Below are 57,671 nucleotides of genomic sequence, written 5' to 3'. Positions count from 1 at the left end.
CTAAAGCTTCAATTTGACCTGAAAGCTTCTTCATTTGCTTTTGTAATTGTTCGATTTCATCTCTATGGTGGAGGAGTTGATATGATACAACGGAATCCGCCTTATCATTCAATTTCCTTTCCAATTCATTCATTTTCACTAAAATCTCAAGAGCTCTTTTATCATTTTCACTCGTTTTCAACGTTCCTTTTCGTGATCGATTTCCATTTACCGAAATATCATGTAAAGATACCCCGTTATGGAGCTGTTCTTGAATTTGTTTTAATTGGGATATATCTTCTTCTGTAAAAAGATAATGACCGAGCTCATTTCGTGTCATTTCGAGTTTAAACTGTTTTACCCAACGCTGAATGGTGCTTGGAGAGACCCCTAAAAGCTTTGCAACTGCATTTGTATTCATCATGAGAATTCCTCCTTTATTGAAAGTATTCTTTTTAATTTTCATAATTCCTTTGTCGTTGACAAAACAAGTATTGATTCGGCAAAGAAAGTGGTTTTCTTATGATTTTTTACTTATTTTGAAAATGTTTATCTATATGTGTGATGTTTTCTCGATTGATTGATTCGATTATTAATGGTTAGATAGGTAATATATTGAAAATTATCATTATTTTTATTAATTTTTTTTTACCCGTATCTTTTGTAGCCCTCTAATTCGTTTATAACGTAGAGAAAGTGATAAAGGAGTGAGATGATGCTTGATCAGCTTGATAAGAATGAAGGACAAAAAGGAAACACATCGGATCGGATAATCGAGCTTTATCCAAAGCTTAAACAGTATTGTTCATTTCTCACAAAAAACGAGTGGGATGGGGAAGATATTGCTCAGGAGACTATTCTTAAGATTCTCCTTCAAGTTCAATATCACTCGACATTAAATTCGAGCTTATTAAATAAAATTGCTTATCATCATTGGATTGACACGATTAGAAAAAAGCAAAAAGAAATCATTGAAGCAGCGCCCGAAAAAATAGAAGGGCAAAACGGTTCCCTGCCAATTGATTCAATGGATACAGTTGAATTGTTAGTAAAACAATTAACTCCAAAACAAGCGGTCATCTTTTTATTAAAGGAAGCTTTTCAGTATCAGGCTAATGAGATCGCAAATATATTTGAAACTTCTGAAAATGCGGTGAAGTCAAGCTACCATCGAGCTAAAAATCGTTTGAAAAAAAATATGGATGAGCGAGTTGTTGAATTTTGGGAGGATCATGAACAAAAGTTGCTTTCTTCTCTGTTTTATCAATCATTAAAAGAACAGGACCCAAAAATTTTAATTCGAAGTATTCCATCTATTTCTTCTTTAGCATTTGGACTTAATCATAGAAATGAAGTTCAAAGTAAATCATCATCCATTTCTCCTTTATGTACTTTCTCTATGGCAGCATAATTATTAGGCCGAGTTAAAGAATATTTTTGATAAAAGCGATTTTTGAATCATTCGTGTGAAACGCTGTTTCGCTAAATGATTCAAAAATCAACAGAGTTATTTAACATAGCTAGTTATTAAAGGAGGATTTTGAAAATGAGTAGTGTACCTTATGTTATCGAACAATCGAATCACGGAGAACGTTCCTATGATATTTATTCACGTTTGTTAAAGGATCGAATCATCATGCTTAGTGATGAAATCAACGATCATGTTGCGAATAGTGTCGTGGCGCAATTACTATTTTTAGCAGCTGATAACCCTGATAAAGATATTTCTATTTATATAAACAGCCCAGGTGGTTCTACGACTGCTGGATTTGCTATTTTGGATACGATGCAATATATTAAACCTGATGTTAGTACCATATGTATAGGATCAGCCTTTTCCTTTGGGGCATTACTATTGGTTGCAGGTACAAAAGGGAAACGGTATGCCTTGCCAAATAGTGAAATCATGATTCACCAGCCTCTTGGAGGAGCACGTGGTCAAGCAACAGAAATTGAAATATCCGCTCGCCGTATATTAAAGCTTAAAGAAAAAACGAATCAAATGATTGCAGACTTAACAGGCCAGACTGTTGATAAGATTGAAAAAGCGACAGATCGAGACTACTTTATGAATGCTAAAGAAGCTTTAGAGTTTGGAATCATAGATGAAATCATTTCACCACAGATAAAAAATAAAGATCATTAGAAAAGCGCAAGCGTCGATGTTGACTTATCGTAAACGAGGTGAGGGAAGCACTTCTAGTAGATAGGGTTGCCCGATTAAAAGCGCCACGTCCTGTGGCAACATCGGCACTAGTACATCCTGTACGTCGGATTTAGACAGTAATCTAACTTCAGATATAAATTCTGATTATATTAGAAAAAAAGGTCTTTTCACAGTTCAAGTTGTGAAAGGACCTTATTTTGTATATCGGTTCGCATAGCTTGAGGCAACAAAGGCATCTGGCTTAATTTTCGGCTCAATTCCCATAGATTCGATCCTAGCTACCATCTCCTTGACAAATTCTCTTGTTTTATTTCTCTTTCCTGCACCAATATCAATATGCCCTTCCATCGTAAATGTCGCACCATGATAAATATAAGGCAGCACGATATCAATCATCTCGCTCTTTTTTTCATCATTAAACATGTAAACGACTTCTTCCGTTAAGGAGGTTTCAAGGGAGATTTTTTCGTGTAAATACTCCATTTTTCTCGGAACGATGACTTTTCGAATGCAAGCCCATACACCTTTCCCTTCATTTTGAATCACAATTCCAGTAATAAAAACAGTGTGATTCATATGACCCTGTGAGTCAGTACCGACCATTAACCGATAATTTCCACTTGGCTGAAGCTTCATAAATTTAATGATGCGCTGAAATACCTGTTCAAAAGTCATATTTTTTTCTTGTAAATTTTGAAAAGGATATTGATAAATTTGAAAATGTTTCATTTTTTATCACCTATTTCATATCATTTACCTTTTTCAGCAAAAATTAAACGCTTTTACAATGTATTCTTTTATATCTTATGTTGTAGGATATTAAACTTGTTCTAAATTTTCGTTAATTTTTGCGTATCGCTTTCATTTAGTGGATAAAAAATGGTATGATAACGATGATTTTATTAAAGGAGTGTTAATAATGGCGAAAAAAGGATACATATTAATGAAAAATGGAGAGAAAATTGAGTTTGATCTATTCCCAGAAGCAGCACCTGGAACAGTTGAGAACTTTGAAAAATTAGCAAATTCAGGATTTTATAACGGCTTAACCTTTCATCGTGTTATCCCAGGGTTTGTAAGCCAAGGCGGTTGTCCAGTAGGAAACGGTTCTGGCGGGCCAGGATATACGATTAATTGTGAAACAGAAGGGAATCCTCATAAGCATGAAGAAGGCTCTCTTTCAATGGCTCATGCAGGTAGAAACACAGGTGGAAGCCAGTTCTTTATCGTACATGATCCACAGCCTCATTTAAATGGTGTACACACTGTGTTTGGTAAAGTCACTTCTGGAATTGCAGCTGTAAAAGCGATGAGAAATGGCGATGTTATGGAAAAAGTAGAAGTATTAGATGCAGAATAAGTAAAAGTAAGGAGAGCTAAGGCTCTCCCTTACTTACCTAATCGTATTGTCATTTTTTTGTAAAAATGAAATGAGTATTTACTTATATTCATATTTGTGAATCCTGTAACATTCCCCTTAAATATCAGTTTTTTCTGAAATCCAGAGTTTATTTATTCAATAACAAAAAATTTTTCTCCACATATTCCTACAAGCTTAATCCAAATTCAAAAAAAAAAAAACGATCAACTTGTGAAAAGAGAAAATACTATTCTAGCACTTGTCGAAAAATGTAAAGATAGTCATACTTGTTTCAATGAATGAAATATGTTAAATTCAACGCAAAGGGGGGAGAGTATATAGCGGATCGTTTTTATAAACCAAAATGTATACGCTTACAAATTGATTTCTATTAAACAATCGGCAAATCAAAAAAGATGGTTGATAAATATTGAGATTTGGAGGCTGTAACATGCAGAATTATAAGCACAAATCTAAACAGAAAATCATAATCTTAACGCTATTTTTTTCTTTGTTTGTTTCAAATATGATGGTTAGTTCTGTATATGCAAGAGATAGTAAGTTTACTAGACAAGGGGCAGGGCCGATGTATTGGATTACATATGAGCACCAATTTGCAAAAGATGTGTTCATGCCAGAACATCGGTTAAAGGATAATATTGATTGGATGGCTAAAAATTTTAAAGCCTATGGATACGATATGATTAGTACTGACGGATGGATTGAGGGAGCAACGCTTTTAAATAAAAACGGTTACATTGTATCACATAATGATCGATGGATGAGTGATCCAATTTATATGGATGGACGGGATAAACCGTATCTTAAAACAGGAAAACTTTTTAACGGTGATTTTGAGTACGCGACCACAGAAGGATGGGATATAAAAGGAAATGCCGATTATGGTGTGGATAAATCTGGTGCTCGTAATAACTTTAAGTTTTATTTTTATAAAAATTCTGCTTTCAATGCATCTGCTAGCCAGACTGTGACAGGAATTGAGAAAGATAAAACCTATCGACTTTCTTCTTGGGCAACTTTAGCTGATTTTAGCGGATCAAATCAGTTTATTGATGATGCAATTGGAAGCTTTGCTGAAATACGTATCAGTCAGAATGGAGAAATGGTTAAGAGTGTACCAATCAAGCTAAGTTCAACTTATCAAAACTACACAATTGATGTAAAGTCTATTGGGACTGATATGACGGTTGAAATTGTGATTGATTCCAAAAATGGCAATGCTTCGTTGCAACTGGATGATATCACTTTTGAAGCTGTCGATCCAAATCAGCCTCCAATTTCAGATACTGATTGGAAAGGATATCCGAATGAACGTTACCCAGATGGGCATACATGGAAACACTGGGCAGATTATGTCAAGAGTAAAGGGATGAAATTTGGAATTTATTACAATCCTCTTTGGATTAGCCCTGAAGTAGTGAAAAATCCCGATAAATACAAGGTTGTAGGGACAGATACACCAGTAGCTGATCTTGTGATTACCGAGCCCCAGGATTTAGGTAACGGCAAAATACTGCAAGGTGATCGCTTTGATGGCGGTCAAGGGGGAGAACGAGCTCTTTACTGGTTAAATGTTGATCATCCTGATGCAGAAAAATTCTTGAAAGGATATGTAGATTTTTTTGCTGAACAAGGTGCTTCCTATTTACGTGTAGACTTTTTATCATGGTATGAAAGCGGTTACGATAAAGGGTTAGGCCAAATAGGTACAGGTCATACAAGAGAACAATATCGCAAAGCGCTACAATGGATGAATGAAGCTACTAAAAAGAATGATATTTTCCTAAGTCTCGTAATGCCCGACCTAAAAAACCATGGGGAATATGAACAACAATACGGTGATATGATTCGAATCGATGAAGATGCTTTTAGTGGAGGATGGGATCATATTAGCGGACGAAGACAAGAATGGACAAATAATTGGTCTCAATGGGCCAATCCATTCCAAGGATTTACTGGTTTTGCGGATATTTCCGGACGTGGTTCCATGATCAATGACGGTGATTTCTTAAAGTTAAATACGTTTAAAGGCCAATTTGCTGAAGATGAAAAGAAAACAGCCATTTCACTTTTCACCATGGCAGGTTCTCCTATTACCATTGCAGATCAATACGACACAATAGGGGATAATTATAAATATTATCAAAACACTGAATTAATAGAATTAAACAAACGCGGTTTTGTAGGGAAACCTATTTTTTATTCAAATTTACACTATAAGAATAATGGCAGCCGTGACAGTGAAAGATGGGCTGGTCAATTGCCAGATGGATCTTGGGTTGTTTCTCTCTTTAATCGCAGTGATGTGAGTAAAGGACTTTCAATCGACTTCAAAAAAGATCTTGGACTCAAGGAAGAAGCTTTTGCTCGTGATTTATGGAATCATACAGATTTAGGTTACCGTACGATGTATTCTGAAATGCTCGAACCACATGACAGTACTGTCCTAAAATTAGTTCCAAAATCTAACAAAAAATTATATCAAACGGAAGTAGCCTCTTATCAAGGCGGAGCCATCTTCGATAACGAAAAAATGGGTTATGATGGATTTGGTTACATTAAAGGGCTTGATAAAAAAGGATCAAAGGTAACGATTGCTGTTGAAATGCCCGAAGCTGGGCAGTTCCCAATAGCTATAAAATATGCGAATGATCATGCAGAAGCAAGCACTTTATCACTTTCCGTTGAGGATGAAGAAATGAACGTGATTAGTGCACCTAAAACAGTGTCTTTCCCATCTAGTGAAGGTAAATGGGGAACCGTCGAAAAATCGGTCCAACTAAATAAAGGGGAAAATTTAGTTACCCTGGAATTTACAGAAGAAGATAAAGGTTCTGTTGCCGTCGACTCCATACAATTCGGGACTAGTTCGGGACAACTAGTAAACGGAGATTTTGAAATGGGCAATGAAACAGGCTGGACTGTCAATACTTTTGGCACAACGATCTGGCATGGTGTTGATAAAAATGATTCATACGAAGGATATAAACAATACCTTTATTCTCCGAATGAAGGCGGAAAAGCTTCATCAAAGCAAACAATCGTTGGTTTAAAGAATGGCAAATATACCATATCATCTATGGTCAAATTAATGCCGCATTTAGATCCGAGCTTTTCAGGCGGTGTTGCGAAAATGATTATTTCCCAACCTGGAAAAGAGGATGTTGAAGTAACGATTACACCAAAACTAAAAGATCCAGATGGTCCTGTAAAGCAGAAGTGGACTGCAGATGATTTTGAATATAAAAAATTTAATACGGACACGATTGAAGTCACAGAAGGTCAATTGACGATTGAATTTTATTTGGAAGCTCCTAAAGCAGATACATCCATGCAAATTGACAATGTTGAGCTTGCTTCAGCCAGCTCAGATATTCCTGAGGATGTAGAGATCAAGCTAAATAACAATGAGTTTGAGGATGGTTTTACAAGCTGGAGCCGTACCAATATGGTTAACCAATCAATCAAATCGGAAGATGGAAATAAATTTGTACGAATAGCAGGGGAAGAAGCTTATTCCTCCGATTTGTGGCAATTTAGTCAGGCGCCAATTGATGGAAATTACACCTTATCAATAAAAACTCGAAAATCCGGTAACTTTGACAAAGCAGTGGTTTATGTTACTTATTCAGGAGGTACCAAGGAAGTGCCGATCACTGCGAGCGGAGATTGGAAAGAAGTAAAAGTCCCGAATATCCAATTAATGAATGGTGAAGTCGTAAAGGTTGGTGTTATGGCAGATGGCCAAGCTGGAAGTGTACTTGACCTTGATCGAGTAGAAATGTCGAAAAAAGATCCATCTGAGTATCAAAATGTTTCGTATATTAATAGTTTAGATGATCAAACGCCATATGCTGTAACCAATGATGGGAAAAGTATTGTGTTAAATTCAAAGAGCGATGAAAAGGTAAAAATTGAATTCGTTCAAGATGATACAGCAAAAGTATGGATGGAACCGACGGGGATATTTAAGAAAAAGGCATCGTTTGTTGTTGATCAAGAAGATGTATCAATCGTCCCTAAGGTAAGTGATCAAGATAGCTATATCTTGATTCAAACAGACAAAGTGAGTTTGCGTGCTTATAAGTCTCCATTTAAACTAGCCTACTATGATGCTGCAAACACGAATATGTTAACAGAGCAACATGAAGGGAAAGGTTTAGGCTATGATGGAGATACAGGGGTATATTCGGCTATGAACCTTGATCCAAATGAACATTTCTTTGGTTTAGGGATCGATCGTGATTCCCAGTCCTTCGATCGAAAAGGTCATAAGGTTGTCATGAACAATGCAATGAAGGGAGGATATGGCGGTAACACCTCTGATATTTCTGGTACATTCTTTACTAGTACGAAGGGATACGGTCTTTATTTTGATAACACCTATGAAAATGTCACGTTTGACATGGGGGCTTCAGATAACAAAACATATACATTTAATGCACCAAATGGGGAAATGATTTACTACTTTATGGCCGGTAAAAAAGAAAGTCCTTTAACGGATATTATGAAAAGCTATGCAGATCTAACCGGGACTCCTCCAATGCCGCCACTATGGGCTCTGGGCTATATCCAATCCAAGTATGGATATAAAAGCTGGCAAGAGGTGAATCAGATCGTAGATACATTCCGTGAAAAACAAATTCCTTTAGATGGAATGATTCTCGATGCATATTGGGCTAAAGATAATCACTACTTTGACATGACTTGGTCTGATGCTTTTGCCAATCCAAAAGAAAATATGGAGCAGTTAGCGAAGAAAGGTGTCAAGACAGTACCAATTGTCGATCCATACATTCAAGTAACAGCAAATAATTATAATGAAGGGGATCGAAATGGCTACTTTGTAAAGGACACTTCTGGCAATACAATTATATATGACGCTTGGTACGGAAAAGCAGGATTAGTTGATTTCACAAATCCTAAGGCAGTTGATTGGTTCAACACCCAGGTTAAATCCTTACATGACGCAGGTGTGAAAGGGTATTGGATTGATCTAAATGAACCGGAAAAAGACACAGATTCACTAAGACATCAATTCTTTAAAGGAAATGCATCAGAAATAAGAAATGTATATGCATTAAATGAGGCAAAGTCTTTTTACGGTGGACATAGAAGCTATAGTGACAACAGACTGTGGACCTTGTCACGCTCAGGTTTTTCTGGTATTCAAGAATATGGAACAACGGTTTGGAGTGGAGATGTGGATGCAAGCTGGGAGTCCTTCAGGCACAATCTACAATTAGGTTTAAGCTCTGCGATGTCTGGTATCCCTTATTTTGCAACAGATATTGGCGGTTTTTATGGCAAACCATCCGCTGAGCTATATACACGTTGGATGCAAGCTGGATCTTTTATGCCGATCTACCGTGCCCATAACTGCGAATGTGGCGATCCAACGAATACACGAGAGCCATGGGTATTTGGAACAGAGGCAGAGTCCAATGTTAAACAAAGCATTGTACAGCGTTACAAGTTGCTGCCTTATATTTATTCAGCAACAAAGCAAACATCCGAAGGAAATATCTCATTAATGAGACCTTTAGTTATGGATTTTGCTAATGATACAAACGTGTTTGGGATTGAAGATCAATGGATGTTTGGTCCAAATATGCTTGTGGCTCCGATTACATTAGAAGGCATAACAAAGAGAAATATCTATTTACCAGAAGGAAAATGGTATGATTGGAGCACTCAAAAAACAGTTTCAGGAGGACAAAGTATTGAATACGGTGCAGACTTGTCAAAGATTCCGGTCTTTGTAAGGGAAGGTGCGATTATTCCTGAGCGTGAGGTCCAAAATTATACCTCTGAAGGACCAGCAAATAAAATGATAATAAAAGCATATCCAAAACAAAATGGAGAAGCAACAAGCTTTACATTATATGAAGACGACGGTCAAACCTACAAATATGAAAATGGACAATCAGCAGAAACAAAGCTTACAGTTGCAGCAAATGCAGGTATCGTAACTCTTGAAATGGCAGCAATGAATGGCAGCTTTGATGGGCGTGTGGAAAAAAGAACTTGGATTGGAGAAATAAAAGTCGGTGCAGTTGATAACAAAGGCATTAAATCAGTGAAGCGGAATGGTATAAAATTGAAACAAGTTCAATCGAAAGAAGCAGTTGATGCTGGGGCTGATGTTTGGTATTACGATGCTCAAACAGGAATGGTAATCGTAAAAACAAAAGAAGTATCTACCTCAGAAGCTCAAATTATTACGATTGATAAAGGGACGAAATAAAAAATTAGATGATTAAATTAGTGCAAAAAAAGGATGAGTAAAAAAGGGTATTAGATGGATTTGATTCCCGTCTAATACCCTTTGTACTGTGTAAAAATATACGTTTTATACTTAATGTACCTCAAGAAAAAAACGAGGATTTAAAACGATAAGGCGATCCAAAGATAAAAATAGCAGTTTTCACCACTTTAAAGATGCAACTGCATGATTGCTATAACTTTGTTTAGCGTCGTATTGGTTCTTAAATAGGATTAAAGATTGGAACACTTACTTTGGCATAGAAGAAAATAGGACTTGGTGGGATTCGAACCCACAAGAAGAACAACAATTAACGGGTTAACTGATGACTGCTCTACACGTTGAGCTACAAGTCCTAATGTGTATTATTTGCAAGATTCGTTTTTTTATACATATAAAGTGAAACTTCCATCAATGGGGGTTTTCCGACGTACAGGAAGTACTAGTGCAGATAATGCGACAGGACGTCGCGCTTTTGTCTGCTTCATCCCCCACTGATGGTTAGTTGAACCAATCACGCTCATACATGCCACATCCTGTGGCATTCGCCTGACTAGGACGTTCTGTCTGTCGTCGGCAGTTATCCTCCACGTAGGATTTCTAGTTTACACTCATAACCTTGTGGTGGAGGTCTTATTGCCCATTAATGCGTGATAAATTGATGTGTTTCGCTGGCGTTCCCCTACAAGAATATCTCCTTCAATCGGTGGCACTTTTTCTAATTCATATTTCTTATTTCAATTCAATGGTTTTAGTTGTTATCACCTTGTCATTGCGAAATAGTGTGAGATTATACTTGCCTATTTTCCAATTCTCTGGATAAATTTTATTTGTTTTACCTGATATCCCATATGAATCAATCCAATTATCCTCAAAGATGATTTCGTTGCTTTCTAAGCTTGTGATCTGCAATTTTGCAGGAAAATTAGAATTTCCCTCAACCATATTTGCATAAGTAACGACAACATTGAAAGCTTGGTTAGCTTTTATTATTTCAGCCGGATCATTTACTTTAACACTCTCGTCATCGACGTTAAAACCAACTTGTATTTCATCATGAGCGGGATCTCCAAATTCTTGATCAAAACGAAAATAAAAAAAGCAAAATAGGAGAATAGGAATAATGATTAATAAAAAGAATTTAAGACGCTTCATTTATTCAAACCTTTCAAATTTTTCAAGAAATCAATTAAAAAGCAGTGAGACTTCCATGACGAAATCCACTGCAGTTTATATGTGATCAATTATAAAAGTAGAATACCTATAGTAAAAGTTATTATTTATTTACATATTCCTGAACCATGTCAATTGTAACGTATTTTCTCTGTGGAGTCTTGCCAGATTTAGCTAGCTCATTTATTTTTAGAGTAACTTGATTAATTTTCTCAGTTGTAAATGTTTCTCCATTTTTACACTGCGAAATAACTTCTTCAATGTACTCTTCACGTTTTTGATCTAAATAAATAAATTCTCTTATGATTGTATTTTGTTTTTGAGCATGCTTTGTAATAGCGATATGAACACTCATTGATGATACCCCTTTATCTTTTTTATTTAATTATCATAACAAACTTAAGCCCTTTTTGTAAGGATTTCTTGAAGTGATGTTCCTTTAAGTTTAATATAAAGGAAATAATCAACAAGGAGTTTAATAACAAAATATGAAGCTAGTATCTTGGAACGTCAATGGAATTCGTGCTTGTGTAAAAAAGGGATTTTTAGATTATTTTAATGAAATAGATGCGGATGTTTTTTGTATACAAGAAACAAAGCTGCAGGAAGGACAAATAATCTTAGAGTTGGATGGATATCTTCAATATTGGAATTATGCCCAGAAAAAGGGGTATTCAGGGACGGCTGTTTTTACAAAAGTAAAACCGTTATCAGTCTATTATGGAATAGGGACAGAAGATCTAGAGGGTAGAGCGATTACTTTAGAATTTGATACGTTTTATCTCGTTAATGTCTATGTTCCAAATTCGCAAAGAGACTTAGCTAGGCTAGATTATCGACTTGATTGGGAGGATCAAATTCGAGATTATTTACTAGAATTAGATAAGATAAAGCCTGTTATTTTATGTGGAGATTTAAATGTAGCTCATCAGGAAATAGATTTAAAGAACCCTAAATCGAATATGAAAAATTCAGGCTTTACGGTTGAGGAAAGAGGGAAAATGACCGAGCTTCTTGGGTCAGGTTTTATCGATTCATTTCGATTTTTTTATCCAGATCAAGAGGGTGCCTATTCATGGTGGTCCTATATGAATAAAGTCAGGGAAAGAAATATTGGCTGGCGCATTGATTATTTTCTTGTATCTAATCAATTAAAAGATCGTCTGAACGATGCACAAATTCATGCACAAATAATGGGGAGTGACCATTGTCCAGTTTTAATAGAAATTGAGAATTTATCTTCTTAAGAGGGATATACTATAAATTTTTATCATTAAAGAGGCGTCTCAAAAGCAATTTTACTTATGAGATAGCCTCTTTGTAAATTAACCTATTGCTTTAACTGATTAAATTCTGTTAACGCTTCTTGAACTAATGTTACGGCCTGACTCATAGTTGCTCCTCCGCCGAATGCGGCTGTTACTCCAACTGCTTCTAAAACCTCTTCCTCTGATGCTCCTTGATCAAGGCAGCCTTTCAAATGGTATATAATACAATACTCATCCTGGGAATATAAACTGATTCCAAATGCAATCAGCTGCTTTTGTTTTTGTGACAAGGTACCTTCCTTAAAGCATGTTTCTGTAAAGGCATTATAGTGCTGCGCTAATTCAGGCATTTTTTGTGTGAATACACCTAACCCCATTTTATAATCATGAAGAGCTGCTTCAATTGAATTTGCAGGTTCATAATAATGTTCCATATATGCTACACCCCATTCAAAATATAATCAACATTAGTATGTTATTATCATTCTCACTCTATGCAAAAGTGATGTTCCGTAAAAATTTCTTTAAAGATACTTAGGAATAATTTGAGTGCTGGGTAGAAAACTAGCTGAGAGGTGATCATTATGGAAAAAGATACGTTTGATAAGCTGAAAAGAGTTAATAAAAAAGGGGTAAATGCAGAATTTTTTGAAATAAGTTCAACAGGTTATGGTTACGAATCACATGAATCGAACTCTTTTGATAAGGAAGCAACACAAAATTCAGAGACATCTAAATGATGAGCTAACAGATTTATTTACGAAAATTCACCTGCAAAACTAAGAATACCGCCATATAACAATGAAGGGATAGCCGTAACTATCCCTTCATTGTTATAACTCTATTCTAAAGTATAAACTGAATCTATTTTTTTCTCGATTCTACGATCAAGATTCCAATGGAACATGCTGATAAAAATCATGATACTCATCAAAATAGAATACAAAACAATCGAGTTATTTAGTCCAAGCCAATGAGCGGCAAACCCAAGACCTAAAACAGGGATACTGACACCTAAATACGTTAATACATAAAAAGATGCGATAATATCACCTCGTGATCGGTTCGGTGAAATTTCATTGGTTAATGCCAAGCTTCCTGCAAAGGTAGGACCATGTCCGAATCCAATTAAAACGGTTGTTAAGAATAAAAAGAAAAGTGATTTTGTTGATAATGTGATGACTAAAGCCATTAACCCAAAGATTGATAGGATATATCCGCTTAAAACTAATTTTTGTATCGTTAATCTTTTAAAAATTAGTTGACTAACGGTTGAAAGACCAAGTACAAGAGCAACGATAGCTCCTGCAACACTCAAATTAGAGCTTCCTACAATCTCATTTATATAGGTTGGAATAATGGAAAGCATTAAACTCATAATTGACCACGCGATGAAGGAGGTCATTCCAGACATATAAAAACGTTTCCGAATGTCCTTTGGCACTGAAGGTCTATGCAGTTGAATGTTTTTTCTAGAAGGATGAACATTCTCACTCATATATAATAGGCCAATAAAGCCAGGGATCGCTAAAAACATATGGATAAGATAAGCGAGCTTCGTAGGGAAAGGTGCATACTCTCCGAGAAAGCCTGAAATTACAGGACCTAGTGCGTTACCAACTGTAACAGCCATCGCTCCAATAAAAGCAGCTTTGATTCGGTTTTGTTTTTTATCTAATTCCGTCAATGCTGCAACGGCTACTCCATTTAGCATTCCCACTGAAAGACCTTGGAATATTCTTGAAAGAAGCAGCATTTCAATATTCGTTGAAAGAGTAAAGAACACGGACCCTATGATTGAAAATAACACACCTGGGATAAGCAGTTTTCTTCTGCCTAGTCGATCAGATAATTGTCCAGATATGATAATGGTTGGAATAACGACTATTGCATAGATGGCAAAAAGAAGAGTAACCATTCCAGTCGATAAATTCCATTGTGTACGGTAAAGTGCGAGCAGAGGGGCTGGGATATTCGTCCCAAGAAGGGTAATAAATAAGCTATAGGCAACTAACCAAAACGATATGGTTCGATTTGAAAAAACATAGCTTAATTGATTTCCAATTAAGTTCATTGCAGGATTTTGACGAATCACATTTACTTGAATTACATCTATTAAGCTATCAAGCTGCTTAATCACTTTTTCAAGGTTATTTTCTTCAGCTGTTAGAGAGATTTTCATTCTAGCTGTATGTATTTCTTTGTATTTGCCAACGGATAAAGAGTCGATATTAAGTCCGGATTGAGTAAATAAATTAGAAACCTGTGATAATACACCTGGCTGATTCTTCACAATAACCGAAATCATATGGGTATGCACGTAACTTATTCCTCCTTCTCTATAAGTCTAATTTTATGATATCATTCAATTGTATATATGAAAAATATCTGTATTGTTTGTAAACCATATCAAAAAAGTATAGATGTATGGGAGGGTTAATCATTGGATGTACGTCAGCTTCGATATTTTTTAGCCATAGCAAAAGAAGGACAAATTACTCGTGCTGCTAAAACGCTAAACATCGAACAGCCGCCATTAAGTCGTCAATTAAAAATAATGGAGGAAGAATTAGGTGTGACGTTATTTGATCGAAATGGCAAGCAGATGACTTTAACGGAAGCAGGCACTATTTTACAATCAAAAGCAGAAAGTATTATTCATCAATTAAATGAAACAATCACTGAAATCAAAGAAATCGATCAAGGGATACAAGGAATGCTATCGATCGGATCTGTATTCACCTGCGTTTCCTTGCTACCTGAGAAAATCGCTTTTTTTCGGGAACGTTATCCACATGTTACTTTTAAGATTTTAGAGGGTGACCATTCAGTTTTAGGAGAATATCTAGAGAATCGAAGCATTGAGTTGGTTATGACACGACTTCCCTTTGAATCGAATTACGATATAAGTAGATATGAAATTCTTCGTTTGCCATCCGATCCTTTTGTGATTGTTGTTCCTAAAAAACGGAATTGGAGACCTATTCAAACTTCGTTTTTATTAAAGGATTTAGAAAATATCCCTTTAATAGCCTTAAAAAGTGATAAAACGATTCAATTGAATGAAAAAATTGTCAATGAGTGTAGACGATTAGGTTTTGAGCCGAATATCATATCCGAATGTTCAAGTGTAGCTATTACCATCGCTTTAGTCGTAGCCGGGATAGGAGTGACCATTCTTCCAAAGTCTGTCTTGTCTTCTTTTCCAATCTCTGACATTGAATTATTTGACATGCCTGATACCACCGTACAATCCGATGTAGGAATTGTGTGGCTAAAAAATCGATATCTTTCTAAAAGTGCTCGGCGATTTATTGAGTTGTTTAAAAAGGAGAGTACAGATTAAAACGTATTGAAATATGTTCATTTGATTATGAAAGCCACCATCCAAAAGTGATTTGGATGGTGGCTATTTTTTATGTAGCAATAATAACAAAACTATAGGTTATTCTTTTAAAAACTATCATTTCAACATTACCGCGCATAATATCTCTTATGTGCGGTTTTGATAGAAACATAGTATAATTGAAAGATAAAATCCTGAATTTAGATTTAACGGAGGTTCAAAATGACAATTACAAATGAAACTCTTTCCAATTGGTATGAGGAAGAGCTTATGCTATTTGAAACTCATTTGGATAATAAAGAATATTCCTCCTTTACGATTGAAAATTACAAAAGAGACATTTTATTCTTTCTACGTTTTCTTACTCGAAAAAAAGAGGAAAGAGTAGACCTTGACTCAGTCAAAAAAATTCATATTACACTTTTTATGAATGAACTGAAGGTGCAGCGGGATAATGCAGCTTCATCTAGAAATCGAAGGTTATCTGCCATACGTTCCTTTTACAAATGCTTAGGGGAATATGAGCTTGTTGATCAAAATCCCACCTTACATATGGAAGCGGCAAAGGAGCCGAAAGGAAAACTGCCAGCGTATTTAGAAAAAGACGAACTAAGAAGCTTTTTTCATCAAATCGAAAAAGTATCGCAAAAGCAGCATATAAATCGAAATAAAGTGATGATGGGGTTAATGGCTTTTGCCGGTCTGCGTGTAACAGAAATCCATCACTTAAATAAATCCTCGCTCCATTTTGAAAAAAGAGGCATTACTGTTCTAGGAAAAGGAAATAAATCGAGGTATATTCCATTGCCAAAAAAATTATTTGAAGAATTGATTGCCTATATCAAACTGGAGCGGATCTTTCCGATAAAGGGGGAGGAGGATGCTGTTTTTATTTCAAGGAGAGGAAAAAGAATTTCTAGACGAAGAATACAAGAAATAACAGAAGGAATTTGTCAAAGTCTTGAGCGAGAGCTACCTTTTGAGAGCTGGAAAGTGAAAGGAATTTCCAGTCATAAATTACGGCATACGTTTGCGACACACTTAGTTCGAGATGGGAAGGACATTCGGACAGTGCAGGAGTTATTGGGGCATAGCAACTTAAATACAACTCAAAAATACACTCATGTATCTGACAAGCAAAAGGAAAGAGCAATGGATATGGATGTACATGATTATTTTGATTAGCAACAATAATAATGTTATGTAAACAAATGTGTATGGGGGATATCATGATAATTAACAAACAAGAATTTTATGTTAATGGGATCAATTATACTGTTAGAGCTGCCATCGATAAGGATGCAAAAGATTTGTCTGAATTAAGATTAAAGATTGATGGTGAAACCGAAAATTTGGACAGAGAAAAAGGTGAGGCGTTCATAGATGTCCCAGGATTTGAGCAGATTATACAAACGGACACTAAGAATCCAAGAAACTTATTTTTAGTTGCTGTAGTTCATGATCGGATCGTTGGTTTTTCAAGATGCGAAGGAAATCATTTAAATAGATTCTCTCATAAAATAGAATTTGGAGTATGCGTATTAAAAGATTTTTGGGGATACGGTATTGGGAAAAATCTTTTAAAAGAATCTATTTCTTGGGCTGACACCAATGGTATTAAAAAAATCACTTTGAATGTTTTAGAAACAAATGAAAAAGCCATTAAACTTTATAAAAATCTTGGCTTTGAAATAGAAGGTATTTTAAAAAAAGACAAAATCCTTTCTGACGGTAAATACTATAACACCATTATGATGGGAAGATTTAATGAATGAAGACTTATAAGCTATTGGGTTCAACAATCCGCGAATAAATAAGATAAATCAAATCTATGAATGTCCAATATTGTATTGTAAAATCAACATAGCCTATGACTAAGAAGATTAAGTATTAAATAATAATATTATGTTAACTATCTTTTGTTTTCGTATAATTAGGTGATGTGCTGGGTTCAGATACCGTGATCATAACTTTACACATTTTTCTGTCAGTGGTATTTCTTGTAGCCAAACTTTGCTGAATAAATGGGTTAGTAGGGAATAATTCTGTCTGTAAAAATATTAATCAGACAAAAAAGCTACCCAAACCTTATAAACACATAAATCATTCATAAGACATTCTTCTGCGTAAACTCTGAATGTATGATTTGAAGCAAGGAAAAATAAAAGAGTATAAGCTATTTTAAAGTCAGGGGTTATATACCCATCAATGGTTCTTCCATGAAATTCATTTGCTAGGGAATCCGCCCATACCTCAGATTCCCTCAGTGTTTCAAATACTATCTCTTCTATTTTCCATCTAATTTCCATGGTAGAACACCCCTTTCATATACAAAAGATCCGGCAAGAATATGGGTATCACTATTTTTCATTATTATGCTAACATAAGTATTAAAAGTTATCATTTATCTAAAAAAATGAAGCAACATTAGTCATTAGAGATATTAATTAATAGTTAATCAGAACAGAAGCACATTCCATTTGAATAGAAATAAATGATCCATCTACATTAATCTGGATCTTAATTATCTTGACTTTTACAATTTTACACCGTACGATTATAACAAACAAAATATTGAATTCAATGACGAGAAAGAGTAGTTATGTAATTCTTATCTACAGAGAGTTGACGCATTGCTGAAAGTCAACGTTAAGACCATAATGAAAATCCTCTCCGAGAAGCAAAGCTGAATATGAATAGGCTTTGACGGTATTCTACCGATAAAAAGAACGCGTATGATAGTACGTAGTGAGATGATTTAAAAACCACTACTAATGGTTTTTTATTTTTATTATAAAAGGAAATATTTTCCATAAAACTCGATCCTACGTATTTAAGGTTCGAGTTTTTTTATTTAATATAAAGAGGTGATAGACGTGAAAGAAACTCCTTTAGAAAGAGAACGAAGAATTAGAGATGGATGGAAAAGAAATGATACCTTTCAAAAATCTATTTTGAACCGAGAAGGGAATGATACCTTTGTTTTTTATGAGGGCCCCCCAACTGCCAATGGTATGCCGCATGCAGGTCATGCATTAGGTCGAACCATTAAAGATTTTGTTGCCAGATATAAAACGATGACAGGATATCAAGTATTAAGAAAAGCTGGATGGGACACTCATGGTTTACCTGTAGAACTAGGAGTTGAAAAACAATTACAAATCCGTGGTAAGGATGAGATTGAAAAATATGGTGTAGAAGAATTCATTGAAAAATGCAAAGAGAGCGTTTTTGCATATGAAAAAGAATGGAGGCAATTTACTGAATCACTTGGTTATTGGGTAGACATGGATAAACCTTACATCACTTTAGAGAACAGTTATATAGAGTCAGTCTGGAACATTCTTTCAACGATTCATAGAAAAGGCTACTTGTATAAAGGTCATCGTGTCGTCCCTTACTGTCCCGATTGCGAAACATCACTCAGCTCCCATGAAGTTGCACAAGGATACAAAGATGTCACGGATCTATCAGCAACGGCAAAATTTCGCATAGTTGGATCTGAAAATGAGCATTTGTTAGGATGGACAACAACGCCTTGGACACTCCCTGCGAATGTCGCAATTGCGGTAAATCCAGACATGAACTATGCCAAAGTTAAGAGAGGCACAGAGGTATATATTGTTGCAGAAAGCCTAGTGGATACTGTCATGAAAGAAAATTATGAAATAGTTAGTGTTCTGAAAGGTGAAGACTTAGTTGGTATTTCATATGAAGCACCTTTTGACTTTATTTCGATTACAAAAGGCCATCAAGTTGTGGCAGCTGATTTTGTAACAAATACAAGTGGAACAGGTCTAGTTCATATAGCGCCAGCATATGGAGAAGACGATTATTATGTAGTTAAAAATAACGAGTTTGATTTTGTTAACATTGTTGACAGCAAAGGCCGCTATCAAGAAAACATAATCCCACTTGCAGGAAGGTTTGTAAAAGATTGCGATGTAGAAATTATTAAAATGCTGTCTAAAAAGAATTTGTTGTTCGACAAACAAAAGTATGAACATAGTTATCCTCATTGCTGGCGTTGTGATAGTCCGCTTATTTACTACGCAATGGAAGGTTGGTTTATTAAAACAACAGCCGTAAAAGAACGAATGCAAGCAAACAATCAATCCGTTGAGTGGTTCCCTCATCATATGAAAGACGGAAGATTTGGAAAGTTTTTAGATAACATGGTGGATTGGAATATTGGAAGGAATAGGTATTGGGGTACACCGTTAAACATTTGGGAATGTAAAGAGTGTGGAAATGAGCTGGCTCCAAATTCAATCGAAGAATTGCAGCGTCATGCTACTACTGTTGTTCCAAATGATATTGAATTACACAAGCCTTACGTAGACAAGGTGCAACTTAAATGTTCATGTGGATCGACTATGACACGGACAAGTGAAGTGATAGACGTTTGGTTTGACAGTGGTTCTATGCCTTTTGCACAATATCATTACCCTTTTGAGAACAAGGAATTATTTAATAAACAATTCCCGGCCGATGTTATTGCGGAGGGTGTGGATCAAACAAGAGGCTGGTTTTACAGCTTACTTGCAGTATCAGCTTTGTTTACTGGGAAAACGCCATTTAAACGAGTTCTTTCTTTAGGGCATATTTTAGATGAGAATGGTCAAAAGATGTCAAAGAGTAAAGGAAATGCTCTTAATCCGGTAGAGCTTATTGAAGAATTTGGGGCAGATGCACTGCGTTGGGCTTTGCTTGTTGATAGTGCACCATGGAATAACAAGCGTTTTTCTAAACAAATAGTCAGCCAAGCTAAATCGAAAGTGATTGATACACTAGTAAACGTCCATGCTTTTTATTCAATGTACGCCAAAATTGATCATTTTAATCCAAGTACCGACCTTGGTGGAAGCCGTTCAACTCTAGACAATTGGATTTTGTCTCGATTAAATACAATGATAGGAGAAGTTAGAAAATATCTAGATGCGTATGATTTTACAGCAGGTGCAAGAACGATTTCATCTTTTATCGAAGAACTAAGTAACTGGTATGTAAGAAGATCGAGACAGCGATTCTGGAGTAGTGGAATGAGTGAAGATAAGAAGGCTGCATTTAGTACACTTTACGAAGTACTTAAGAAGGTTTCTCAACTTATCGCACCTTATGCACCTTTCATTGCGGATGATATTTATTCAGATCTCGAAAAAACAAGTGTTCATCTATCAGATTATCCAAAACCTAACAAGCAACTTGTTGATAATGAATTAGAAAAGGATATGAGTGCCGTATTACAGGTTGTTGAGCTAACAAGATCAGTCAGAAATTCAGTTAGCATTAAGACTAAACAGCCCCTGGCGAATTTATATGTTCTATCATCTAAACGATCAAGCGTTTCTAACTTAAAATTGTATGCATCGATTATAAAAGATGAAACAAACGTCAAACAAGTTCATTTTAGTAATGATCATTCTAGTTTGTTACATTATAACCTTAAGTTGAATTTTCCGATTGCTGGACCAAAGCTTGGAAAAATGATTGGTGAAGTTCAGAAAAGGATTAGTAATTTCAGTACAGAAGAAATTACTACTTTGCTTGAAAATGGCCATGTTAATATGACATTTAAAAATGGTCAGATAATAAAACTAGATGAAGAAGATTTCATTGTACAAAAAATGGCAAAAGAAGGATTTAGTCTTGCCGAAAGTGAATCCTACCTTGTTATTCTTGAAACAATCCTAAATAAGGAACTTAAAGAAGAAGGAATGGTTAGAGAAATAATCAGAGCTGTACAGACTTACAGAAAAGAATTAAACCTACCTGTAGATTTAAGAATTAATTTGTATATGAATATTGAACCTGAAATACAGGAAATGCTCATGAAGCATGACTCATTGTTACAGAGCAGTCTCATTCTAAATTCCATATATTTCAAGGAAGTTGCAGACATGAAAAGTTTTAAAGTGGAAGGAGAGAATTTAGGATTATTTATTGAAAAATAATGGTTTATATAGCTCTAACCAATTTTATTTATTGGTTGGGGCTATTTTTAATCATCATGATCAATATAATGAAAGCCGCAACTTCATCGTCCAAGATCATATTTTCACTGATTATTACCCAAAAGTGACGCAGAAGTCTAATAAATGACATAATAATAAATCCATAAGTTACACTTGATAAAAGTACGATATCGTATTAAAATAAAAGTAGGAAAATTATTCAAGTACATTGGAGACACATATGAATCAGTTATTATCTCTCTTTCTGAAAAATTGGATGAAACCACTACTCATTGATCAAGAGATCAATGAAATTTCGAAGAAAGTGACACGGTCCGAATTAATTGCACTCTTTATGTTAAAACAAAGAGGAGAAGCAACGATGTCCCAGTTAGCTTCAGATATGGGACTTCAAAAAAGTACGCTCACAAATATCAGACAGCGCTTAACAAAGCGTGGACTGATTCAACACTATCGTGATGCAAATGACCAACGTATCACTTGGATCAGTCTAACAGCAGATGGTGAAGAGTTCGCGGACCGCGTGCTTGAAACGATGAGTCGTATGCTTCAAAAAATAAAAGATGTTCTTACTCCGGATGAAATGGAGCAACTAATTGTTTTGCTACTCAAAGTAGCAAAAGTGGTTCAAACAACAGAACAGGAACAGAAAGAAGAGCATACTACATTTAAACGCATTAAAATCGAAGATGAGTAACTTGGAAAACCCGAGTTTCTCTTTTGTAGAAATAGTACGATATTGAACTAATTTTCCCTTGTAATCAATTGGTTTTCGATTTCCATTCATGCAGGAGGTTATTTCATGAGAATTATCATTTATACGGGAAAAGGTGGCGTAGGAAAAACGAGTATTGCTGCGGCAACAGGGGCACGTTTGTCATCAGAAGGGTTACGAACATTAGTGATGAGTACAGATGCCGCGCATAATTTAGCGGATGCATTTCAAGTTCCACTAGGACCAGATCCTACACCTATTTCTGATTTCCTTTGGGGACAAGAAGTGGATAACTTATTAGAGACAGAGCGAAACTGGGGTGTCGTTCAGGCGTGGTTTGGTCGAGTCATCGAATGGTCGGACCTCAAAGATGTTAATAAAGAGGAAATGATGAATTTTCCTGGCATGGAAGAGTTATTCAGTCTTTTGAAAATCCTTGAACATGTGGAGAGCGGTAAATATGATGTCTTGATTGTTGATTGTGCTCCTACTGGAGAAACCCTTCGACTATTAAGCTATCCAAATGTTTTAACCTGGTGGTTGGAAAAAATATACCCTCATCAACGTCGCTTAGTAAAACTAGCTCGACCAGTAGCAAGAATTGTAACTGGTGGATTAGAACTTCCTGATAACAAAGTGATGGACAATATCGAGAAATTATTCCGGCGAGTCATTGAGGTTCAGAGTTTGTTGTTAGATCACTCGATCACCTCAGTCCGAATTGTTCTCAATCCCGAAAAAATGGTTATTTCAGAGGCAAGACGATCATTTACCTATTTAAATTTATATGGGTTTAATACAGATGCAATTGTTGTGAACCGTGTCTTACCGGTAGATGCTGATGTTGGTTATCTGGCAGAGTGGAAAAAGAGACATATTCAATATGAAGAAGAGATTACCAATACCTTTCAACCGATTCCGATTCTACGAGTACCTCTTATGAGTTCTGAAGTGTCAGGATTACGAGCATTAATAGATTTAGCAGAAGTTGCCTTTGGAGAAAGAAAATTAGAAGAAATATTCTATGTCGGAAAAGTAGAGGAAGTCAAGCAAGAACAAGATGGGTTTATCCTCTATCTTACTCTCCCCTTTGTCACTGGAAAAGATTTAGATGTAACACAACGTGGAGATGAACTAACGATTAAAGTGGGAGCCTATCGAAGAAAAGTAACGTTGCCACGTTCGTTGACAGGAAGACCGATTTTAAGTGCACGTTTTGTTGAGGATCGATTACGTATATATTTTGGTGAGCGTGTATCTACGTCGAAAGATGAGGAGGGTAATTTATGATTCAAAAAGAGACAGTACATCGCTTGATTGATCAATTGTTTGAGATTCGTGAAACATTCCAAGGAATGATGATCCCCCAGGAAGCACAACAGCATTTTCAAAAGGCAAAGAAAGAAAGATTACTGGGACTTCAAGTTTTGATAGCCCATTCGATCAAGGAAATAGAGAAAGATGAAAAGAAACAATCCAAAGATCAACAAGTGCCACAAGGGAAAAAAATCGATATTGAGTATTAATTCTATGAACCCGATTTTTTATACTTATAATAAAATTGTAAATTTCTTCAAGTTTTTTGTGCAAGTCGAGAAGAATTGTAACGTGATATCATCAGGAGGGATCATTGATGACCTTGTTTCTCATTTTTTCATCTGCTGGTATATTGATTTTCGTTAGTCTTATTCATGTTTATTGGGCATTTGGAGGAAGATGGGGAACAAGTGCTACTCTTCCGGTGAAAGAAGATGGAGCAAGCACTGTATTTGTTCCTCCTATGTTAATTACATTAATAGTTTCCTTTTTTATCCTACTTTTTTCTATCATTCTATTGGATCAAAGCGGGTATTTACCTTTTTATTATTCAAATGCATTGACAAAATGGGGGTGTGTATTCATTGCGTCGATATTTATTTTACGGACAATCGGTGACTTTCACTATATAGGTATCTTTAAAAAAATCAGAGGAACCCATTTTTCCAAATATGATACATGGATGTATATTCCACTCTGCCTATATTTGGCGATCTCTTTTGTTGTAGCTGTTATCTTATGATTTGTTTAATTTGGATTGGGCGGCAACATGGGCTTAAAAAGAATGGTCTCCGGTAACATGATGTGACCTATGAAAACCTGCTCTACATCAAGTATATTTATCCAGAAAATCTAAAGGGTGGCCAATGCCCAAGTCGTAAATGCCATTTTGAAAGGGAGTCTGGCCGAAATATGGGGTGAAGGGGGGAAACCACCCTATCTTGCACCTCGGATTCTAAAAACATCCGGCTTTCGAGGCGACAAGTCATTGATTAGCAAAAACAAGGATGTTTTGCTGTTGTCACCAAAAGCGCCGTAAATAAAGGGGAAATCAGAATGAAAGTGTATATAAAAAATAGTGAAAAAGTATGGAACATTTTCAAAGGTGACTTTTACCGCTCAAATGGGTAAACGTTTTGCTAAATATCTTATTAACTTTATATAAAGAGAAGAGGGAATACGATGCAGCCATTCGATCACTGGAATACTTGGAGAGAAATTGCTTCTCAGTCATTTGGATTCTCATTTGCCACTGTAAACCCAGATGGAACTCCTCATGTTACTCCAATTGGGTCACTAATACTCAGCAAAGATGAGCCAAAAGGCATATATTTTCAAATTTTCACTTCCCAAATGACACAAAACCTTGAACATAATAATCAAGTCTGTATTCTAGCTGTTAACAGTAGTAAATGGTTTTTCTTACGATCGATTCTTTCTAGAAAATTCAAAACGCCTCCAGGAGTACGATTGTCAGGAACTGTTGGAGAAAAACGGATCGCAACTGAGGATGAGATTCAATCTTTGAAAGAGAATTTAGGATTGTTAGGGCGTTTTTTTAAAGTTGGACCCGGCGGGCTTAACATTAAGTATGTTCGGGATATTCATTTTGACTCCGTTAAACCAGTTTCAGTTGGAAAATTGACCAGTGGGCTCTTTTAATAAGTTTTTAACTGTATGTGGTCAGTCGCTTTACAATTCTAGAGTCTGTTGCATTAATCTTCACAATTAAATTGAAAAATCCGCCTCCGTGGTTATGATGAAAATGTGACCAAACACCAACCCACGGAGGCGGATACCATGAGTATAAAATGCACTATAATTTACGATAATATATTTATGTAAACTAAAGTGTTGAATTTAATTGTCATCTAAACTAAGAGGGATTAATGCCTAAACATATCAAAAATAAAACCCACAGAGAAAAATTCATTCCCTGTGGATTTCTCCATTTAAAAGACTAGTGACGCAGCCCCATATAGGGGTTCAGCCGAGATACGTGTAAAAACGGGTCATAGGCTTATTCATTTTTCCAAATTATACAATATCAAAAATAGCATTAAAGAAACACGAATTGTGAAATTCAACCTAAAAAAAGTCGAATTCCTGTACGATAAGGAACCGACTTTTTTAGATTGGATTGTTCAACTAAAGCCCCTTCCAAAGAAATTATCAATCTTCTGGAGGTTTTTCATAGTAGGTAACTATACAATCCTCTCTAACAAATCCCCTACTTTTTCTGCCATGACACGAGGTGGATAAGGCATTCCATTCTTTAACCACCATTCCACTACCCCTACGTAAGCATTTGCAACAAATTGAACAATTACATCTTCACTTTGACCGTAATTTTTTCCTTTTGTTATGTCCACATCTTTCTTGAACTCTTCAATATTAAACTTAAGGAACTGACTTCGAAAATACGGAGCTCCGTCACTCGCCAACATCGTCGAAAAAAATAAATAATTACTTTCAAGATATTCCATGCAATGTACAGTCGATTCAATCCAATCCATTTCAATTGCGGACTCACAAAAATTACTCATGTTGTTTATATGTTCTTCCATGATTTTATCTAATAGATCAAATTTATCTAAGTAATGAAGATAGATGGTTCCTCGATTCACATTTGCCCTGTCAGAAATATCCTGAACGGTTATGACATCAAAACTTTTTTCAGACATCAGTTCGATAAGAGCCTTTTTAATGGCATCTTGGCTTTTGGTTATTCTTCTATCTACTTTCGGCATTGTTTGGTCACCAGACTTTCCTAAAGATAATCAACAATTTTTATTGATTTGTTGAGTAATCAACGAATTACATTCATTTAACCATTGAGAGCATCGTGTTTCTATTTATAATTATAAACATATGTTGATTAATCAATCAATGATGCTTTTATTTTTTGAACGAAGTCAATGTACACCATGATAGTTGCAAATGAATTGTTTCAAAACAAAAAAAAAAGGGTGCTACTTAGTATGTCAGCAAAAACATTTATGGAATTTAAAATGGAAAAAATCTATTATCAAGCCTAGCTTAACATACTCACAGCGATGGTACTGGGTATGCTTTTATACACGACCACCGTTGCATCCGCGGCAGACAGCCTAGCATGGGACAAGACCTTTTCTCCCCGCGACAAGGTGACTGTCGAAAAAGTCTCATTCTATAACAGACTTGGCATTAAATTGGTCAGGGATATGTATCACCCTAAAAATATTGATTGATCAAAAGAAACTTGAAGGAGGAAAACGGGATGAAAAAACGATTATTTCATTTATTTTCGTTGCTGTTAACCCTCACCCTTACTGCTTGCAACAACAATGAAAATGATACAATGGACAATTCAATGGACATTTCTCAACAAGAAGAGAATTCCTCTGGGGCTAAGTCGGGGGAATACGCTGAGATTGGATCTGGGGCGAGCCTTGTTAAATTCCCTAAAGACCTTGAAAAGGGGATCGTGTTTGCCACTTACGATCGAGGAGATATTCATGAAGACATCTATCAAAATAGTAAGGAAGCGATTGAAGCAGTGCAGAACGGAGAGGAGTTTCCGAGCGGCACCGTTATTACTCTTGTTGGGTATAAGGATGGAGAGCTCGACCAATTTTTAGTGATGGAAAAGCGTACCGGCTGGGGTTCCCAGTACTCGCCCGAAGAACGTAATGGGGAATGGGAATATCAACATTTTACTCCTGACAGAGAAGTGGTTAAAGATGATATTGGCCGTTGCTCTTCCTGCCACGCAAATCAAGAAAGGGATCAATATATAAATTCGATGGATCAATTGAAAGAGTTTGATTTAGGAGAGGTTGCACAATCAAAGAATAGCAGTACAGAAGCCACAATCGCAGCTATCACTACAGAGCACTGGAAGGTAAGTGAGATATCTGCTCATATGAATGATTCTAAGGATGTAAATAAAGGAGAAAGTAATTTAATTGATGATGGGGAAAAAGCGAAAAAAATTCAGGACGTTCTTTTGAAGATGTATTTACAGCAATATAAAAGCTAATGGATGCGTTGATATTAAAAAATATTTACATGTCCACCCGGAAACACAATCCAGTGATAAATAATCAATAGAAAGAGGTTCATGTTTTGAATCGAAAGATGTTATTCAAGCTAGTAAATGACATTGTAATGACAGTTCTCATGTTGATAGCAATGGCTTACTATATTACCGGGAATCAAATACATGAAATCATTGAAAATTTCTCATCGTTTTGAGGAATTTTTTACTAATAGTAAGTTCATGGTAATCTTTGTATATGTAATTTATATACAAATACAATAGGGGGATTTTAATGAAGAAGACCGTTCAACAGATACTGTTATCACTTATAGTATCTTCAATGTTTTTAACAGCTTGTAATAGCAGGACTAATGAAGAAAACACAAGTAGCAAAGAAAATTTGACTATCCATCAAAGTAGCAAACAAAGAGCTGATGAATCAAACAACGGGGATAGCCAAGATTCAACACTTGATATTAAAGGGTCAGATGCTATGGAAGATTTAAGAATAAAATTAACATTTAACAACGAGGAAGTAATTGTGAAAATGTATGATAATCCAGCAAGTAGAGATTTTTTAGCTCAATTGCCGTTAACGGTAACATTTGAAGATTATGTAGGTAAAGAGAAAATTAGTATTTTACAAAAAAGATTATCGGCAGATAATGAGCAATCCGGAAACCAACCAAAAAAAGGAGACTTTACATATTATTCTCCTTGGGGAAATTTGGCTATATTTTATAAAGGTATTGAGGATACCTCAAATGATCTTATTATACTAGGTCAGATTGAATCAGGAAAAGAAAACTTTGAAAATATTCAAGGTGACTTTACAGTTCATATTGAAAAAATCGATTAAAGGAAGAGATTTGGAGGAACTTTTTTGCAAAAACAAAATAATTTACTCATATTTATATTGACCATAGGGGCTTTCGGCATTATAAATACTGAAATGGGGGTTATAGGGATATTACCCTACATTGCTGATCAATTTCATATCAGTGTACCTAAGGCCGGGTGGCTGGTGAGTCTCTTCGCACTTACTGTTTCAATATCTGGTCCAACTATGCCGTTATTATTTTCAGGGATAAATCGCAAGAAGGCAATGTTACTTGTACTTGGTATTTTCGTTCTAGGAAACATTGTCTCTATATTTACATCTAACTATGCCATTGCAATCATTGCGCGTGTGATTCCAGCCATTTTTCATCCAATCTATTTTTCAGCAGCTTTTACAATGGCTGCTAACTCAGTTCGTAAGGAAGAAGCTCCAAAATCTGTTTCAAAAGTTTTTATTGGAGTATCTGCGGGTATGGTACTTGGTGTACCAATCGCAAGTTTTCTTGCTAGTACACTTTCGTATCAAATATCAATGGCATTTTTCGCCATCGTGAATGCTATAGTATTTATTGCAACTTTAGTATTTTTCCCTTCTATGCCTGTTAAAGAAAGACTTTCTTACGGAGCACAGGTAAGCGTATTAAAAAAACCAATTACTTGGCTTTCCATTGTTGCTGTCATTTTACTAAATTCAGCCGTATTTGGGGTGTATAGTTATCTTGCTGAGTATCTTAAAACCGTTACCAATGCCTCTGGGAAATCAATTAGTTTAATGTTAGTCATATTCGGGGGGGCAAATATTATTGGAAACATTGTGGCAGGGAAGTTACTTACTAAAGATGCTATCAAATCTGTAGTATCTTTTCCTTTTGTATTGGGAACCGTTTACATCATATTATTCTTATTAGGACAATTTACTTTACCTATGGCTATCATTACTTTAGTTTGGGGAATATTGGCTGGTATAGGAGGTAATATTAATCAATATTGGATAACGTCTGCCACTCCAGAAGCTCCTGATTTCGCTAATGGACTATTTTTATCATCCGTTAACTTAGGAACAACATTTGGTACAGCTGTAGGTGGATTATTTATTTCAGAATTAGGTACACAATACGTCGTATTAGTGGGATTATTATCGTTGGTATTGAGTGCGGTATCTATTTTCCTAAGAAACTACATGTATAGTGGGCAAAAAAATCTTTTAGATAATAAATTAATTTAACATTCTTTAGAGTTTGCTAATCATTATTGATTTATTATCGCTGTTATATTACTTATTTGCTATGTGTGTAATATAAAAAAAGCGACACTAAATTGCCTCTACATGTATCAAATAAGGCTAGGTATGCCAATTACCTAGCCGTTTAATTACCGAAGTAAATTAACTTTTCATAATTATACTTTAAATTCCTTCTTGAAGTAACTCTTACAAATCCCCCACTTTTTCTTGATATAATAGTAGTCCGAGTATTGGTAATAGATTCTCGGACTACTATTAGCATTTATTTCAATTCGTCAAAGCAAGAAGCCATATAGAGACTATCCTCTACAAGGGCTTATTAATAATTTTCTACTCATTCTAGATTCTTTTGCTTGAACTGTTTTCAAATAGATGGATAAAACTATCCACTTAGAAATTTTATAATCACCAAAACTTCCTATAGATAATCAACAATTTACATTGATTTGTTGAGTAATCAACGAATTACATTAATTTAACGATTGAAAGCATCCTGTTTCTTTTTATAATAATAAACAGATTTTGATTAATTAATCTTGGTTACTACGTAACAACGGGATATGACCGATTGATTAATTGTCTAAATTATTCAGTGTTAATAAGAAGGAGTGTGTTGTATCTTATGTGTAATAATCACAAAACGTTGAGCCGTGTTCTAAGTGTCCCAAGTGCAAAAGCACCATTCGAAAAGATCGCTATAGAGCGGAGAGAGTTAAGACCACACGATATTTTAATAGATATTAAGTTTAGTGGTATTTGCCACTCTGATATTCATTGTGCATACGACGAATGGGGAGGCGGAATCTTCCCGATGGTTCCTGGCCACGAAATCGCCGGAGTTGTGGCAGCAGTAGGATCAAATGTTGCAAAATTTGCTGTTGGTGACCGAGTTGGTGTTGGATGCTTTGTGGACTCCTGCGGAGAATGCGAATACTGTCTCAGTGGAGAGGAGCAATTTTGTACGAAAGGGATGGTCGCAACTTATAATGCAATGGACTATGATGGTAATCCAACATACGGTGGATATAGCCAAAAAATAGTTGTAAAGGAAGGTTATGTTGTCCGTATTCCTGATTCTTTTAATTTGGATGTAGCAGCACCTCTATTATGTGCAGGTATTACTACATATTCTCCATTGAAACATTGGAACGCAGGACCAGGTAAGAAGGTTGCAATTGTTGGGATGGGAGGTCTCGGACATGTAGCAATCCAATTTGCCCATGCTATGGGTGCTGAAGTAACTGTCTTGAGCCGGTCTAACAATAAGGAAAGTGAAGCCTTAGGTTTTGGGGCAGATCATTTCTTTGCTACAAGTGATCCTGCTACATTCACTAAGTTAGCTGGTCGTTTTGACCTCATCTTAAACACTGTTTCTGCAAATCTGGACGTTAATGCGTATTTATCTCTGCTTCGCGTAGATGGAACACTTGTAAATGTCGGTGCACCAGCCGAGCCAGATCAGTACCATGTATTTTCTTTAATCATGAAACGTCGTAGCCTTGCCGGTTCAGTTATTGGTGGAATTCGTGAAACACAAGAGATGCTCGATTTCGCCGTAGAACATGGCATTTCACCTAAAATTGAGGTAATTAGTGCTGACCAAGTAGACGAAGCGTATGAGCGTGTTCTACGTAGTAATGTGCGTTATCGATTCGTTATTGACATATCTACCTTGTAAGTCGTAAAGATGCTATACATCACCTTGAATCAACTCTGATTTAAGATGGGTTACCCAATTCTTCGAGCAGTAGGCGAGAAATGGAGGAGTTAAATGTCACACGATAAACAAGTTGCGCTTGTAACCGGCGGGAATCGAGGAATTGGATATGAGCTGACCAAACAACTGGCTTTGAATGGTTTTAAGGTCATTTTGACAAGTCGGGACCCAAAAAATGGTCATGAAGCTGCGCAAAAACTTAAGCAGTCAAATCTGGACGTTTCCTTTGTGATGATGGATGTAGTCAATCAAGAAAGCATCCATCAAGCTGCGTTTACAATAAATGAAAAGTATGGAAGATTAGACGTATTGATAAATAATGCTGGCGTGTATTTGGATGAAAATGAAAAGTTATTGGATATGGACCCATCCATTCTAGAGAAAACGATGGCAACTAATTTCTTCGGCGCTTACCATGTGATCCGTTCCTTTATTCCCCTCATGGAAAAACAAGGCTATGGGAGAATTATTAATGTTTCCTCAGAATATGGAGCGATGAGCGAAATGTCATATCAAGGAGTAGGTGCTTATAAGTTGTCTAAACTTGCGCTAAATGGATTAACACGGTTGGCAGCTGCAGAAATCAAAGGTGATATCAAAATAAATGCGGTCGACCCAGGATGGGTAAGTACAGATATGGGTGGACCATCTGCTCCAAGAACGCCAAAGCAAGCTGCTGAGTCTATCCTTTGGTTAGCGACGATTGGACCTGAAGGACCTAACGGGGGATTCTTCAGAGATCGAAAACAAATTCCTTGGTGACATTAGCACTTTCCTGGTCAAGAAATCCCTTTCTGGAAGAACTCAAAAGGACAGGAGAAAAGTGATTAAAAAACAATTTTAAAACCATTGTGACTGTTCGACTTTGATACCGTAAAAGGGCGATTTCTTCACCATGAAGGTCGCCCTTTTTGTTAAATCCAACAGAACGATTTGTGAAACTTGTACTTAAAGGGTGCTAAAGGAAGGTAGCTATCTATGAAAATCAATAAAATCATAAATAATAATGCGGTTGTCGTTAAAGATCGAAACGAAGAAAAAATTGTACTGGGTGAGGGAATCGGATTTCAAAAGAAAAAGAACGACCCAGTGGATCAATCTAAAATTGAAAAGGTTTTTGTCAGAGAAAAATCCATCTGATACTTAAATAAGTAAGAGCAAGCTTCAACAGCCTATGATCTTCAACAAAATCAGCTAATATTTTAGCCCCGGCGGTTGCCTGGGCTTATTCCGTATCTTTAAAAAATTCATACGTGCTATTCTTCTCCTTTTCAAGTTAAAATAATAATAGATTTAGTCGAAAAACGTTAAGAAGGAGGAGAACATCTACTAGTGAAAAAACTACTAAAATTATTGCTGTTATTCCTCTTTGCAATTATCATCTATCAATCTTTCATTTTCATAAAGGAATACCCAGGCTCAGCAGACCTGGTTGATTATGAAATAAATACAGAGACTCTGCCAACTGAACTGCACCCAATTGTAGCTGAGAAAGTAGAGATTTTAAAAGAAAAAACATTAGAAAAAAAGATAACGATTCTGATCACAGATGATTACCGCTCGTTTGAGGAACAAGACAAGCTTTATGACAAGGGCAGAAAGACTCCCGGAAAAGTAGTTACTTATATGGAGGGAGGCGAATCCTATCACAACTTTGGCCTAGCAGTCGATTTTGCTCTCCAGCTTGAGAATGGTAATGTGATCTGGGATACTGAATATGATGGGAACGGAAATGGTCAATCAGACTGGTTTGAGGTTGCAGAAATTGCAAAGGAGCTGGGCTTTCAATGGGGAGGAGACTGGAGCGGCTTTAAAGATTATCCCCACCTCCAGATGGATTTTGGCTTAACCATTAACGATCTGCAAAAAGGAAAACGTCCAAAATACCCCAGCTAAAATCCCAGGGTATTTATCCTTATTGAGGTAGTAACAGCATAGCTGATACCAATCGCAGGTTAATGTTAAATATTTCAAAATTTTGATATACCAGTAGCCCATAAGGGAAGAAGAAATTGGGTTCCTGGATGGGACGTATAAATTGCACCCAATAATTGGTTTTAAGAAATTGTGGTTGACGACAGCTTATTGTTTTAAACTTCTTAATATCTATAACCTATTTCTCATTTATTTTTTCAGCTTGGAAATTGAGTACTAAAATATTTCGGTACAATCTTTCCAACTGTTCCTTTTAATAGTATTAAAAAAGGTATTTCATATAGTTTCATTTTTCATGAGCAGTGTACTAACACTGCTCTGTTTTTTTGTTCCGAAAGGGCAGGATTACATAGCAATTTCATTAGAATATTTATGAATATTATATGTTTATCAGAAGGAGTAATAACATTGGAAAGACCATATATTATTTGACACATTCTAGTATCATTGGATGGGAGCTTACCGAGAAAGTATCTAATGCATATCTAGCTTATCTGAGAAATCTAGGTATATCTTATATTTTCGGTGGAAAAGAAAGATTAGATTTTACTGTAGTAGGGGTAGCGTCAGGAAATTTTCCTGACGCTTCAATAATAAGGAGGATCTATTCAAGTCTGTCATCGACAAAGCCGTTCAATATCTTTTCGAGGCTTTCTCGGGAGTTGAAGCTCCTGGCGATCGTTTGGTTGATATGATGGGACGCGCCTTCAACGATTTGATGAGAAGCCACCGAAATGAGATTTTAATGATCATGCAAGCGTACACTATTTCCGAACCAGAAATTCGCAATCATGTAAAAGAGAAGTTCCAAATGCTCCATGAGTCAATTAGTGCTATTTTCAAACGAGGAGGTGTTTCGAATGCTGAGGTGGCAGCCAGCCAATTTATTGGAATGGGCTTGATGATCACGATCTCAGAGGTGCTGGAATTACCTCAATTGCGCCAATTTAGGGACAAAGGCAAGTAAGGTCCGTCCCTATTCAGAATACACATATAGTATTGGTCTATTTTTGTGGCAGCTGCAATGCCGCTCTTTTTTTACCATGATATTTATTGATTAATAAATAAATTTACTAAATTATGGAGGTTAGTGATATGATTGGCAGCACCTTTCAAGATAAGTTTTTATTTTTATACAAATACATGCTTTCACCCATGCAGATCGGAAGTGTCACACCAAGTTCGAAATATCTAGCATCAAAAATGTTATCATCCGTTGACTGGGATAGAGGAGGTGCTGTTGCCGAATTAGGAGCGGGATCTGGGGCAGTGACAAAATTTATCCACAGGTTTAACACAGGGGATGCAACAATTGTACTATTCGAGAAGGATGCTCAATATCGAAGAAAACTAAAATTTGAATTTCCCAACTACTTATGTTTCTCTGATGCAGAAAATATTCGCTGGGACTTGCAGGCTAATCAAATCGAGCCACTAGATGCAATTATTAGTGGACTTCCGTTCTTTAACTTCGAAAACAAATTGCGGGAGCAGCTGCTTGAAGAAATTGATTCTTCCTTAAAACCAGACGGTCAATTTATCGCATTTCAATATTCACTGCAAATGAAAAAAGCTATCGAGAGGAGGTTTGAGATAGAAAAGATTTCTTTTGTTCCATGGAACTTGCCTCCTGCGTTCGTTTACTGTTGCAGAAAAAAATAACCAGTAGAAAAAATCAGAAAGAGGGGATTTATCTATGAAAAGTAATTTTTTTGCTATACTTGGTCGATTTGCGGCTATAATCTATCATAACGAAAGAAGCTGGCTTTCTTTTATTTTTAAATTAGTAAGGTAGAAAAATGATTCACCCAATTAGTAAATATTTCCCCAGTTTAAAGGTAAATAGCTGGAAATTTTCCAGGAGTTTGAGAGGCATAAAAAACGTCATCCTTTTTAACTATTTTTCTGAAAGAATAACGTTTTTTCATTTTGAGAGAAATCCAAACCTTAGTTTAAAGGCAAGTAATAGAGGAATTAGTTAGTAAGGGAGATGGCAGCGATTCGAGAAATGGCCCGGTAAAGTGCTACTTATTTCTTATTGACTTAAAATAGTTCCTGTTTAACAATTAAGCAATATGTAAAACGATTATTTAATATATAAGTATAAAGGTGGTACTAGACGTGGGCAGAATGGAAAGAAGACAGCATCGAAAATCGTCTAATAAGATATTTAGTAGTTTTACTTCTAAAAGTATAATAATGAAATTATTTTGGGCAGGTATACTAGCTGCCTTATTTTGTTTCCTCCTTTTTAATATCTTTATTTGGAAAAGCGATGTAAGTAAATTAGAAAAGCCAGACCCTCAACCAACTTACATCTATGATCAAAATGGAGATATTGCAAGTAAAATTTCTGTTTCAAATATTGAAGGGGTTCATATAAAGAAAATTCCAAAAGACGTAATATACGCTGTTATTGCAACAGAAGATCAACGTTTTTATAAGCACAGTGGAGTGAATTATATCGCTATTATACGAGCATTTTTCCAAAACACTATTAGTGGTGAAATCGTAGCAGGCGGTAGCACGGTTACACAGCAGTTGGCTAAAAATGCTTTTCTGACACAGGAACGTTCCTATACACGAAAGATAAAAGAGTTGATTCTTACAAAAAAAATTGAGCGTACTTACTCAAAAGATGAAATTATGGAGAAATACTTAAACCAGATCTATTTTGGTGAAGGGGCTTGGGGTATTCAGCGTGCTGCAAATATTTATTTCAGTAAAGATGTAAGTCAATTAACATTAAGTGAGTCAGCTATGCTAGCTGGGTTAATTAAAGCTCCTTCGATTCTCTCGCCTTTTAAGAATATGGACAAGGCTGTTGAGCGACGAGATATCGTATTATCGTTAATGAAAAAAGAAGGATACATTAGCGAAAGCGAAGTAGAAAAAGCAAAGAATCAGCTTATCGTATTAAAGGGAAAGAAGATAGAAGACGATTACAAAGGGAAATTCCCTTATTATGTAGATCATATTATAAATGAAGCGATGGAGAAATATCAGCTTTCAAAAAACGAAATACTTTCTGGTGGGCTTCATATTTTTACAGAATTAAATCCTACCATACAGAATTCAGTTGAAGAGGTATACCAGAATGACAAGCTTTTTCCAAAAAGTCAATCGGATCAGTTGATCCAAAGTGGAGCCATTTTTATTAATCCTAAAACTGGAGGAATAAATGCACTAGTAGGTGGAAGAGGGGAACATACATTTTTAGGATTTAACCGGGCCACACAATTAAAACGACAGCCTGGTTCTACAATGAAGCCTTTAGCAGTATACACTCCTGCCTTAGAAAGAGGATACGATGTATTTGATCGACTAGAAGATAGACCACTTAATATTGACGGATATCAGCCTTATAATTATGATAAACAATTTCGAGGACAGGTTACGATGTACGATGCTTTAGTTCACTCTTACAATGTCCCGCCAGTTTGGTTATTAAATAAAATGGGGTTGAAATATGGTACGAATGCAGTGGAGCGTTTTGGTATCCCTTTACAAGAAGAAGATCATTCACTTGGGATCGCTCTTGGCGGAATGTCTGAAGGAACATCCCCATTATTAATGGCACAAGCATACTCCACATTCCCCAATAATGGATTAATGGTAGAGTCACACTCTATTCAAAGAATAGAGGATGCGAATGGAGAAATACTTGGAAAATGGCAGAAAAATGCTACTCGTGTTACTGACCCAGAAATTACTCAGAAAATGACGTATATGCTAAAAGGAGTCGTAAACGAAGGGACAGGCGTAAAGGCTCATCTTGATGACTTCGATGTAGCTGGGAAAACTGGTACGACTGAGCTTCCATTTGGAAATGCAGATGGTGCAAAGGATCATTGGTTTGTCGGATATACCCCTGAACTAGTAGGAGCTATATGGTTAGGATATGATAAAACGAACGAAAGCCACTATCTACAATCATCAAGTAGTGGAACCACTACATTAATTTTTAAAGAAATATTATCTAAGTCTACTTCGGAGCTGTCTCAAAAAAAGTTTGACTTATCATTGGTAGAGAAAAAATATAAGGAAGAGCTTCAAAAGATAAAACGAGATGAAGAAAAAAAGAAAAAAGAAAATAAAGATAACATAGAAGAAAAAAACAAAAGAGAAGATAAAGAAACCAAAGAAGATGAAAAAAATAATAGAGAGGAAGTGAAGGACAGAAAAGAAGATGAAGAACGAGGGAAAAAGTTCAAAAATGATGATGAGGATGATTAATTAAATCATTTGATTAAAAATAAACGTTCCATATGTAATAACTCCGTCCTTTTGATTAAACATTTTATCCTATTACTATAAACTTTACCTAAAAAGACAATTCCTTAGCGTTAAAAGGAATTGTCTTTTCTTATAACAGAATCGTATTAACGTAACTTTATAGGTTGCAAAAGAAAGTTGAAATTTGTTGATAGTGGGATCTACCAATGAAAGAATGATATTTTCATTTCTATTCATTCACGTAGTGGTTAATTTAGCATAGATGATAAAAAATAGGGTTAATTCCCCCACTATGACAATGTTTGGAACTATTATGATCATATCTATTATAAAAAAAGCTGCTAAAATCCCTAAAAACAACCCTAAATGATAAATTTTCAAACGGTGTTGTTCATACCTGTATTGATGAAAAACAATGGTAGTTGCAATGAAATAAAGCAATACAGAACTAAATACAAAATATAAGATAAATGAATAATGGACCTCATGTAAAAACATTAGTTTAATAGATGCTGCGATCATGCTCAAAGACATTAGAATAAATAGATGTCCGTAAACAATCGTTTGTCCTGTGCTCTGAATCGACTTGTTTAGCTTCTTTTCTACATTATCAAAATACTGCCACCACATCGATATAATAAGGATAAATGAAATGATCGAAAAAGCAATCGAATTCCAATTACCTTCTTGCGGCTGTAGTACAAACAGGGTACTAACGACCGATTCTCCAAAAAGGATTATGGTCAATAAACCATAACGTTCTAATAAATGAGCCGTATTGGTCGGGGCTTTCAGCAAATATTTGCGTCCTAAAACAGGCACAATTACATCGACAATAATTCCTGCATATAACACGGCGTATCGAATCCATGAATCAAAAAAAATAGATAGAAATGAGATGATGATCCCAATCCAAAAACGTGTTCCTAAAAACCGAGCAACCTTTTTTCGATTCCCTTCTTCTATATTCTGAACAACAAGATATTGGATTGCTGTTAGTGCCCTTAGCCCAATATAGCCAATAAGGAAGGGGAGATAGTATTGATCAAAATCAACCGATAAGCTGGATATCATAATAAGGACAAATAACATTTGAAGAATCATAAAGATGCGCTGATGCAAAAAATCTTGTCCAAACCGATTAATAAATAATGTTTGTCCAGTCCAAGACCACCATATCGGGATAAACATTAGAGCAAACTTAAATAAATATTCTGGATGAATATGCCCTTTTTCAACATGAAGTAAAGCATGAGTAGCAGTTGCAACAGCTGCAACAAATAACAAGTCATAAAAAAGTTCCAACCACGTAACTTTTTTTTCTTCCATTTATAGCACTCCTTCCCATCCCTGATAAGGAATAGTATCATGAAAGGTAAATACAAACAAGCAGGAATTGCATGGCCAAAACCTTTGACCTTATTTTTGGTGTATGTTATGAAAAAATTTGTATAATGAAACTATATTAGCTCAGAGAAATGTTTGTATGAAGCGGAAGACCTTATTTCTTCGATAAAGAGCTTTTTAAAGGAACGCCTGTCTATGAAACTTAATTTTAGGAGTGAGATTTTTATGAATAATAAATCCAAACGTTATACAGGACAAAATATCGATGTCATTTTTCATACTGAAAGATGTGTTCATGCGGCAAGATGTGTAAAAGAGTTACCAGAGGTTTTTGATGTAAAGAAGCGGCCATGGGTTAATGCAGATGGAGAAGGAGCTGATAAAATTGCAAAAGTGATCGAACAATGTCCAAGTGGTGCATTGGAATATATAAGAAAAGATAGCAGCGAACTAGAAGAGCCAAATGATAAGACAACTGTTGAGGTTGATTCTAATGGAATTATTTATCTAAAAGGAAACTTGGCCATTAAGAAAACGGAAGAAATCATTCAATGCACACGGGCTGCCTTATGTGGGTGTGGACTTTCTAATAACAAACCATTTTGCGACAATAGCCATAATTGAGAGTTACCGTAAAGCACATTTTTTAATTGGGAGGGAACAATTAAAATGATCGATATTAAAAAAGATGCCAACACTTTTTATGTAGGAGAACAGAATAACAAGGAAGCAGAAATACATTATGTTCCAACTGGAAAAGAAAAAATTATCGTGGATCATACATTTGTTTCAGACAGTCTTAGAGGTCAAGGCATTGGAGAAGCATTGGTTAAAAGAATAGTAGAGTTTGCTCGGGAAGAAGGGAAAAAGATTATCCCATTATGTCCTTTTGCGAAGACCCAAATTGAACGAAATAAAGAATATCATGACATTTTAGCGAAATGATGAGATTGGGTATTTCTAATGAAACCCTACCGATAAAACTCTGAATAGTTTTTCGGCAGAACCCCAAATGTGTTTTAATGAATGGAACAATAGACAAACCTAATATATTAGATTCAATAATAATATTATGCAAACTAATATTCTACGAAAATAATCTCCTATAAAACTTTAAAAAAATGAAACAAAATGGAAAATGATTCGTAAACATTAAGGAAAGAACTTCAAACTAGAAAGTAGGGGAATTATTTGATTTATTTATTGGCTTTTTTAGCCTTGACTCTTAATCCTTTCATATGGAGGGCTTATCGAAAGGAGAGGTGGTTTTATTATAGTCAGATCGTTCGTGTGATAATTGGATTTATTCTTATTTTCTTTTATTCGTATTTGGGATTAGTTGACCATTCTCTTGAAGCATTTATTAGTTATGCACTTTTTAATCTATCGATTTTCTTCTTAGCTGATCTTGTATACAGAAGAGGAAGGTATTTTTACATTACCAGTTTTATAGGTGTTCTAATGCTTTTAGCGAATCTTTACTTTACCTTTATTTATCCATATACCATCGTGGATGATAAGTATGAGTTTGTCGAGAAGAAAGTAAAGGTTGAAGAAAAAGAGGCTGTCTCGATGGACGAACAGCATATTGCAATTGTTCCAGAAAAATATGCTAGATACCGAAGCGAAAAGAAACTAGGAGAATTAGCTCAATCTTCGTATTACGATCTTGGAGATTCTACCATTCAAAAAATTGATAATCATTTGTATTGGGTAACACCGATTGAATATACTGGGTTTTTTAAATGGAAAAGAGCCGATTCTGTACCAGGATACATAAAAATGAGCGCAGAGGATGAAAATGAAGACGCTCAATTAGTGAAAACGAAGATGAAATATGTACCTTCAGCCTTTTTCCATGAGGATTTAAAAAGACATGTTCGAAAAGAACATAAGAATGCCATACTTTTAGAAGCAAGCTTTGAACCAAACGACCAAGGGGAACCATATTATGTCGTTCCATATGGTTACTATAATAAATTTAGGCAAATCATTGATATTAAAGGGATTTATTTAATAAATCCTGAAAATGGTAAAATAGAAGACTTTAAAATGAATCAAATACCTGCATTCGTTGATCACGTTATTCCAACTAATGTTGCAGAAGATTGGAATGAATGGTATGGGAAGTACGTTCACGGTTATTGGAATACGATATTCTCTAAAGAAGATATAAAACTGCCGACAGAATGGGATGGAATCGATGAAGTTAATGGCATATTTAATAAAGATTTAAATATGAATTGGTTTACTGATTTTACTCGACCGAAATCAGGCAGCGGCTCGATGGTTGGCTATTCCTTAATGAATGCTAGAACAGGAGATATGACCTTTTTTACAGGCGCAAATGGTTCTTTAAATGGAAAAGCAGCCATGAACGTAGCTGAAAAAACGTATCGAGCCAACAAGTATGAAGCAGGAACACCTTTGCTCTATATGATTTACGGGCAATTTACGTGGGTCGTTCCTCTTATGGATTCAAATGATGTACTAAGAGAAATCATGCTTGTAAATGCAAAAGATGAAAAAGTATTTAGCGCGAATGCACAAAAAAATAAATTATTTACAAACTATCAATATGCAATCGCAACTCAATTAAAGGGTGATAAAACGGTTCCTACTGATTTAGCTAATCTAAAAACGATAGAAGGAACAGTGGAACATGTGTATAAAGCTGAGCAGGATAATAATACAGTAGTTAAATTTATGATTAAAGGAAACAAGAAAATTTTCCAAGTCTCGTCAGCTGATTTTCCTTACGCTATCTTTATCGAAAGTGGAGCGAATGTAACGGTTAATTATATAGACACAAATGAAATAGTCTCGACAGTGGAACAGTTTGAAATGAGTGGTTTCTAGAAGAAAAAAATCTCGATTGGTTATCCAATCGAGATTTTTTTCTGTTCTGCCACTTTTGTTTGTCGATCAAGGCTGAAGCTCCACATCGTAATCGCCAATCCAATGATGGTGACGAATGCAGCGATTAATGGAACATAGAAAAGACCCAATCCATTAATCGTTACTCCGCCTAGGAAAGCTCCTCCGGCATTTCCAATATTAAAAGCAGATTGATTCGAGGTTGATGCTAGAGTCGGAGCATCTTTTGCGACATTCATTATTCGAACCTGCAGACCTGGAACGATTCCAAAAGCTGCGATCCCCCATAGAAAAATCGTGATAATGGCTAAAGGCTTCACTTGATCTGTTAATGTGAATGCTGCCACAATGACAGCAAGGATCGCGAGGTTAACAATTAAAGACGGCATTAGACGCCAATCTGCTAATCTTCCACCTACAATATTCCCTATTGTAACGCCAACTCCGAATAAAATTAAGATAAGGGAGACACTATGCTCTGAAAAGCCGGTGATCTCTTCTAAAATAGGCGCAATATACGTGAACGCGGTGAAAACCCCACCGAAACCGAATATTGTCATTAATAAAGCAATTAATACCTGCGGTTTCCGGAATACTTGAAACTCTTTTCGTAAACTGGATTGAACAGTTGTCTGAACACTAGGAACTAAAAGCATAATAAAGAAAAAGGATATAATTCCAAGGACCGTAATAACCCAAAAGGTCGTTCTCCATCCAAACTGCTGTCCAATAAAAGTTCCAAATGGAACACCTAGAATATTGGCAATCGTAAGTCCAGTAAACATAACAGCCACTGCACTTGCTTGTTTATCGGCACGAACAAGGCTAGCTGCAATAATCGATCCTACACCAAAGAACGTACCGTGTGCAAAGGAAGCGACAATTCGTGCGAACATTAATATTGAATAGCTTGAAGAAAGAGCAGCAAGAGCATTCCCAGCAATAAAGATAGCCATTAGGATGCAAAGAAGCATTTTTCGTGGCATTTTAAAGGTCATGGTTGTAAGAATAGGTGCACCTACTGCTACTCCAAGTGCATAACCCGTAATCAGTTGACCAGCTTGAGGAATGGTCACACTCAAATCCTCAGCCACATTCGGTAAAAGCCCCATGATAACGAATTCAGTCATTCCAATCGCAAAAGCCCCAAGTGTTAAGGCCCATATCGCAATAGGGAATTTAGATGCTTTTTCATTTTTAGTATTCATAGGATAAAATTTGGAATTCTCCTTTCTATTTCAGATATATAAATTCATACTCTTTCCTAAGAAATAGTAGTCAACATCTTATAATATTGAAAACGTATTCTACAATTATTTAGATCAAAGTCTGAAATTTCATTGGAAATGAAAAACAACAGATTGTATTCCACTAATCATCTTGATACAATACGAACAGTATGATCTTACGAAAAGTCTATAAAATTATGAATATTTTAAGAAAGATAACCATTACATAGGGAGAGATGACAATGAAATGTGTATCAATCGATTTAGATGGAACGTTACTTGATACGAAGCATCAAATTTCAAAGGAAAATGAAGTAGTAATCAGTCAGCTTAAAGAAAAAGGGATTGAAGTTATTTTAAACACAGGAAGAGCGTATAAGGATGTCGTCAAAATCCCTGAGGTACAAGATTTAAACTGCCCAATTTTTTGTCTAAATGGTTCGATGATGTATGCCCCGACAGGTGAATTACTGTATGAAACAAATTTATCATTCGCTTTATATAATAGACTTATTAAAACCCTGCAACATTTAAATGTTGGGATTCTTGTTTATACAAATCAAGGCGGATTTCCAGCCACATTGCCTAATTTAAGGGGGAAAACGAATGAGGAGATTCAAGAAATGTTTGACCGAACAGATTATGTTCACATTCCTCATATTGAAAATATAAAGATTTATAAACTCATAGCTTGGGTTCCAAATGAACAGAAAGACACCATTCAATTGGTTCGAGAAAGTGTAAAAAATGAAGAATCGATTTCATTTTCTTCTTCGTTTCCAAATAATCTTGAAATTACATCTGTTGAAGCGCAAAAAGGGAAAGCCATTAGACGTTATGAGGAAATCAAACAGGTTTCTTTTGATGAAATTTATTCATTTGGAGATGGGGGAAATGATGTTTCACAATTTGAAGTATCTACTGTATCGTTTGCAATGGAAAATGCTCCGGATGAAATCAAACAGAAGGCTACAAATACAACAAAGAGTAATGACGAAGACGGTGTAGCCCACGCAATAAAACACATTTTGAAGTTGGTCTAAGAAGATATTCAAAGAGCCAAGCATTTTGTTTATAAATGCTTGGCTCTTTGAATTAGTTAAGGATTATAAGAAAGTGTCATACTTTTTGCAAACTTTTTTATACGAATGAACACTTTAGAAATTAAAATAGAGAAACGTTTCCACATATGATATGCTTTACAAAAGGGGGTGATAGCATGGCAACCATAAAAGATGTCGCAAAGTTGGCAGGAGTAGGGATAGGAACAGCTTCTCGGGTTATCAATAAATCTGGGTATGTTAGTGAAGAAACGAAAAATAAAGTACTTGAAGCGATAAAACAATTAGGATACGTTCCAAATGAAACAGCAAGAGCATTTGTGACACAAGATAGTAAGATCGTAGCATTATTTTTACCATCGATACATCACGCGTTTTTCTCAGAGCTTGCTTATTATATTGAAGATGAGCTTGATAAAAATGGATACAATATGATGCTTTGCAACTCTAGCGGACATATTGAAAAAGAACTGAAATATATAAGCATGCTCAAACAAAACAAAGTATCAGGTATAATTGGAATCTCCTATAATTCAATTGAAAATGAAATCAATCATTCCATGCCTATTGTTTTAGTGGACCGTCATATTGGAGAAAATATACCTTATGTTTCAAGTGATAATTATTATGGAGGGCAACTAGCCTATCAAGTGCTGAAAGATACTGGCTGTACGAATGTTGCTTATATTGGAACTTTTTCGAAAGCAGTAGTAACGGAAGTAGAAAAAAGAAGAAAAGGATTTGAAGATGCGGCAAAAGAGGGTGGGATAAAATGCACTCTTTATATTGAAGAGGATCCTATTAAGGATGAAACTACATTTTTAACGAATTTTTTTAAAAATTATAAAGATGTAGATGGGGTATTTGTAGAGAATGATATCATGGCACTGAAACTAGTACAGCTTGCCATTGAACAGAATATAAATATACCTGATGAGCTTTCCATTATTGGGTATGATGGGATTAAGACCTATTCTGCATTAAGACCAAAGTTATCATCTATTAGGCAGCCAATTGAACGAATGGGGAGAAGTTTAGTTGATTTAGTCATTAAGAGAATAAATGGGATTCCTGTTGAACCTGTTGTTCATCCTGTAGTGTTTTGTAAGGGTGATACAACATTATAATGACAAAAGAAGAAAAGGAATGAAAAGCTGATTGACAACAATGGGTGTATTTACTATACTGAAAGTATAAATGGAAACATTTCCATATTTAAATTTGGGGCTTAGCCCTTTAATTATTAACCTTTTGTGGAAACGCTTCCATTAATTTGGGAGGGGGAAAACAGTTGAAAAAATTAATTAGAGTTTTTATCATTACAGCCCTTATTTTTGGTTTAACTGCTTGTACAAATTCTGCAAATAATAGTGCAGATTCATCTGATGGACGAAAAGAATTAACAGTATGGGTACATGTTCCGAAAGAGGATCCAGAGGGTAAAAATTATGATTTAAGAGCTAAAGAATTTGAAAAACAACATGAAAATGTAAAGGTAACCGTTGAACACATCGTAAAAACTGGTGAGGGAAGTGGTTATAATGACAGACTTAACGCTGCCATTACTACTGGAGATTTACCTGATGTAATCACTCTTGAAAGCGTTCACACAGCATCTTATGTTGATTCAGATATTCTGTTGCCTTTAGACAAGTATTTAGGAAAAGATGTAATTGATTCTTATTTAGACACCATCGTAATGGCTGGTAGTGTTGGAGATCATTTATATGCCTTGCAATCCTTTGATTTATCATCACCTGTATTCTACAATGTAGATTTATTTAAAGCTGCAGGGATAGAAATTCCCGCAGATGAAAATGGAAATTGGACATTAGATTTAGCTTGGAGCTATGATGAATTCTTGAAAAATACGAAAATTCTTAAAGGGTACATGGGGCAAGAACCAGTGCATATGTTCCCTGACAATAATGGATGGCAAATGTATGCACACTCTCCAATCATTTTTTCCAATGATGCGCAATTAGTTGGGAAAAATGGCTTAGACGTAGATGGGTATTTTAACAGTAAAAATACAATTGAAGCTCTAAATTTTATCAACACTCTATTTAGAGAAGGAATTGTTTCGCCAACAGCTAGGGAGAATGCATTTGCTACAGGAAAAGCAGCCATTAGTTTTGAAGGAGCTTGGAAGATTGATGAATTAACAAAAGAGTATCCAGATTTGAATTGGTCATTAATGCCTTATCCATATGGGAAAAAGGGGCATAACTCAGCACCACATGGCAGTTGGTATGTGGCTGGGACGAACAGCACAAAATATCCAGAACTTACAGCGGAGCTAGTTGCTCATTTAACAAATAAAGATAGCGCCAAAGCAATGGAGGAAGCTGCTGGGCTCATTCCTGGCCATAAAGATTTGTTAGCTACCTCTAAACTATATAGTGAGTATCCTAGAAAATTAATGCTGGATCAATTAGTAGAGACTGCACATCTTAAACCTACATCACCTATTTTTCCAGTCCTTGAAGATGTATTGGGGGATGTTATAGAAGGAATAGCTTTAGATAGTGATTCTGTCGAGAATTTAGTTCAGGAGGCAGTTAATAAAGCTGAACGTGAGGCTTCAAGATTTAAATAGGGTTAAATTTTCTAGAATAATAGTAAGTATACGATTCGTCGTATACTTACTATATTATTAAGGGGTATTTATATGGAAAAAGATAGAAAAAACTTAAATAAATCCGGAGTACGAACATTCTTTTTTAGCAGTAAGTTTTTATTTTTACTTCCTGCATTTACTTTAATCGCAGTGTTTGTTATCTACCCATTAATTCTTGCAGTTGTTTATTCATTTACAGACTATTACCTACTGAAACCAAATGATATCTCATTTATTGGATTTGATAATTACTTTCAAATTGCAGAAGACAAATTTGCACGATTCGCTTTTTTTAACTCTTCTAAATATGTTATTTATATCGTCCCATTTCAAGTCGCAATATCATTGTTCTTAGCTATCTTAATTGCAAAAAAATCAAAAGTGAATACCTTTTTTAGAACGGTATTCTTTTCACCGTATATTTTATCCATTATCGTTGTTTCTTTACTATGGAAAAACATTTTAGATCCAAATGTAGGAATTATCAATGTCTTCTTGTCTAATTTTGGTTTTTCCAAGCAAGGGTTTTTTACCGAGCCTGATCTAGCTCTTCCGACAATCTCCTTTATTATTCTTTGGCAAGGAATAAGCTTCCAAATGTTAATATTAATGGCTGCACTACAGGATATTCCATCGGAACTGTACGAAGCAGCAGATATAGAAGGTGCGAATGCCTGGAAAAAATTTAAATATATTACACTTCCTAGCATAAAGGGGCAGCTTGTTTTTGTACTAATCGTTGTGACAACAGGGACATTTAAAATCATTATTGAACCGTTAGTATTAACAAATGGAGGACCAAATGGCAGCACAGCTAGTATCCTATTATACATGTTTGAACAAGGAACCAGATATCGTCAAATAGGCTACTCAAGTGCTATTACAGTTATATTTGCACTTATATTAATCATCATTGCATTGGTTCAAAGAAAGTTATTTAAGGAGGATTAAAAATTGAAAAAATCCTATGTGAGTAATGCTCTAAAAATTCTTGTGTTAATCATATTTGCTATCCTCTTCTTATTCCCAACTGTTTGGATGTTTGTTGGCAGCACAAAAACAGTCGCAGAAATTTCTAAAGAAATCGGTACTTTTAAAAGTTTTATCCCAAATTTAAATAATATAAATATTTGGTTTGAACCTTATAAAGAAATTTTTAGTAGATTTAATTTTTCTCTTCATTTTTTTAATAGTGTTTTTTATAGTTTTGTGATAGTTACAGGGAGTTTATTAGTTAATTCGTTAGCGGGCTATGTTTTAGCAACATTTGATATACCATTTAAAAAGTATATTACAGGAGGTTTACTTATTTTAATTATTTTTCCTTTTCAATCTGTTCTAATCCAAATATTCATTATCATCAATGAATTGAATCTAACGAATACAGTTTGGGGGCTGGCATTACCCCATATAGGAAGTGCATTTTACATCTATTTATTTATGGTATTTTTTAAAAAAATCCCAAAAGAATTAAGAGAATCAGCATACATCGACGGCGCGTCGGAATGGAAAATATTCACTAAAATTGTTGTACCGATCTCTAAACCCATTTTCCTGACGATTGGAATATTAGTGTTTGTCGGATCCTGGAATGATTATGTCTGGCCTCTAATGATTTTCACTGAAACATCAAAATATCCATTATCAGTTGCTGTAAATATTATGAACGAGACAAAGCCTGTATTCTTAAACCAAGTGATGGCAGGCTTAACTTTAACAACATTACCAATTTTATTGGTTTATATTTTCGCACAAAAATACATCACGCCACAAAACTCATCTTCTGGAATTAAATAAAAGATTTTTTAGAGGTGACTTATGAGTTTAATTTATCACATTAATTTTGATGAAGGGTACGGTAATCAAACTAAAGAACTTATACGCGGCAATCTATTAAAAATCGAATACATTTTTAATAATGCCAAGTATAAAAAAAATTGTTCACTTAGATGGATTAAGTCCCCCATATCAGGGTACGCGCTAGATTTTGATGGTTATTCTACCTTTATCATAGATAAACCATTGGATTTGATCGAATCATTTACGATATCCGCATTCATTGCACCTAGATGTTTCGAAGCTTGTCATGGAGAAGTTTCAACAACGATCGTTGACCAATTAGATAAAAACGATAAAAAAGGATTTGCGTTGAGTCTATATCAACATGGTGAAATTCAATTTGAAATTGGGGACGGAAATCAAATCTATCTACTAAGAAGTAAAAAACAAATTAAACCTTATAAAAAATCACTCATTACCGTTACGTATAACCAAGAAACAAAAGAGGCATCTCTCTATATAAATTCAGAGTTTCAATTGAAGTGTGAATCCATTACAACTTGGAAACCTTCAATAATCCCATTATCTATCGGATTAAATAATAGCCCATTTAAAATAAGTGACATTTTTAAAGGCGGGATGTTTTCTGGATTAATTGATTATATCCAAATATTTGATGAAGCTTTGTCCACCGAAACGATCCAAAAAGAGTTTCTTAGTTTGCGTGATAAGCTGTCACTAGATTTAAAGGAAATAGACCTTGATGAAGGGAAACTTTTAGACGACGAACATCGTCCGCAATACCATGCAATCCCGCCGCAGCATTGGATGAATGAACCTCATGCTCCTTTTTACTTTAATGGGAAATACCACTTATTCTATCAAAAAAATGCATCAGGTCCTTATTTCTCAAATTTACATTGGGGACATTGGAAAAGCGATGATTTAGTTTTTTGGGAAAATGAAAAAACGGCGTTGTTTCCACAAAAGGGCGACCTAACTCCATCAGGTGTCTGGTCTGGGTCTGCAGCAATTGGACCAAATGACTACCCATATCTCTTTTATACATTTGCCAATTTTGGTAAGAAACGTAATCAAGGCGTAGCTATCGCTCGTCCGAAAAATGTAGAAGATCCACACTTAGTTGATTGGGAAATGTCCAATCATGCGGTAATCACTCAAACCGATAAACAAGGAATACCTTCACAATTTAGAGATCCTTTTGTCTGGAAAGATGAAAAAGAAGAGGGATGGTATTTAATTATTGGCGGCGGCATAGAAGGGAAGGGCCCAACAGCCTGGATATATTTATCCGATGATTGTGTAAACTGGACATTTAAAGGGGAGTTTTTTACGGTAGACAATAAAAAGTACCCTTTATTGGGAACGAATTGGGAGCTTCCAGTTTTTTTACCAGTGTCTGACGATAAAGGAAATACAAAATATATGTTTCTATTTATGAGTTATTTCAATTCAGAGCCAAGAGAACAAGTGGATACCTATTACTTTCTTGGGGAATTTGATAAAAATAACTTTAAATTTATCCCTGATTCCCTAGAAGCACAACTAATCGATTATGGAAGGTTTAAATTTAGCGGGCCAAGTGGTTTTGTAGATCCACTGACAAACAAATCTGTTGTATTTTCAATCCTTCAAGGCGATCGGAATGAACAGGAAGAGCATGATGCTGGTTGGGCTCATAATGCGGGACTTCCTATTGAACTTTACCTAGAAAACAATGAGCTAAGAATGAAACCATTGGAAAATCTAGTAGCTTTGAGAGCTGAATCGTTGGTCAATGAAAAGGATAAGTTATTAGTTGATATCAATGAAAAACTTAAAGCAGTCCATTCTAAAATGCTTGAAATAATAGTGGAATTTGAAGATACAAACAAAGTAGTTGGCTTGGAATTAAAAAAGCATCCGACGAACCAGGAAAAAACAAGTCTAATCTTTGATAAAGTTCAAAAACAAGTATGGATTGACCGAAGTAAAAGCAGTATGGAACGTACAGGAGATATACAAGGCGGATCACTCGACATTGATAAAGGATTCATCGCACATATTTATATCGATCATTCTACAATCGAATGCTACTTGAATGACAAAAAAATGATTACTAGTAGGACTTATCCTTCTTTAAAAAACAGTGATTATATATCTCTTATTGGAGATGATTCAATCATTATCAGATCAATTGAAGTTTATAAGCTAAAATCAATTTGGAAAAATAGTGGAAGCGAATAAAGAAATGATAATAGGAAGTAAAAAAAAGCTCAATTTCTCTATTTTAATAGTGAGAAATTGGGCTTTTAAATATTGGATTACTGTTGGAAATCCGCATTTTCTTAGCGCTGGCAATTATACAAAAGTAATATCAATCTGCAAAATTTCAGATCTGCTTCCAATCCTTATAGGAGGACCCCAAAAGCCAAATCCAGAAGAAACAAACGCATGAAGCTGTTTTTTCTTTTTATATCCCCAATCAAGCTCAAATAATTTCTTTGTTACTAAATGATTGGGAGCCATTTGGCCGCGGTGAGTATGCCCAGATAAAATCACATCAACTCCACTGTTCATCGCTTGATTTAATTCAGAAGGCTGATGATCCATTAAAATGACTGGAAGATCCTGATTTAGATTTCCCACCAATTCTTCAACAGATTTTCGATTTTTGTCCGTTTTATCTTTACGCCCTATAATAAAGAAGCTATTATCTATTGTCATAACCTCATCCAGTAGAATTTTAATATCGATCTCGTTCATTTCCTTTAAGTATTGAGGAATTTCCCCACCATAGTATTCATGATTTCCAAGAACCCCGTAAGTACCTAATGGAGCTTTTAATTTTTTCATCAGATCACCCATCTTTTGCTTAATAAATGATTGAGGATCGTCATCAATAATATCTCCAGGCAGGAGAATGATGTCAGGGACTAGACGATTTACTAAATGAACTAATCTTTGTACATGTTTTCTGCCTGAAAGAACTCCAAAATGCATATCGGAAGCCATAGCAATTCGTAACGATTTTCGGTGAGATCCTTTCTTCGGAATTGCAATTTGGTATGCTCTAATGGTTGGTGAATAAGCATTATATAGACCAAACCCAAGAATTAAGCCAATCGTTAATAAGACAAACCACCCTGCCCAAATGATCAAGGCATCTTTTGGGATAGATGTAAAGCCAACCAACCAAACGAATAAGTTTGCAATAGGCAACAGGAGCAAGCAATACTGGAATACAGCAAACCAAAAAGAACCGATTACTTTAAAAATTGTAATTGATTTCAAAAATTGACTGATTAAATAAGAATAGGAAATAATGATCATAAGGATGGCGTATAAAAGAGGATATTCGATTGAAAAAGCAGTCTTTAACCAAATCCATCCGTTCCAACTAATATAAAAAACAAGTAAACTATAAAGGGTAATCATTCCACTTACATTCAAGAGTGTCCGAAACTTGTTCATATTTTTCTCCTTATATACAAATTTTTTATTTATCATATTATTTTTTAAAGAAAAAATCATGTTTAAGTTATTAATTTATTGTAAAAATTCTTAACACAAATATGGATAGATTCATTTTGTTATCATAAAATAGGAATATTATACTCTAAATATCTACAACAAAATTTGGGAAGGGGAATAAATATGAGAGAACAGTACTCTAGTGATATATTAGAAAAATTACCAAAAGTAGATCTTCATTTGCACCTTGATGGTAGTTTAAAACCAGAAACCGTTTTCGACTTATCGATTCAAGAAGGCCTTAATCTCCCTGCTAAAAATCCAAACGAGCTGCTATCCTATCTGCAAATTCAAGACACTTGCACGAGCTTAAAGGAATACTTAAGCAAATTTGATCTAGTTTCCAGCCTTTTGCACACAGAGAAGGCACTTGAAAGAGTAGCCTATGAATTAGTGGAACAAGCTTTTGAAAAAAACGTTCAATATATTGAGGTACGATTTGGACCTCAATTGCATCGTAATAATGGACTATCGCTAGAACAAATCATCGAAGCTGTGATAAATGGATTGAAGCGAGGAGAAAAAGAATATGGGGTAAAAACCAATGTCATAGCTTGTTGCCTAAGACATCATTCGATTGCAGAAAATCTAGAGGTAATCGAAGCCGCCTCATCATTTCATGGAAAAGGGTTAGCAGCTGTAGATTTAGCTGGAGATGAAGCTGCATTTCCTGCCCATCTTTTTCGTGAGGTGTTTCAGCTTGCTAATAAAAAAGGAGTACCTGTAACCATTCATGCAGGGGAAGCAGGTGGGCCTGAAAATATTTATGAAGCTGTTACCCATTTACATGCTGCGCGAATTGGTCATGGTGTTCGATTACGTGAAGATCCTAAAGTGAAAGAGCTTATTTTGGCGAACCGAATTCCATTAGAGATGTGTCCGATTAGCAATATACAAACAAAAGCTTGTATCGATTGGGATGATTATCCAATCCGAGACTATTTTGACAATGGCATTCTTATAACAGTGAACACTGATAACTTAACTGTGTCTAACACAGATATTACAAAAGAATTACAAAATTTAATGGATAAATTTCAATTTTCAATAGAAGAAATAAGTAAAATTCTACTAAATGGAATAGAAGCTGCATTTTTAAGTTCATCTGAAAAAAATTCGCTAAGAAAGAAATTTCATGAAGATTTCTTAACATTAGGAATTTCATAGAAGCATTCACAAAAGATATCGTTTTATTAGGGGATAAAATGTGCAATTGAGTACATTTATCCCCTTTTTTTATTTATTCATTGGAGAAAGAAACTTTTTTATCATATCAGCCGTCTTTAATAAATGAATTCGAAAACAGATGATTCATTGTGTGGTTTCCTAAAAATTAATCGCGGGGGTAGTAATGAAAGAAGGGCAGCTAAGGTGTTTAATTTTAAATAGCCTTTATCTAGGATACATGGTAAGGTAATAACAGTAAAAAAATCAATTTTATATGATAAAAGGAGTGTATGAATGGAAAATTGGATTACTGGAATTATGGAGGACTACGGATACATAGGGGTCTTTTTATTAATTGCTCTAGAAAATATATTTCCGCCAATTCCATCTGAAATTATTTTAACATTTGGAGGCTTTATGACGACTACATCCAGCCTGAGTGTTATCGGTGTCGTCACAGCTGCAACGCTAGGATCCGTTGGAGGAGCAGTTGTTTTATACGGAATTGGCTTGCTTTTAGATGTGGAGCGATTAGAAAAAATTGTGGACAGATGGGGACATATTTTAAGATTAACTCGAAAAGATATATATCGTGCTGATGCATGGTTTGATAAATATGGCTATTGGACGGTCCTTTTTTGTCGAATGGTACCGTTAATCAGAAGTTTAATTTCCATTCCTGCAGGGATGTCAAATATGAAATTCTCTCTTTTTCTTCTTTTCACAACGATTGGCACATTAATTTGGAATATCATCCTAGTTTCAATTGGCGCAGCGCTCGGAACGAAATGGAGAACAATCCTTCATTTTATGGATATTTATTCAAACATTGCTTATGCCATTATAGGTGCTGGAATCATTATCTTCCTTATCTTATTCATCCGTAGTAAAAGAAAAAAAAGGTAAAAGAAGAGAGTTTCTTATTAAAATTTAAGTTAAGGAGTAGATTATACCAATGGAATTATTATTTATTATTAAGTCCATCATTTTAGGAATTGTAGAAGGTTTGACGGAGTTTGCTCCTGTTTCATCAACAGGTCATCAAATCATAGTCGACGATATGTGGCTGAAATCTGAACAGGATTTAGGGAAGTATGTTGCCAATACTTTTAAGGTTGTGATTCAACTAGGTTCAATTTTAGCTGTAGTGATCGTTTTTAAAGATCGATTTATTAATCTATTAGGTTTAGGTAGACTTAAAAAAGATGTTGTACATGGATCAAGCAGACTAAAGCTTTCACAGGTCATTGTAGGTCTAATTCCTGCAACCGTTCTTGGTCTTCTCTTTGAGGATTTTATCGACGATAACTTATTTTCAACGGCTACTGTTTTAATCGGGCTTGTTCTTGGAGCCATCTTGATGATTATTGCTGACAAATTTGGACCTAGGCATCCAAGGGTTACGACTGTTGATCAAATAACATATACACAAGCTTTTATAGTGGGACTTGTACAATGTTTTTCTTTATGGCCTGGTTTTTCTCGATCAGGTGCAACGATATCAGGTGGAGTGTTATCAGGAATGAGTCACCGGACAGCGGCTGATTTTACTTTTATAATGGCTGTTCCGATTATGTTTGGAGCAAGCTTATTATCCATTTTAAAAAATTGGCAATATTTCACTATGGATGCACTGCCATTTTTCATCGTTGGATTTATTTTTGCTTTCATTTCCGCATTGATTTCGATTAAATTTTTCCTGAAATTGATTGATCGAATTAAACTCTTGCCATTTGCGATTTATCGAATTGTACTAGCAGCCGTTATCTACATAATCTTTTTCTAATAAGAAAAGCGCAAGCGCCTTGATCAGCCCTGAAGAAAAATGTTCTCATGCCTCAAAAATGCTTTTTACTTTTAGAGGCATGAGGTTATCTTTCACAAGGGCTAGGTGCTGGAGCTAGACACCAGTCGGACTAAAAAAAGTTTATCATTCGATAAAAAAGTAGACTACCTTATCAGATTAATAGTAAGGTAGTCTTCTTTTTAAATGCTTGAATTCCCTTTTGCTGATTGCAATTCCTTCGCTAGCTCTTTTAATTTTTCCACTAATTTATGAAATTGTTCCTCATTTTTTTGATCAAGAGCCATGTCGATATCCTTCTTTATGTTATTTACTTCCTGCTCCAACATGAGGATTGCAATCACTTGATCAGCAGCCTTTGCTTGTCTTTGATAAAGTTCATATGGCTTTATTTCGTCATTTGTATATTCTATTAATTGATTGTAGCGTACATTGCGCATTTTTCCATAAAAATGAAGGATGATATTTATCTTAGAAGTTGGATTTGCTGTAATATCTCCTATTGCAGTAGCGACATCGAATGTTTTTCTTTGATTATAGTAATATTCAAAGCCTGTCTCATCTGAATTGGTACTTGAGATTACAATTGTTTTTTCTTTTAAATTAATTTTTTCTGTAAATGAAAGATTTTCAAGAATATGTGTTTTATTGTTTAGGAATTCAATTAATCTACGAGCTTCAATCCTTTTAAGGCGATGATTATCAAGAAACCATTTTAAAAAGCTTCGTTTTTCATTTGCTGATACCCATTTTCTCATAATAACACACCTGTTTTTTCTCTATTTTAACATGATTTAGAATTTAACGACATTGATAAGGGGGTAATCAATCTTTATCAATAAAAAGAAAAAATGCATTAAAATAATTATATGGATTTATTGGCGCCTAGCTAAGGAGATGTCATCATTTACTTGTTTTTAACAACTACAATTTACATGTTTTGAAGGGGGATTGGAAGTGGAAGAATTCCAATATGAAATTGTGAAATTACCTGCTTATCGAGGAATCGGACTAAAGTGGGATGGCTCTTACGCAGAAATAAGTACGTTGAAAAAGCTTATTATTCGCATGAGTAGTAGAGTGGGAGAGTTAGATCATGCTGTTAACCAAGAGGTTCAATTAGGGTTATCTTATCATCGTAGGAATGATGGCTTTGTTCATTATTCAGTTTATGAAGTTAGTGACATGCAACAAGTTCCCGATGGAATGGTAGAAATTCATGTACCAGAGATGACATACTTAAAGACACATCACAAGAAGGGAAAAGACATCGGTCAAACATATAAAAAAATCCTTCAATGGCTGAAGGAAAGCGACTACGTCCCGTATGTAGATAGGAATGAGGTATATTACGATGATTTAGCGATAAAACACGAAAGATATCCGGTTGATCGTGATTTAAATGATCCTCATTTTGATATCCTAATTCCAATTGATAGGAAGAAATAAATTTAATTATTCTTTTAATACCGCAATCAAATGCCATTATGGCCTATAGTCCTTGAAAGGATTTTGTACAACAAGAATTAGACTGTTATATGATAGGGAACTGAGTTGTTTTTATAAACATTTCCAGTTCCCAAATAAACATTAGGCTTTGTGCTATGACGGCCAGGACTGCATCGTAATTTCGATGATCTCCTGTAGCTGTTCACGCGTTACACCATTAGCAGCTTGAATGGACATGCCAAAGGCAAGAGTAAGGATATAGCGGGCAAGAGCGGATGGGTTGGAATTTCCAGGAAGGTCTCCATCCAGTTTTGCTTTTTCGAGACGAATGGTTAAGGCCTTTTCAGAATCAACGCGTCTTGACGTTAGCTCCAGCTTAATCGCCTCCGACTCTTCTCCGCAAGCAAGAGCACCTTGGACAGTGAGACATCCTGGTGGTGTTTCGGGATTCGTAACTGAATCAGCCGTTACATGAAGCAGCTTTTCGACAACCTGACGTGCCGTAGGTTCTTTAAAGGCAGCAGCCGTTGCCTTCGGTGGTCCTTCAAAATAAAGATCAAGCGCCTTTTGGAATAACTGTTCTTTACTTCCAAAGGTAGCATAAAGGCTTGATCGATTAATATTCATTGCTTCTGTCAAATCCGACAGGGATGTACCCTCGTATCCTTTTCTCCAAAACAATTCTAATGCTTTTTCTAATGCACCTTCTATGTCGAAGGCACGTGGTCTTCCTACTGCCATTTTGGTCGCCTCCTATACTTATAGAAATGAATAATATAAGTTTAATGGATAATATTGAATTAAACAACTGATCGGTTTAAAATAAGAGCATTCATTTTTACGATGAGGAATAATCCATGACGTGCCATGGTTGGAGAGATCTATAATCAAAGAATCGTGAATGCTGAATGGGATTAACAAAGGGAATTCAATCTAAATATTTTGAAAGGAAGAAAGTATATTGTTATCAGTTATTTTTATTTTTCTTTTAGCAGGGATTGCTGAAATTGGGGGAGGCTATTTAATCTGGCTGTGGTTAAGAGAAGGAAAGCCTGCATATTTAGGCCTTATTGGAGGAATAACATTAGCCATATACGGTGTCATTGCGACTTTTCAACTGTTTCCTTCATTTGGTCGAGTTTACGCTGCTGGTAGTGTCAAAAGTTCTATGAAAAAACAGATTTTTGTTCAAGCTAATGCCAAAAGAAGTTTTCTGACCGCCACAA

The 57,671-nt window shown here is 35.4% G+C and carries 52 protein-coding genes, 1 tRNA gene and 1 pseudogene (1 of these 54 running past the window's edge); 39 read left to right on the top strand and 15 right to left on the bottom strand.

Annotation, left to right across the window (positions count from 1 at the left end; translation table 11 throughout):
- On the bottom strand, positions 1-403 hold the 5' portion of the coding sequence (locus FDO66_RS17780; RefSeq protein ID WP_258535773.1) for a MerR family transcriptional regulator. Its footprint begins 119 nt before the window's first position; 403 of the gene's 522 nt are visible here — the first part of the coding sequence; it begins with the start codon at positions 401-403; the stop codon falls past the left edge of the window.
- A gap of 291 nt (positions 404-694) precedes the next feature.
- Between FDO66_RS17780 and FDO66_RS17775 the strand changes: the two genes are divergently transcribed.
- Both FDO66_RS17775 and clpP read left to right on the top strand, forming a co-directional pair.
- Positions 695-1,390, top strand: a complete 696-nt coding sequence (locus tag FDO66_RS17775) for a sigma factor-like helix-turn-helix DNA-binding protein (protein ID WP_141434005.1) — start codon at positions 695-697, stop codon at positions 1,388-1,390.
- Positions 1,391-1,525: 135 nt separating this feature from the next.
- Positions 1,526-2,125, top strand: a complete 600-nt coding sequence (gene clpP / locus FDO66_RS17770; RefSeq protein WP_141434004.1) for an ATP-dependent Clp endopeptidase proteolytic subunit ClpP — start codon at positions 1,526-1,528, stop codon at positions 2,123-2,125.
- Positions 2,126-2,338: 213 nt separating this feature from the next.
- Here the strand turns inward: clpP and FDO66_RS17765 are convergent, their stop codons facing one another.
- Positions 2,339-2,875: a ribonuclease H-like YkuK family protein gene (locus tag FDO66_RS17765; RefSeq protein WP_141434003.1), complete on the bottom strand. Its 537-nt coding sequence runs from the start codon at positions 2,873-2,875 to the stop codon at positions 2,339-2,341.
- A gap of 190 nt (positions 2,876-3,065) precedes the next feature.
- Between FDO66_RS17765 and FDO66_RS17760 the strand changes: the two genes are divergently transcribed.
- Both FDO66_RS17760 and FDO66_RS17755 read left to right on the top strand, forming a co-directional pair.
- A complete protein-coding gene (locus FDO66_RS17760) occupies positions 3,066-3,506 on the top strand; it encodes a peptidylprolyl isomerase (protein WP_141434002.1) in 441 nt (146 codons plus the stop codon).
- 451 nt (positions 3,507-3,957) lie between these two features.
- Positions 3,958-9,774, top strand: coding sequence for a TIM-barrel domain-containing protein (locus FDO66_RS17755; RefSeq protein ID WP_141434001.1), 5,817 nt, complete (start codon positions 3,958-3,960; stop codon positions 9,772-9,774).
- A gap of 289 nt (positions 9,775-10,063) precedes the next feature.
- Here FDO66_RS17755 and FDO66_RS20970 read toward each other — a convergent pair.
- The 4 genes from FDO66_RS20970 to FDO66_RS17745 all read right to left on the bottom strand — a co-directional run bounded on the left by FDO66_RS20970 (position 10,064) and on the right by FDO66_RS17745 (position 11,320).
- Positions 10,064-10,148 (bottom strand) — tRNA-OTHER (locus tag FDO66_RS20970).
- A gap of 30 nt (positions 10,149-10,178) precedes the next feature.
- Entirely contained in the window at positions 10,179-10,316 is a 138-nt protein-coding gene (locus tag FDO66_RS20965) for a hypothetical protein (RefSeq protein ID WP_181444638.1), read from the bottom strand.
- Between the two features lie 208 nt (positions 10,317-10,524).
- Complete coding sequence (locus FDO66_RS17750) at positions 10,525-10,947, bottom strand: hypothetical protein (protein WP_141434000.1); 423 nt, start codon at positions 10,945-10,947, stop codon at positions 10,525-10,527.
- Positions 10,948-11,068: 121 nt separating this feature from the next.
- A complete protein-coding gene (locus tag FDO66_RS17745; RefSeq protein WP_141433999.1) occupies positions 11,069-11,320 on the bottom strand; it encodes a YpbS family protein in 252 nt (83 codons plus the stop codon).
- Between the two features lie 133 nt (positions 11,321-11,453).
- Here FDO66_RS17745 and FDO66_RS17740 point away from each other — a divergent pair, with 133 nt between their 5' ends.
- A complete protein-coding gene (locus FDO66_RS17740; RefSeq protein ID WP_141433998.1) occupies positions 11,454-12,212 on the top strand; it encodes an exodeoxyribonuclease III in 759 nt (252 codons plus the stop codon).
- An 83-nt stretch (positions 12,213-12,295) separates the two neighbouring features.
- On the opposite strand, the gene FDO66_RS17735 is transcribed toward FDO66_RS17740, so the two are convergent.
- A complete protein-coding gene (locus FDO66_RS17735; protein ID WP_141433997.1) occupies positions 12,296-12,667 on the bottom strand; it encodes a carboxymuconolactone decarboxylase family protein in 372 nt (123 codons plus the stop codon).
- Between the two features lie 150 nt (positions 12,668-12,817).
- On the opposite strand from FDO66_RS17735, the gene FDO66_RS20960 reads away from it, so the two are divergent.
- Entirely contained in the window at positions 12,818-12,973 is a 156-nt protein-coding gene (locus FDO66_RS20960) for a hypothetical protein (protein WP_181444637.1), read from the top strand.
- Between the two features lie 101 nt (positions 12,974-13,074).
- Here FDO66_RS20960 and ilvN read toward each other — a convergent pair whose 3' ends face one another.
- Positions 13,075-14,553: an acetolactate synthase small subunit gene (gene ilvN / locus FDO66_RS17730; RefSeq protein ID WP_141433996.1), complete on the bottom strand. Its 1,479-nt coding sequence runs from the start codon at positions 14,551-14,553 to the stop codon at positions 13,075-13,077.
- 123 nt (positions 14,554-14,676) lie between these two features.
- Between ilvN and FDO66_RS17725 the strand changes: the two genes are divergently transcribed.
- The 3 genes from FDO66_RS17725 to FDO66_RS17715 all read left to right on the top strand — a co-directional run bounded on the left by FDO66_RS17725 (position 14,677) and on the right by FDO66_RS17715 (position 17,354).
- Positions 14,677-15,579, top strand: a complete 903-nt coding sequence (locus tag FDO66_RS17725; RefSeq protein ID WP_141433995.1) for a LysR family transcriptional regulator — start codon at positions 14,677-14,679, stop codon at positions 15,577-15,579.
- Between the two features lie 222 nt (positions 15,580-15,801).
- Positions 15,802-16,764 (top strand): tyrosine-type recombinase/integrase, encoded by a 963-nt coding sequence (locus FDO66_RS17720; RefSeq protein WP_141433994.1) that lies wholly within the window; start codon positions 15,802-15,804, stop codon positions 16,762-16,764.
- Positions 16,765-16,808: 44 nt separating this feature from the next.
- On the top strand, positions 16,809-17,354 hold the full coding sequence (locus tag FDO66_RS17715; protein ID WP_141433993.1) for a GNAT family N-acetyltransferase: 546 nt from the start codon (positions 16,809-16,811) through the stop codon (positions 17,352-17,354).
- Between the two features lie 285 nt (positions 17,355-17,639).
- Here FDO66_RS17715 and FDO66_RS17710 read toward each other — a convergent pair whose 3' ends face one another.
- On the bottom strand, positions 17,640-17,888 hold the full coding sequence (locus tag FDO66_RS17710) for a hypothetical protein (RefSeq protein ID WP_395939807.1): 249 nt from the start codon (positions 17,886-17,888) through the stop codon (positions 17,640-17,642).
- Positions 17,889-18,455: 567 nt separating this feature from the next.
- Here FDO66_RS17710 and ileS point away from each other — a divergent pair.
- The 6 genes from ileS (at position 18,456) to FDO66_RS17680 (ending at position 25,248) form a co-directional block, all read left to right on the top strand.
- Entirely contained in the window at positions 18,456-21,533 is a 3,078-nt protein-coding gene (ileS, locus tag FDO66_RS17705; protein ID WP_141433992.1) for an isoleucine--tRNA ligase, read from the top strand.
- Between the two features lie 241 nt (positions 21,534-21,774).
- Positions 21,775-22,251, top strand: a complete 477-nt coding sequence (locus FDO66_RS17700; RefSeq protein WP_141433991.1) for a MarR family winged helix-turn-helix transcriptional regulator — start codon at positions 21,775-21,777, stop codon at positions 22,249-22,251.
- A gap of 105 nt (positions 22,252-22,356) precedes the next feature.
- Positions 22,357-23,559: an ArsA family ATPase gene (locus FDO66_RS17695; protein ID WP_141433990.1), complete on the top strand. Its 1,203-nt coding sequence runs from the start codon at positions 22,357-22,359 to the stop codon at positions 23,557-23,559.
- Positions 23,556-23,795: a hypothetical protein gene (locus FDO66_RS17690; RefSeq protein WP_141433989.1), complete on the top strand. Its 240-nt coding sequence runs from the start codon at positions 23,556-23,558 to the stop codon at positions 23,793-23,795. The genes FDO66_RS17695 and FDO66_RS17690 overlap by 4 nt, the downstream gene beginning before the upstream one ends.
- Positions 23,796-23,902: 107 nt before the next feature.
- Positions 23,903-24,328, top strand: a complete 426-nt coding sequence (locus tag FDO66_RS17685) for a DUF3995 domain-containing protein (RefSeq protein ID WP_181444642.1) — start codon at positions 23,903-23,905, stop codon at positions 24,326-24,328.
- Between the two features lie 440 nt (positions 24,329-24,768).
- A complete protein-coding gene (locus tag FDO66_RS17680; RefSeq protein WP_141433988.1) occupies positions 24,769-25,248 on the top strand; it encodes a pyridoxamine 5'-phosphate oxidase family protein in 480 nt (159 codons plus the stop codon).
- 542 nt (positions 25,249-25,790) lie between these two features.
- Here the strand turns inward: FDO66_RS17680 and FDO66_RS17675 are convergent.
- The gene (locus tag FDO66_RS17675) at positions 25,791-26,336 is read right to left on the bottom strand and encodes a TetR/AcrR family transcriptional regulator (protein WP_141433987.1); all 546 of its coding nucleotides are present in this window, start codon (positions 26,334-26,336) and stop codon (positions 25,791-25,793) included.
- 509 nt (positions 26,337-26,845) lie between these two features.
- Between FDO66_RS17675 and FDO66_RS17670 the strand changes: the two genes are divergently transcribed.
- From FDO66_RS17670 to FDO66_RS17625, 10 genes and pseudogenes are all read left to right on the top strand, one after another.
- On the top strand, positions 26,846-27,607 hold the full coding sequence (locus FDO66_RS17670) for a cytochrome P460 family protein (RefSeq protein ID WP_141433986.1): 762 nt from the start codon (positions 26,846-26,848) through the stop codon (positions 27,605-27,607).
- Positions 27,608-27,899: 292 nt separating this feature from the next.
- A complete protein-coding gene (locus FDO66_RS20955; protein WP_181444636.1) occupies positions 27,900-28,466 on the top strand; it encodes a cyclophilin-like fold protein in 567 nt (188 codons plus the stop codon).
- 24 nt (positions 28,467-28,490) lie between these two features.
- Complete coding sequence (locus FDO66_RS17660; RefSeq protein WP_141433985.1) at positions 28,491-29,672, top strand: MFS transporter; 1,182 nt, start codon at positions 28,491-28,493, stop codon at positions 29,670-29,672.
- A 640-nt stretch (positions 29,673-30,312) separates the two neighbouring features.
- Positions 30,313-31,368 (top strand): NAD(P)-dependent alcohol dehydrogenase, encoded by a 1,056-nt coding sequence (locus tag FDO66_RS17655; protein WP_141433984.1) that lies wholly within the window; start codon positions 30,313-30,315, stop codon positions 31,366-31,368.
- 93 nt (positions 31,369-31,461) lie between these two features.
- Complete coding sequence (locus FDO66_RS17650) at positions 31,462-32,169, top strand: SDR family oxidoreductase (protein WP_141433983.1); 708 nt, start codon at positions 31,462-31,464, stop codon at positions 32,167-32,169.
- A gap of 216 nt (positions 32,170-32,385) precedes the next feature.
- Positions 32,386-32,535: pseudogene (locus tag FDO66_RS17645) on the top strand (CAT RNA binding domain-containing protein); the annotation flags it as partial.
- 204 nt (positions 32,536-32,739) lie between these two features.
- On the top strand, positions 32,740-33,303 hold the full coding sequence (locus FDO66_RS17640; protein WP_141433981.1) for a M15 family metallopeptidase: 564 nt from the start codon (positions 32,740-32,742) through the stop codon (positions 33,301-33,303).
- A gap of 757 nt (positions 33,304-34,060) precedes the next feature.
- The gene (locus tag FDO66_RS17635; protein WP_181444635.1) at positions 34,061-34,309 is read left to right on the top strand and encodes a hypothetical protein; all 249 of its coding nucleotides are present in this window, start codon (positions 34,061-34,063) and stop codon (positions 34,307-34,309) included.
- A gap of 128 nt (positions 34,310-34,437) precedes the next feature.
- Complete coding sequence (locus FDO66_RS17630; protein WP_258535772.1) at positions 34,438-35,004, top strand: class I SAM-dependent methyltransferase; 567 nt, start codon at positions 34,438-34,440, stop codon at positions 35,002-35,004.
- Between the two features lie 537 nt (positions 35,005-35,541).
- Positions 35,542-37,578, top strand: coding sequence for a transglycosylase domain-containing protein (locus FDO66_RS17625; protein WP_181444634.1), 2,037 nt, complete (start codon positions 35,542-35,544; stop codon positions 37,576-37,578).
- 237 nt (positions 37,579-37,815) lie between these two features.
- Here the strand turns inward: FDO66_RS17625 and FDO66_RS17620 are convergent, their stop codons facing one another.
- Entirely contained in the window at positions 37,816-38,907 is a 1,092-nt protein-coding gene (locus FDO66_RS17620; protein ID WP_141433978.1) for a low temperature requirement protein A, read from the bottom strand.
- Positions 38,908-39,150: 243 nt separating this feature from the next.
- On the opposite strand from FDO66_RS17620, the gene FDO66_RS17615 reads away from it, so the two are divergent.
- From FDO66_RS17615 to FDO66_RS17605, 3 genes are all read left to right on the top strand, one after another.
- The gene (locus tag FDO66_RS17615; protein ID WP_181444633.1) at positions 39,151-39,549 is read left to right on the top strand and encodes a (4Fe-4S)-binding protein; all 399 of its coding nucleotides are present in this window, start codon (positions 39,151-39,153) and stop codon (positions 39,547-39,549) included.
- Between the two features lie 45 nt (positions 39,550-39,594).
- Complete coding sequence (locus FDO66_RS17610; protein WP_141433976.1) at positions 39,595-39,870, top strand: GNAT family N-acetyltransferase; 276 nt, start codon at positions 39,595-39,597, stop codon at positions 39,868-39,870.
- 345 nt (positions 39,871-40,215) lie between these two features.
- Complete coding sequence (locus tag FDO66_RS17605) at positions 40,216-41,784, top strand: hypothetical protein (protein WP_181444632.1); 1,569 nt, start codon at positions 40,216-40,218, stop codon at positions 41,782-41,784.
- Positions 41,785-41,804: 20 nt separating this feature from the next.
- On the opposite strand, the gene FDO66_RS17600 is transcribed toward FDO66_RS17605, so the two are convergent.
- The gene (locus FDO66_RS17600) at positions 41,805-43,010 is read right to left on the bottom strand and encodes an MFS transporter (protein ID WP_141433974.1); all 1,206 of its coding nucleotides are present in this window, start codon (positions 43,008-43,010) and stop codon (positions 41,805-41,807) included.
- Between the two features lie 263 nt (positions 43,011-43,273).
- On the opposite strand from FDO66_RS17600, the gene FDO66_RS17595 reads away from it, so the two are divergent.
- The 6 genes from FDO66_RS17595 (at position 43,274) to FDO66_RS17570 (ending at position 50,738) form a co-directional block, all read left to right on the top strand.
- The gene (locus tag FDO66_RS17595) at positions 43,274-44,074 is read left to right on the top strand and encodes an HAD family hydrolase (protein WP_141433973.1); all 801 of its coding nucleotides are present in this window, start codon (positions 43,274-43,276) and stop codon (positions 44,072-44,074) included.
- A gap of 176 nt (positions 44,075-44,250) precedes the next feature.
- A complete protein-coding gene (locus FDO66_RS17590; RefSeq protein ID WP_181444631.1) occupies positions 44,251-45,219 on the top strand; it encodes a LacI family DNA-binding transcriptional regulator in 969 nt (322 codons plus the stop codon).
- A 164-nt stretch (positions 45,220-45,383) separates the two neighbouring features.
- Positions 45,384-46,691 carry an ABC transporter substrate-binding protein gene (locus FDO66_RS17585; protein ID WP_181444630.1) on the top strand — a complete coding sequence of 436 codons (1,308 nt, stop codon included), beginning with the start codon at positions 45,384-45,386 and terminating at the stop codon, positions 46,689-46,691.
- Between the two features lie 72 nt (positions 46,692-46,763).
- The gene (locus tag FDO66_RS17580; RefSeq protein ID WP_141433970.1) at positions 46,764-47,663 is read left to right on the top strand and encodes a carbohydrate ABC transporter permease; all 900 of its coding nucleotides are present in this window, start codon (positions 46,764-46,766) and stop codon (positions 47,661-47,663) included.
- A 3-nt stretch (positions 47,664-47,666) separates the two neighbouring features.
- Positions 47,667-48,509, top strand: a complete 843-nt coding sequence (locus tag FDO66_RS17575; protein WP_141433969.1) for a carbohydrate ABC transporter permease — start codon at positions 47,667-47,669, stop codon at positions 48,507-48,509.
- Positions 48,510-48,530: 21 nt separating this feature from the next.
- Complete coding sequence (locus tag FDO66_RS17570) at positions 48,531-50,738, top strand: glycoside hydrolase family 32 protein (RefSeq protein ID WP_141433968.1); 2,208 nt, start codon at positions 48,531-48,533, stop codon at positions 50,736-50,738.
- Positions 50,739-50,852: 114 nt separating this feature from the next.
- Here the strand turns inward: FDO66_RS17570 and FDO66_RS17565 are convergent, their stop codons facing one another.
- Positions 50,853-51,965: a metallophosphoesterase gene (locus tag FDO66_RS17565; protein WP_141433967.1), complete on the bottom strand. Its 1,113-nt coding sequence runs from the start codon at positions 51,963-51,965 to the stop codon at positions 50,853-50,855.
- A gap of 183 nt (positions 51,966-52,148) precedes the next feature.
- Here FDO66_RS17565 and add point away from each other — a divergent pair, with 183 nt between their 5' ends.
- The 3 genes from add (at position 52,149) to FDO66_RS17550 (ending at position 54,978) form a co-directional block, all read left to right on the top strand.
- Positions 52,149-53,192 (top strand): adenosine deaminase, encoded by a 1,044-nt coding sequence (gene add, locus FDO66_RS17560; RefSeq protein ID WP_141433966.1) that lies wholly within the window; start codon positions 52,149-52,151, stop codon positions 53,190-53,192.
- A 294-nt stretch (positions 53,193-53,486) separates the two neighbouring features.
- Complete coding sequence (locus FDO66_RS17555; RefSeq protein ID WP_141433965.1) at positions 53,487-54,098, top strand: DedA family protein; 612 nt, start codon at positions 53,487-53,489, stop codon at positions 54,096-54,098.
- A 49-nt stretch (positions 54,099-54,147) separates the two neighbouring features.
- Positions 54,148-54,978: an undecaprenyl-diphosphate phosphatase gene (locus FDO66_RS17550; protein WP_141433964.1), complete on the top strand. Its 831-nt coding sequence runs from the start codon at positions 54,148-54,150 to the stop codon at positions 54,976-54,978.
- 200 nt (positions 54,979-55,178) lie between these two features.
- Here FDO66_RS17550 and FDO66_RS17545 read toward each other — a convergent pair whose 3' ends face one another.
- Positions 55,179-55,754, bottom strand: coding sequence for a YpiB family protein (locus FDO66_RS17545; RefSeq protein ID WP_141433963.1), 576 nt, complete (start codon positions 55,752-55,754; stop codon positions 55,179-55,181).
- Positions 55,755-55,953: 199 nt separating this feature from the next.
- On the opposite strand from FDO66_RS17545, the gene FDO66_RS17540 reads away from it, so the two are divergent.
- Entirely contained in the window at positions 55,954-56,445 is a 492-nt protein-coding gene (locus FDO66_RS17540; protein WP_141433962.1) for a GyrI-like domain-containing protein, read from the top strand.
- Positions 56,446-56,598: 153 nt separating this feature from the next.
- Here FDO66_RS17540 and FDO66_RS17535 read toward each other — a convergent pair whose 3' ends face one another.
- Entirely contained in the window at positions 56,599-57,186 is a 588-nt protein-coding gene (locus FDO66_RS17535) for a TetR/AcrR family transcriptional regulator (protein ID WP_141433961.1), read from the bottom strand.
- Between the two features lie 217 nt (positions 57,187-57,403).
- Between FDO66_RS17535 and FDO66_RS17530 the strand changes: the two genes are divergently transcribed.
- Positions 57,404-57,671 (top strand): YnfA family protein (locus tag FDO66_RS17530; RefSeq protein WP_395939808.1); only part of this gene is annotated, 268 nt, incomplete at its 3' end.

Origin of the sequence: Bacillus sp. 03113 (genome assembly GCF_006546985.1) — a bacterium.
Lineage (GTDB): Bacteria > Bacillota > Bacilli > Bacillales > Cytobacillaceae > VATK01.
Note: the sequence above shows the minus strand (reverse complement) of the source record. Positions and strands in the feature narration are given on the sequence as shown.

What these genes read in the sequence shown, in the direction of transcription:
- FDO66_RS17775 (WP_141434005.1), top strand. Translation starts at nt 695, where the DNA reads ATGCTTGATCAGCTTGATAAGAATGAAGGACAAAAAGGAAACACATCG.
- clpP (WP_141434004.1), top strand. Translation starts at nt 1,526, where the DNA reads ATGAGTAGTGTACCTTATGTTATCGAACAATCGAATCACGGAGAACGT.
- FDO66_RS17765 (WP_141434003.1), bottom strand. Translation starts at nt 2,875, where the DNA reads ATGAAACATTTTCAAATTTATCAATATCCTTTTCAAAATTTACAAGAA.
- FDO66_RS17760 (WP_141434002.1), top strand. Translation starts at nt 3,066, where the DNA reads ATGGCGAAAAAAGGATACATATTAATGAAAAATGGAGAGAAAATTGAG.
- FDO66_RS17755 (WP_141434001.1), top strand. Translation starts at nt 3,958, where the DNA reads ATGCAGAATTATAAGCACAAATCTAAACAGAAAATCATAATCTTAACG.
- FDO66_RS20965 (WP_181444638.1), bottom strand. Translation starts at nt 10,316, where the DNA reads ATGAGCGTGATTGGTTCAACTAACCATCAGTGGGGGATGAAGCAGACA.
- FDO66_RS17750 (WP_141434000.1), bottom strand. Translation starts at nt 10,947, where the DNA reads ATGAAGCGTCTTAAATTCTTTTTATTAATCATTATTCCTATTCTCCTA.
- FDO66_RS17745 (WP_141433999.1), bottom strand. Translation starts at nt 11,320, where the DNA reads ATGAGTGTTCATATCGCTATTACAAAGCATGCTCAAAAACAAAATACA.
- FDO66_RS17740 (WP_141433998.1), top strand. Translation starts at nt 11,454, where the DNA reads ATGAAGCTAGTATCTTGGAACGTCAATGGAATTCGTGCTTGTGTAAAA.
- FDO66_RS17735 (WP_141433997.1), bottom strand. Translation starts at nt 12,667, where the DNA reads ATGGAACATTATTATGAACCTGCAAATTCAATTGAAGCAGCTCTTCAT.
- FDO66_RS20960 (WP_181444637.1), top strand. Translation starts at nt 12,818, where the DNA reads ATGGAAAAAGATACGTTTGATAAGCTGAAAAGAGTTAATAAAAAAGGG.
- FDO66_RS17720 (WP_141433994.1), top strand. Translation starts at nt 15,802, where the DNA reads ATGACAATTACAAATGAAACTCTTTCCAATTGGTATGAGGAAGAGCTT.
- FDO66_RS17715 (WP_141433993.1), top strand. Translation starts at nt 16,809, where the DNA reads ATGATAATTAACAAACAAGAATTTTATGTTAATGGGATCAATTATACT.
- FDO66_RS17710 (WP_395939807.1), bottom strand. Translation starts at nt 17,888, where the DNA reads ATGGAAATTAGATGGAAAATAGAAGAGATAGTATTTGAAACACTGAGG.
- FDO66_RS17700 (WP_141433991.1), top strand. Translation starts at nt 21,775, where the DNA reads ATGAATCAGTTATTATCTCTCTTTCTGAAAAATTGGATGAAACCACTA.
- FDO66_RS17695 (WP_141433990.1), top strand. Translation starts at nt 22,357, where the DNA reads ATGAGAATTATCATTTATACGGGAAAAGGTGGCGTAGGAAAAACGAGT.
- FDO66_RS17690 (WP_141433989.1), top strand. Translation starts at nt 23,556, where the DNA reads ATGATTCAAAAAGAGACAGTACATCGCTTGATTGATCAATTGTTTGAG.
- FDO66_RS17685 (WP_181444642.1), top strand. Translation starts at nt 23,903, where the DNA reads ATGACCTTGTTTCTCATTTTTTCATCTGCTGGTATATTGATTTTCGTT.
- FDO66_RS17680 (WP_141433988.1), top strand. Translation starts at nt 24,769, where the DNA reads ATGCAGCCATTCGATCACTGGAATACTTGGAGAGAAATTGCTTCTCAG.
- FDO66_RS17675 (WP_141433987.1), bottom strand. Translation starts at nt 26,336, where the DNA reads ATGCCGAAAGTAGATAGAAGAATAACCAAAAGCCAAGATGCCATTAAA.
- FDO66_RS17670 (WP_141433986.1), top strand. Translation starts at nt 26,846, where the DNA reads ATGAAAAAACGATTATTTCATTTATTTTCGTTGCTGTTAACCCTCACC.
- FDO66_RS20955 (WP_181444636.1), top strand. Translation starts at nt 27,900, where the DNA reads ATGAAGAAGACCGTTCAACAGATACTGTTATCACTTATAGTATCTTCA.
- FDO66_RS17655 (WP_141433984.1), top strand. Translation starts at nt 30,313, where the DNA reads ATGTGTAATAATCACAAAACGTTGAGCCGTGTTCTAAGTGTCCCAAGT.
- FDO66_RS17650 (WP_141433983.1), top strand. Translation starts at nt 31,462, where the DNA reads ATGTCACACGATAAACAAGTTGCGCTTGTAACCGGCGGGAATCGAGGA.
- FDO66_RS17635 (WP_181444635.1), top strand. Translation starts at nt 34,061, where the DNA reads ATGAGAAGCCACCGAAATGAGATTTTAATGATCATGCAAGCGTACACT.
- FDO66_RS17630 (WP_258535772.1), top strand. Translation starts at nt 34,438, where the DNA reads ATGATTGGCAGCACCTTTCAAGATAAGTTTTTATTTTTATACAAATAC.
- FDO66_RS17625 (WP_181444634.1), top strand. Translation starts at nt 35,542, where the DNA reads ATGAAATTATTTTGGGCAGGTATACTAGCTGCCTTATTTTGTTTCCTC.
- FDO66_RS17620 (WP_141433978.1), bottom strand. Translation starts at nt 38,907, where the DNA reads ATGGAAGAAAAAAAAGTTACGTGGTTGGAACTTTTTTATGACTTGTTA.
- FDO66_RS17615 (WP_181444633.1), top strand. Translation starts at nt 39,151, where the DNA reads ATGAATAATAAATCCAAACGTTATACAGGACAAAATATCGATGTCATT.
- FDO66_RS17610 (WP_141433976.1), top strand. Translation starts at nt 39,595, where the DNA reads ATGATCGATATTAAAAAAGATGCCAACACTTTTTATGTAGGAGAACAG.
- FDO66_RS17600 (WP_141433974.1), bottom strand. Translation starts at nt 43,010, where the DNA reads ATGAATACTAAAAATGAAAAAGCATCTAAATTCCCTATTGCGATATGG.
- FDO66_RS17595 (WP_141433973.1), top strand. Translation starts at nt 43,274, where the DNA reads ATGAAATGTGTATCAATCGATTTAGATGGAACGTTACTTGATACGAAG.
- FDO66_RS17590 (WP_181444631.1), top strand. Translation starts at nt 44,251, where the DNA reads ATGGCAACCATAAAAGATGTCGCAAAGTTGGCAGGAGTAGGGATAGGA.
- FDO66_RS17580 (WP_141433970.1), top strand. Translation starts at nt 46,764, where the DNA reads ATGGAAAAAGATAGAAAAAACTTAAATAAATCCGGAGTACGAACATTC.
- FDO66_RS17570 (WP_141433968.1), top strand. Translation starts at nt 48,531, where the DNA reads ATGAGTTTAATTTATCACATTAATTTTGATGAAGGGTACGGTAATCAA.
- FDO66_RS17565 (WP_141433967.1), bottom strand. Translation starts at nt 51,965, where the DNA reads ATGAACAAGTTTCGGACACTCTTGAATGTAAGTGGAATGATTACCCTT.
- add (WP_141433966.1), top strand. Translation starts at nt 52,149, where the DNA reads ATGAGAGAACAGTACTCTAGTGATATATTAGAAAAATTACCAAAAGTA.
- FDO66_RS17555 (WP_141433965.1), top strand. Translation starts at nt 53,487, where the DNA reads ATGGAAAATTGGATTACTGGAATTATGGAGGACTACGGATACATAGGG.
- FDO66_RS17550 (WP_141433964.1), top strand. Translation starts at nt 54,148, where the DNA reads ATGGAATTATTATTTATTATTAAGTCCATCATTTTAGGAATTGTAGAA.
- FDO66_RS17545 (WP_141433963.1), bottom strand. Translation starts at nt 55,754, where the DNA reads ATGAGAAAATGGGTATCAGCAAATGAAAAACGAAGCTTTTTAAAATGG.
- FDO66_RS17535 (WP_141433961.1), bottom strand. Translation starts at nt 57,186, where the DNA reads ATGGCAGTAGGAAGACCACGTGCCTTCGACATAGAAGGTGCATTAGAA.